Genomic DNA, 57671 nt, shown 5'->3' on the forward strand with positions numbered 1-57671 from the left:
TTTCTGCATCAAAGACTTGATGTACTTATGGAACGACGCAATGCCAAGCAGTTCGCCTACCTCCGTAAAGGTCATGGACTTTCCTTCCTCGCCAGTGCTCAGGGCATCTACTACCTTCTGTTCCTGCTCAGATAGGGGGTAGGGATTGGTTTCAGGCTCGAAGGCGGGGTGGAGCTGTACGCGGCTTTCGGAGCTAAGTTTGAGCGCTGAGGGTAGGGCCGCATTGATAACTTCGCCTAGGGTGCAGAGGTAGTAATCGGCCATCCAGCGAAACAGCTTCAGCTGGGGCTGCGTCACGACGGGGGCGTCGTCGATAAACTCGAGGATGTATTTGGCCTGATACAGCGCCGGGGGCGTTTCGTGCACGGCCGCCACAATGCAGCTCAGCGTTTTCTTGGCCCCGAACTGCACAATCACGCGGCCGCCTACCACCACCTGGTCGTTCAGCTCGAACGGAACGCGGTAGGTGTATAGCTTAGGCAGCGGAAGCGGCAGAATCACATCGGCAAACAGCGTAACGCGGTCGGCAGCGGGTTCTGGCTGGGGCTGAACAAAATCAAACGTGAGGCTCAAAGGAAATCAGACTGGAAGCGGACAGTAAAGATAGCACCGCGGCGCCCGGAACCCGCACTATAACTGGCGCAACGCCTCGGCCACGGAGTGTACCGGCTGCTGGCAGGCACGGTTAAAGCAGACATAGAGGGTAGTCTGTTTGTTCCGGGCTTCGCGGCCTTGCAGTAATGGTAATGTGCTGGTTTCCGTAGTTCCGGCTAGCACAACACTAGGCAAGTAGTGGCGGCTCAGCTGTTTGCGAAATTCTTCGGCTTCCGGACCCACAATGGCAATTTCAGCGGTGGGCCGCAACTGAGTGGCGTACAGCCGAGCCCAGTTGCTGAGGCTTTGCGGCTCGTTTGCCACTAGGTCCTGAACTTGCTGAAGCATAGCGGCGGCTAGGTCCGTGTACTGCTGGTTTCCGAGGTGCAGGCCTAGGCGGTGCAGGTTGTGCGCCATCACGGAGTTGGAGGCGGGAATAACGTTGTCGAACAGCTCCTTCTTGCGGGCTATAAGTGGCGCGCTTTGTTTATCAGTGAAGAAAAACAGCTGCTCACTAGGGTCGAAGAAGTGCCCAACCGCATACGCCGTCAGCCGGTCGGCTTCTTGTAGCCACTCTTCGGCGAAGGTGGCCTCATAGAGGCTGATGTATGCCTGAATCACTAGGGCATAATCTTCGAGAAAGCCGGCAATGGTAGCCCGACCGTTTTTGTAGTTGCGACATAGTCCTTCCGCAGAAGTTAGCTTATCGCGCAGAAAATGGGCGTTCTGTAGCGCCAGCGCCAGGAATTCGGGTTCGACGAAGGCACGGTACGCATCGAGAAGCCCTTGTAAGGTTAAGCCATTCCAACCGGTCAGGATCTTATCGTCGAGACCAGGGTGAGGGCGGGCTTCGCGGGCCGCCAAGAGTTGCTGTTGCCAGTTGCCCACCAGTTCCTCTACCAAAGCCGGCGCTAGGTTGTGTTCCTGCGCAAACTCCTCATCAAACATCCGGCGGTGCAAGATATTCACGCCGTGCTCCCAGTTGCCAATTGCTGTGCAGTTGTAGTACGCCGACGCTAGGGCTTCCTCCTGCCCCAAGACCTGGCGTAGCTCCGCCATCGTCCAGACGTAGAACTTGCCCTCCACGCCCTCGCTATCGGCGTCCAACGACGAATAGAAGCCGCCTTCCGGACTCAGCAGCTCGCGCTGTAGAAACCCAACGGTGTCGTATACTACCTGCCGATACAGCTCCACCCCCGTTACCTGGTAGGCTTCGGCGTAGAGGCTCAGGAGCTGGCCATTATCATACAGCATTTTCTCGAAGTGCGGTACCAACCAGTTTTCGTCCACGGAGTACCTAGCAAAGCCGCCCCCTATCTGATCATAGAGGCCGCCCCAGGCCATTTCGCGCAGGGTCAGGTGTAGTTGCTCCAGCATGTTGGGGCTGCCTGTAAGGGCGTGCGTGTGCAGCAAAAACCGCCAGACACTAGGCATCGGAAACTTGGGAGCCGTACCCAGGCCGCCCTGCTGCCGGTCAAACTTCGCGGCCAGGTTATACACGAGCAGCTTGAACTGCTGATCGGAGAGGGTCTCGGCAGTGCTCGATGGGCGGTACCTTTCCAGTTCACTAGCCTGCAACACCTGCCTAAACTGCTCCGCAGAGGCATCCAGCTCCGCCCGGTGCTCACCCGCATATCCTTGCCCAATGCTGGTCAGCAGCTGCAGCCAGTTGCGCGGTGGGAAATACGTGCCGCCATAGAACGGCTTGGCCTCCGAAGTGAGAAACACATTCAGGGGCCAGCCACCCTGCAACCCCATGGCATGCAACGCCTCCATGTACACCTGGTCCACATCGGGCCGCTCCTCTCGGTCTACCTTGATGCAGATAAAGTGCTGGTTCATGACGGCAGCTACCTGCGGATTCTCGAACGATTCGCGCTCCATTACATGGCACCAATGGCACGCTGCATAGCCAATACTCACCAGAATAGGCTTTTGCTCGTCGCGTGCCCGTAGCAGTGCCTCCTCGCCCCATGGGTACCACTCCACGGGGTTGTGGGCGTGCTGAAGCAGATACGGACTTGACTCCTGTGCTAAACGGTTGGTATGCGTAGGCATGGCAGATAGATTTCGGATAGCAGATCAGGTAAATTCTGAGGTTCAGAGTACAGGGCAGAGGCAAGGCTAGGCCACTGTAGAACAGAAAACCCGGCCGAAGAGCCGGGTTTTCTTAATTACGTTGTTTCCGGGGCGGGTGTGTCAGCCCCTGGTTTACGCCGTGGCGGGCGGGGCTTGCGCTTGGGCGCTGCACCTGTTGGGGCGGCTTCTGCTGGCACAGGGGCTTCCGTTATAGCCGGAGCGGGTGCCAAAGCTTCAGTGGCCGCTTTCGGGCGGCGTGGTGGCCGTTTGCGAGCTGGTTTAGCCGCAACCGGAGGTGCTTCAGCGGCTGGTGAGGGTGCTGCTTCAGGCGTAACCGGTGGCTTGGCGGCCGGGCGCTTGCGGCTGCGAGCCGGTGCTTTTGCCGGTTTTGGTGCTGCTTCGGGGGTAGCAGTTACAGCTTCGGGAGTAGCGAGTACGGGGGCCGCGGGTGAGGGCGTTGTCACAGATACAGCTTCAGGCGGCGTTATTGCATCTGGTGCTTCAACTGGAGTAGCACGCGGCGCCCGTGGCTTTGCTGGCGGACGCTTTCGGCTGCGTGTACTAGGGCTAATAGGCTCCGGAGCAGCGGCAACCGGTGCTGTTTCCAGTACCGGGGCTTCTGCCTCGAAAGGAGTAGATGCCTCGACCACGTCCGGAGTTACGCTGGCAGCAGGAGCAAGAGGTAGCTCAACTGCTTGGTCCTCGGTAGGAGCAGAGGCATACAAGGCAGGTCGTTCGGTACGCCCGCCAGAACGGGCAGGGCGTGGAGCCCGCCGGTTATTCCGCTCCCGCCGCGGCTGGTTATTAGCAGGCATTTCGGGGGCAGGCGCCTCTTCCTCCGCTGCAGGCTCTTGCTCGTCAGTAGTTGGCTGGATAGAAGGTGCAACCTCAGCAGGAGCTCGTCGACCGCGCCGCAACTCATCTTCCGTGATGTAGATGACCTCGTCAGCCGGAGTAGTTTCTTCAACCTCATCCTGGATTTGGTCCGGCTGAGTACCTGAATCAGAAACAGCGGCTGGCATGCTAGCCGTAACGGGCTGGTTTTGCGCAGCTTCGGCACCTAGTTCAGCCGCCAAACGAGCATGCTTGCGCTTGGTACGCTTAGCTCCACCGCGGGAACGGCGCTTTTTCTTCCGAACAGGTTCTTCTCCTTCAACAGAAACTTCATCAAAGTCAGTCGCTGCGTCTGTTTCTACTTCCTCTTCGTCGGCTGAAGCAGCTGTGTAGGCGTGCTCGTACGCTACTTCCGATGAAACTTCAATTGCATCTTCGTCCTCATCCTCATTATCCGTTTCCAGCAGTATACCGGCGCCGGCGCCATCCAGAGAGGCTTCCTGCCGGCTGCTTACGCTTACTTCTACCGCGCTGGATACCCCCACATCAATACGCTCCTCGTCATCGTCATACTCTTCCTCTTCCGGCACCATCGGAGCAGGAGGTAGGGGCAAGCCGGCTAATTCGCGCTCCAGATGCAGTGTTTCCATCCTAACATCTGCTAGGCCGCTAACTTTATGCAACCGCTCCAGCGTGCTTTCCAGGAATTGCCGGTGCTCAGGAGATGCCGCGTAGAGCGGCCGATGCCCCAGCGCCTGCCGGATGCCTTCCCATTCTTTCTTAAAACGCCCAAAAGCGGTATCGAAGAAAGTGCGAGTAAACCGCTCCCAAATATAGTTTTCTGCCACTTCCGACGGATGCAGCATATCCGAAGCATAGAACCGGTAGTCGCGCAGATCATCTACCAGCAGTTCGTAGGCTGGGAAATACGACACATCAGGCAGTAATTCGCTCAGGTAATGACAAGCAACCCGCAGCATTGCTTTGCTGGCCGAGTTCAGCACCAGCGTTTCCTTTACATGGCGCACAGGGCTAACCGTCAGAACAAAGCGTAAGCGCGGATTGATGCGGCGCAGATACGCGTGTGTTTCTGCTACAGCCGCAATAATCTCGTCAGCCGTGAGCAGTTCCTTCTCAAACTTCTCAGCAGGTACTTTGTGGCAGTTATTAACGATTTCGTCGGTTTCTCGCAGTCGGTACGCGTAGGCCGTGCCCAGCGTCAGAACTACTAGGTCAGCAGTAGCCAGAAACACGCCGGTTTCGCGCGTTAGGGCCTGAATATGCTGGAGCAATTCTACCGGCGAGCTAGCGCCCACCTGGGCATGCAAGTCATAGCTTTGCCAGCGGCCCCGGGCCTCTACTAGGTGCTGTTGCCAGTCCATGTCTTCACCCGCCGCGGCACGAAGCAGCTTGCAGGCTGAGATAGGGTTAAATACGGTGCCAAACGGATTAGCCATCGTCGCGACTTTAAAGTCAGCGAGACGAGAGCCGATAGAGTCCGAAAAGCAGGAGCCTATCGTCAGCACCCGCGCCGAAAGCGGCAGCTGTTGCGGATGGGGCGTGAGCGGGAGTTCGGTTCGAAACATTTCTTATAATACGGCCTTTTTGGGGCCAACGGATAGGCAACCTACTCAACATCCCTCGTTCGGCCAAAATCCTGACCTAGGCGCTGCCTAAGCAAGGCGAGGGAGAGCCAGCGCAGAAAGGGTAGTACTAACGGAAACTGAGGGACTTCGGGCGCCCGTAAAAGCCCGCTAGCAGGTAGTAAGAAGTAAAAAAGCGCCCGGTTGCATGGGCAACCGGGCGCTCTATACTAGGCATGCAGCCCAACCAGTAGCTTATTCAGCCACTACGTTGAAGCGTACTTTGTGCTTCACCTCGCGGTGCAGATCAACCGTAGCGGTGTACTCACCAACTGCGCTCGGATCAGTATCAAACGACAGACGCTTGCGGTCTACGTCAACACCTTTCGCTTTCAGCGCGTCAGCCAATTGCAGCGTGGTTACACGACCGAAAATGCGGCCGCTTTCACCCACTTTAGCAGCAATGTCAAGTACTACGTTCCCGATTTTGTCAGCGATGCTCTGGGCATCAGCTTTCACCTTCTCGGCTTTATGAGCAGCCTGACGGATGTTTTCGGTTACGATCTTCTTGTTGCTTTTGTCGGCCAATACTGCCAGACCCTGCGGGAGCAGGTAGTTACGGCCGTAGCCTGGCTTTACCACGACGATGTCGTTCTTGTAGCCAAGGCCTTTAACGTCGTCTTTCAGAATTAATTCCATGTCTTTCTTTAGTATTGAGTAGTGAGTAGTAAGTATTGAGTAAGAACCGAGTGAAATGAATTCACAGCTGTCTCACTACTCAATACCAACTATTCAATACTAATTTTCTATTTCAAAGAGTCAGTTACGTAGGGCATCAGAGCCAAGTGACGTGCTTTCGCAACGGCCTGGGCTACTTTGCGCTGAAACTTCAGGCTAGTACCGGTGATGCGACGGGGCAGGATGCGGCCCTGCTCGTTCACAAACTTCAACAGGAAGTTCGGGTCTTTGTAGTCTACGTACTTAATGCCGTTCTTCTGGAAGCGGCAGTATTTCTTGCGCGTATCCTGCTTGTGGATTTTTTCGTTGGCGAGGCTCATCTTCTTGACTACTGGGCTACAGCTTCCGATTGTTTAACTTTCTGCTGGTTCATTTCGCCTTTACGACGACGCGTGCCATAAGCTACAGCATGCTTGTCCAATACAGTGGTGAGGAAACGGATAACCCGCTCGTCACGACGGAACGCAAGTTCCAGCGTGTCTACGACGTTACCTTCGCCGGTGAACTCCACGAGGAAGTAATACCCGGTGTTTTTTTTCTGAATCGGATACGCCAATTTCTTGAGGCCCCAGGATTCAGTGTTGATGATGTCGGCGCTATTTTCCTTAAGCACCTGAGAGAACTTCTCGACCGTCTCTTGCACTTGGCCCTCGTTTAGAACGGGGGTCAGAATGAAGACCGTCTCGTAATTTCTTACTGCCATTACGACGGGGTGAATGATGTGTGAAAAACTAAATGAGGGGCAAAGATAGCAGTATTTATGGCAAGAGCTACCCCTTGTATGTACTTTAATTAGTATAAAGTGGCAGGCTAATAATTTGAGTGTCAATTCCCAAACCTTCTCTACTAATAGGAGTTAGCAAACTAAGGGGGATAAGACGGTGAGCATTGCACTCAGCACGCTAAAGCACTGGCAAGTGCATTAGCAGGAATAAGTGTAGTTGAGTTGTGGTTCTTAGAATGATTCTAAGCTAGCTAGCAAGGGCGAAAATTAGCCAAGGCTGGTTTGTTCTCTGGGTTTCCCGACCTACATTTGTGGCCTTGAAGCACCCCCGAGTTTCTTTTTTCCAGTCAAACTGTGCTATGAATAGCATCCGACTTCGTCCCCTTTCCCGTCTCTTTCTCGCTCTGTTTCTGACCGTTGCTTCCCTGGGTGATACCCTTGGGCAAGCAGTTGGTTCAGCTCCAGCTGTGAGCAAAGAAGGCGTGGCTCCCGGCGCTACTGATGGCGCAACTCCTGCTACGGCAACCGCTCCGGCGGCTGGTGGCGGCGATGCAGCGGCTATTGCCGCCGGCGATGCCCTGTTTAAAGGCAATTGCGCTCAGTGCCATGCTGTCAACGATGTGATAGTAGGTCCGGCTTTGGCTGGTATCACCAAGCGCCGCCCCATGTCCTGGATTATTCCATGGATCAAGAATTCCAGCAAAATGGTTGCCGCTGGCGACGAGTATGCTGTGAAGATCTACAATCAGTATCAGAAACAGCAGATGCCAAGCTTCCAGCTGTCTGATCAGGAAATCACATCTATTGTAGCATGGGTAACTTCGCAAGAAGGTAATGCTAGCCCAGCTAACGGCAATGCGGCCGGAACTGGCATTAAGCCAGCCGATGGCAGCGAAACACCTGGCGTTGCTGGTGCTGAAGCTGGCGATGGTAAGTACATGAACGTGCTGCTTATCGTGCTGGTAGTAGTACTGATTGTGCTAGTAGTGACGCTGGTTATCATTGCCAACATCATGAAGGATGTCCTTCGCGGCCGCAAAGACCTTGATGGTCGCGACCGGGAAGTATTAGAGCAGCGCTTCGATTTCTCTAAAATCTACAAGTCAACGGCTGTTCGCGCAATCGTGGGGGTAGTATTTGTGCTAGCTGTATTGTATGAGACAATCCAAGGTGCAATGGGTGTTGGTCTGACCCAAGGGTATCAGCCTACCCAGCCCATCGCTTTCTCACACAAGCTGCACGCTGGCGAGCATCAGATCAACTGCGCCTACTGCCATACCTCGGTGTACAAGAGCAAGTCGGCTAACATCCCCTCGGCTAACATCTGTATGAACTGCCACTCGCAGATCAAAACGGAGTCCCCTGAAATCAAGAAAATCTATCGTGCTATCGAGCGCAAGCAGCCAATTCAGTGGGTGCGTATCCACAATCTGCCTGACTTGTCGTACTTCAACCACTCGCAGCACACCCAAGTAGGTGGCCTCGAGTGCCAGACGTGCCACGGCCCGATCCAGAATATGGAGGTAGTATATCAGTACTCGCCGCTCACTATGGGCTGGTGCATCAACTGTCACCGCGAAACTCCTCTCAATACGAAGGGTAACGCGTACTACGACAACCTGGTGAAGCTCCACGACAAAGACAATAACGCTGCACCATTCACGGTGTCGTCGAATGGTGGTACGGAGTGCTCGAAGTGCCACTACTAAACTGATAGACGCTCAGAAATCTCAGGCCGTGGTCATCTTGTCACGGCCTGAGGTCTCTAGGTTCAGATCAACCTTTAAAACAGCCTACTTGGAGACTTTAAGGACATATACCCCCAAGTCCCTAAGCCAACAAGACCCTAAGTCCCAAAAACACGATGCAAGAGTCGCCTAAGTACTGGAAGGGAATTGAGGAATTAGAGAACTCACCGGAGTTTGTGAAGAATGCACTCACTGAGTTTGCAGACTTCATGCCAGTGAAGGACTCGCATGGCAGTTCCGATAGCACGGTTGCGCCGCGTCGCGACTTCCTCAAGCTAATGGGCTTCGGCCTTGCTGCTGCAACCCTCGCCAGCTGCGAAACCCCTATTAGAAAAGCAATTCCCTACCTCAATAAGCCTGAAGAGGTTGATCCGGGTATTGCCAATTTTTACGCTTCTAGCTTTTTCAATGGCCAGGACTACAATAGTATCCTGGTAAAGACTCGCGAGGGTCGTCCAATTAAGCTGGAGGGTAACCCTGAGTCGCCCGTTACACGTGGTGGTTTGTCGGCCCGGGCGCAAGCTTCGGTGTTGAGCCTCTACGATGGCGGCCGTCTGCAGCACTTTGCTAAGAAGGGCGCTAAGATTGATAAGGATCAGCTGGACCAGGAGGTTCGCAATGCCCTTGCTGGTGCTGGTCGTATTGCCATCGTATCACCTACGATCATCAGCCCTTCTACTAAGAAGGTAATTGCTGAGTTTGCTGGGCGCTTTGCTGGTACTGAACACGTAATGTATGATGTGAACTCAGTATCTGGCTTGCTCCGTGCAAACGGTGGCGTTCTACCTTCTTACGACTTCAGCAAAGCGAACATTATCGTGAGCTTTGCCGCTGACTTCCTCGGTACGTGGATTTCACCGGTAGAGCATGCTGCTCAGTACGTAGCCAACCGCAAGGTTTCGAGCGAAAAGCGCGCTATGTCGCGTCACTATCAGTTTGAGTCTAACTTCTCACTGACTGGTGCTAACGCTGACATTCGGGTGCCATTAAAGCCCTCCGAAATGGGAGAGGCAGTTCTGGCCCTGTATAATGAAGTAGTTGGTGGTGGTAGCGCGTCAAGCTACAAGAATGCTCGCTTGTCTAAGGCAGCCGCTGATTTGAAAAGCGCAGGAGCTGCTGGCTTGGTAGTTTCCGGTTCAAATGATCCGGCTGTTCAGGCATTGGTAGCTGCTATCAACCAACGGTTAGGTTCTACAGCAGTTGATGTTGTCAATCCATCTTTGGTGCGGCAAGGCGATGATGCTCGCATGAACCGCTTGGTGAATGACATTATCAGTGGTCAGGTAGGTGCTGTAATATTCTACCATGCTAACCCTATTTTTGATCATCCTAAAGGTGCTGAGCTAGCTGCAGCCTTGAAAGGCGGCAAGGTGAAGACCACTATTTCGCTGAATGATCGTCTCGACGAGACCGGCGAATTGTGTACTTACGCCGTTCCTGACCATAACTTCCTTGAGTCTTGGAATGATTATGAGCCTAAGCGCGGCTTCCTGAGCCTTGCTCAACCTGTAATCACTCCATTGTTCGCCACTCGTCAGGCTCAGGATTCTCTGCTGGCTTGGGCTGGAAACCCTACCACTTATTACAACTATCTGCGCACGCAGTGGAAAGCAGTACTAGGTGGTGATTTTACCAAAGCTTGGGACAAGGCAGTACACGATGGTGTTGCTGCGGGTACTGCTTCGCCGGCTACGGTGGCTCAGACAGGTGCTGCGCTTGACGTTAACGGTGCCATTGCGGCCATTAAGTCAGCCCCAAAGCCATCAGGCGTAGAGTTGGTCATCTACGAAAAAGTAGGTATCGGCAATGGAGCCAACATTTTCGCTAACAACCCTTGGCTACACGAACTGCCAGACCCAGTGTCTAAAGCAACTTGGGGTAACTACGTAGCCGTGCCACGCAGCATGGCAGTAGAGCAAAAATGGGAGCAGGGAGATGTTGTTAAGGTAACTGCTAACGGTAAATCCGTTGAGCTTCCAGTCCTGATTCAGCCAGGTCAGGCTGCTGGTACGGTTGCTATCGCTCTTGGCTATGGTCGTACCAAGGCTGGCCGTGTTGGAAACGAAGTAGGTGCCAATGTGTTGCCACTAGCTCAAATGCGTAACGACGCGCTGGTGTTTAGCAACGCAGTACAGATCACGAGCACTGACGCTAAGTCTCCAATTGCTCAGACCCAGACGCACCACACCATCATGGACCGTAAGTCGGTGGTGCAGGAGTCTACGCTGGCCCAGTATATCAAGAATCCGAAGGAGGTAACGGAATACGAGAAGATTTCTACCCCGGAAGGATTGGAGAAGCCCAACAAGGTTTCTCTGTGGCAGGATTACGAGTACAAAAACCACCATTGGGGTATGGCCATTGACCTCAACTCGTGCATCGGCTGCGGCTCATGCGTGATTGGGTGTCAGGTAGAAAACAATATTGCAGTAGTAGGGAAGCAGGAGGTACTAAACCGTCGGGAGATGCACTGGATGCGTATCGACCGGTACTATGGTTCAGATCACCACAAAGACGAGTTCGAAGAAGCTGGTAAGCTTAGCACCTACGCAGCTATGGAAGACCCTTCGGAGAACCCGCAGGTGATCTTCCAGCCAATGATGTGCCAGCACTGCAATCACGCTCCTTGCGAAACGGTATGCCCCGTACTGGCTACTACCCACAGCTCGGAAGGTCTCAACCAAATGACCTATAACCGTTGCGTTGGTACTCGCTATTGCGCAAACAACTGCCCATACAAAGTGCGCCGCTTCAACTGGTTCTCTTACTACTCTAATGAGAAATTTGAGAATGTAAACGGTCACATGTTCACGGACCTCGGCCGCATGGTGCTTAACCCTGACGTTACTGTACGGGCCCGCGGTGTGATGGAGAAGTGCTCACTCTGTGTGCAGCGTATTCAGCTTGGTAAGCTGGAAGCTAAAAAGCAGAAGCGTCGTCCGAAAGATGGCGAAGTTGTTTCAGCCTGCGCCCAGTCCTGTCCAACCCAAGCCATCGTGTTTGGCGACATGCGTGACCCTAGCTCTCGCATTTCGCAGATCCTGCGTCGCGAGGACGGAGAGCGTGCCTTCCACGTGCTAGATTCGATCAACGTACAGCCGAACATTACTTATCTGACGAAAATCCGCAACTCGGAAGCGTCGGAGTTCAACGCCTAGCAACAGAGCTAAGGGGAAGGGCAGGAGTGCCCACCGCATTATTGCCCTTCCCCGATTCACTCCTTTAAGTTCATAAACTATGCAGCACGTATCGCCTGTACGGGAGCCGCTCGTTACCGGGGGGAAAACGTACCACGACGTCACCCAGGACGTGTGTCGCCAGGTAGAAGCCGCGCCGAACATTCGGTGGATGGCCGCCCTGAGCGTCGCCCTTGTTCTCCTCGGCGTTTTCTTTTACTCAGTATACCGTACCTTATGGTATGGTATTGGGGAGTGGGGTCTGAATAAAACAGTGGGCTGGGCCTGGGACATTACCAACTTCGTATGGTGGGTAGGTATCGGTCACGCTGGTACTCTTATTTCAGCAGTGCTTCTACTGTTTCGTCAGAAGTGGCGGACCTCTATCAACCGCGCTGCAGAGGCAATGACCATCTTTGCTGTAATCTGCGCCGCTATGTTCCCGGTGTTGCACATGGGTCGTCCATGGCTGGCATATTGGGTATTCCCTCTACAGAACACCTTTGGTTCTCTATGGGTAAACTTCAACTCTCCTCTGTTGTGGGACGTGTTTGCCATCTCGACTTACTTCTCGGTGTCGCTGGTATTCTGGTATACTGGTCTTGTTCCTGATTTTGCTACCATCCGTGACCGCGCCAAAGGTCCAATTGCTAAAGTGGCTTACTCGCTACTTAGCTTCGGATGGAAAGGTTCGGCCAAGCATTGGTCGCGCTATGAGACGGTTTCTCTGATTCTGGCTGGTGTATCTACGCCCCTAGTACTTTCGGTACATACCATTGTATCGATGGACTTTGCTACTTCGGTGGTTCCAGGTTGGCACACTACCATCTTCCCTCCTTATTTCGTTGCTGGTGCAATCTTCTCCGGCTTCGCAATGGTACTTACCCTGATGCTTATCACACGGGTGGTATTCAAGTTGGAAGACTACATCACCATTGAGCACATTGCCCTCATGAACAAAATCATGATGGTTACCGGCTCTATCGTAGGTGTTGCTTATATCACAGAGTTCTTTATTGCATGGTACTCTCAGGTTGAGTTCGAGCAGTACGCTTTCATCAACCGTGCTACTGGTCCTTACTGGTGGGCATACTGGTCGATGATGACCTGCAACGTAATCACGCCGCAGCTGGTATGGATTCGTCGGGTGCGTTACAGCATTCCGCTTACGTTCATCCTCTCTATTATTGTAAACATCGGTATGTGGTTTGAGCGTTTCGTAATTATCGTAACCTCATTGCACCGCGACTACCTGCCTTCTAGCTGGGTAATGTTTTCGCCTACCATTATCGATATCGGTATTTATGTAGGTACCATTGGTCTGTTCTTCACTCTATTCCTGTTGTTCGCTAAGTTCTTCCCAGTGATCAACATGGCAGAAGTGAAGTCAGTACTGAAATACACGGTAGATAATGGCCCTACTTATACCGGCCATGATCCTCACCACGCTCCTCAGCCTGCTACCACCCACGGAGTTCCAGCCTCGGCCTCTGTAAACTACGATAAGCATGACTAAGCGCTTCGCCCTCGGCATCTTCGACGACGAAGACGTGCTGCTGCACGCCGTTGAAAACGTCCGCGAAGCGGGCGTTAAGATCTACGAAGTATTCACGCCGTTCCCAATCCACGGTATCGACGATGCTCTAGGTATCGAACGGTCGCGCCTCCCGATTGCAGCGTTTTTCTTTGGCCTTACTGGCCTAAGCTTCGCGCTCTGGATGCAGATCTACATGCTGGGTTTTGACTGGCCGATGATTATTGGTGGTAAGCCACACATTGCTTTGCCTGCATTTATCCCGGTTGCGTTCGAGCTAACAGTGCTCTTCTGCTGCCATGGTATGGTCATCACGTTCTATACCATCAGTAAGCTCTATCCGCGCTGGAAAACACCAGTTCTTGATGTACGCTCCACAGACGACAAGTTCGTGATGGCCATTGAGGTAAACGAAAGCACCGACATGACCAAGCTTACTCAGTTGCTGCGTAACAATGGCGCTTCGGAGGTGAACCAAAAAGAAATGTCTAAGTTCTAATGACGCATTCGCTGAAAATAACTCTGCAAGCGTCGGCGGTTCTGCTGGCATCGGTGTTCACCACCGCCTGCAACCGAGCCGATGACCCTGGTTTGGAGTATGCTCCTGAGATGTACCACTCCATCCCATATGAGCCGCTAAAGCAGGAAAGCTCTAATAAGGTGAACCCAATGGGGTTGAACATGCGTGTTCCTGCCATTGGAACCGTACCTAGAGGTAAGGTTAACTACTTTACGCACATTGGTAAGGATGATATTGCCACAGCTGAAACCAGTCTGCGTAATCCTTACACGTACACTAAAGCAACCCTTGAAGAAGGAAAAACGCTTTATGCACGTAACTGCCAGCATTGCCACGGTGAAGCTGGTGCCGGTGATGGTCCTGTAGCTGCTAAGTTCAAAGGTGTTCCTAATTATTCAGTTGGGGCATATAAAACCATGAACGATGGCCACATATACCATGTGATTCAATGGGGCAAAGGCCGTATGATGCCACATGGTTCGCAGGTTAATCCCGAAGAGCGGTGGAAGATTGCTATGTATGTGCGCATGCTTCAGCAAGGTAAGGGCCCTGATGGAATGACTGATTTTCTGAAGGCTAGCGGCGCATCAAATGCCGTAGTTGCAGACTCATCTCAGACTACAGACACCCAGAACCAGAAACCAGTACGCGAGGCGCAAGCTGACAAAGCATCTGAAACTCCTGGTCAAGGTGACAAGGCTCGTAACGGCACGGCAATTTAATCTGCTCCTATGGCAACTCTGACGCATCAAGAAAGCGTTACGGCTGAATACCTGGAGGTTTCGCCGAACGCTAGAAAAAAATTCATTACCATCATCGTTGCTGGTGTTGTAGTGCTAGCCATTGGTCTGCTTATGGCAGCATTTGGTGTCGGTGCTGAGCACCACGAAGGTGCAGCCGCAGCTCATGGCGCTGGCCATGGTGCCGGAGCTGCTGAAGGGCATCACGGAAGTCCTACCTGGCTGAAGCGACTGATTGTAAGCCTATGGCATAATAACGTCTTCTTTACCGGAGTGTCTGCTATTGGTACTGTTTTCATGGCTATCCAATATGTAGCATATGCTGGCTGGTCAGTTCTGATCAAGCGTATTAATGAGGCACTAAGTGCTTGGTTAATTCCCGGTTTGGTAATCATGGTAGCAGTTTTCCTGGTAAGCTTGATCAATAATGATCTTTTTCACTGGACTCTGCCAGGTATCATGGAAAAAGGCAATGCCAATTATGATGCTATCATAGCTGGTAAATCAGGCTTCCTGAACATTCCCTTCTACCTGATTCGGATGGTTCTGTTCTTGGGTTTGTGGGCGTTCTTCACCAAGCGACTTCGTGATCTATCATTGGCCGAAGACCTGAACGGTGGCACGGAGTACTTCCATAAAAGCATCAACGTTTCGGCAATGTTCTTGGTAGTTTATGCCGTTACATCATCGATTGCTGCATGGGACTGGGTAATGTCAGTCGATACGCACTGGTTCTCTACCATGTTTGGATGGTATGTATTTGCCTCGTGGTGGGTATCAGGTATTGCTGCTGTGACCTTGTGTACTATCCTTTTGAAACAGGCTGGCTACCTTCCCTTTGTAAAAGAAGGTCACTTGCATGACTTGGGTAAGTTCATGTTCGGTTTCAGTATCTTCTGGACTTATGTATGGTTCTCGCAGTTCATGCTGATCTGGTACGCCAACCTACCAGAAGAGTCGGTTTACTTTAACCAGCGTCTAGGAGGCTTCGGTGGACGCTATACTTGGCTGTTCTTTGGCAACCTGTTAATCAACTTCGTATTCCCCTTCTTGGTGTTGATGACACGTGATGCTAAGCGTCAAATGATCATGATGAAAATCGTGAGCATTGCCATTTTGGTTGGCCACTGGTCAGACTTCTATCTAATGCTGATGCCCGGAACAATGAAGGCCGACAACGGGTTTATAATTGAAATCGGGACTGCGCTTATTTTCTTGGGAGCGTTCCTGATTTTAATGACCAAGCGTTTGTCGCAAGCCTCTTTGGTTCCGGTTCACCATCCGTTCTTAGACGAGAGCGTTCACCACACTACCTAAATTTTAGTAGCTAGAAGTCAGAAGCCACTACGTAAGAACTCTTACTACGCTTCTGGCTTCTGGCTTCTAGCATCTAACTTCCTCTACAGTATGACTGCTCTTGGTATTCTTCTGGTGCTGGCGTTGCTACTGGTCGTATTCGGCCTGTTGTTCCGCCTCCAGATTCTGACCTCTATCTTCTCGGGTAGCTCTTCCCGAGAAGTAGGCATCAGCAACCGTGTCAACGCCATCTTGTTCGTAATATTTCTAGTTGTTGGCGGCGCTGCTTTTGCATGGTCGTTCATGGACAACTATGATAAGATGAACCCACCCATTGCTTCGGTTCATGGCCATGCCACTGAGCGGATGTTCTGGACCACCATGATTATCCTGGGTATCGTGTTTACTCTGACTCAGGTGCTGCTATTTGTGTATTCTTACAAGTATCAGCATAAAGAGGGCCGTCGGGCATTCTTTTTTCCTCACAACAACAAAATTGAAGTTATATGGACTTTGATTCCTGCCATTGTAATGGCTGGACTTGTGTTTGCTGGTTGGAAAGAGTGGTCTCGAATTACGGGCCCTGCCCCTAAAGACGCTATTGTGGTGGAAGTAATGGGCAAGCAGTTCAACTGGCTTGTGCGCTACCCCGGTCGTGACCAAAAACTAGGATTGGTTAACTACCGCCTCATTGATGCTACGAATGAATTTGGCTTCGACCTGAGTGACCAGAATGGCATTGATGATTTTGTGGCTCCGGAGATACACGTACCCAAAGGGCACCCCGTGTTACTGAAGATCCGTTCGCGTGATGTATTGCACGCAGTATATATGCCTCATTTCCGTGTGCAGATGTACGCAGTGCCGGGCATGCCAACCAAGTTTTGGTTTACTCCTACCAAGACTACCGACGAAATGCGTGCTCAGACAGGTAATCCTAAATTCACCTATGAGCTAGCCTGTAACCAAATCTGCGGTCGTGGTCACTTCGCAATGAAGCTGAACATTGTGGTGGACGAACCAGATGACTATGTAGCTTGGTTTGGTCAGCAAAAGTCTTTCTCTGAGCAAAACCCAGAAGTATTAGCTTCTTTCAAACAGAAGTCGGAGAAACTGGTTGAGAATGGAGCTGCTGCCGTAGTTCCTACTGCCGCAAAGGCTTCGCTCTAATCTAATTTAATTGCACGCTTCTACTATGGCTGCTAATTTTTCCAATCAAGCGCAAGTGCAAGGTGGTATCGGGGCAACCGAGCCCGGTATTTCGCACGATGAGCACGCGCATCACGACGAGCACCACGAGCAGAGCTTTCTGCAGAAGTACGTCTTCAGCACTGACCACAAAGTAATTGCCAAGCAATTCCTGATTACAGGCATTATCTGGGCAATCATTGGTGGTACGCTGTCGAGCCTATTTCGTTTGCAGCTGGGCTGGCCCGAATCTACTTTCGAGTGGTTGTCGCCTTTCCTAGGTAAGTGGATTGAAGCTGGTAAGCTTAATCCCGAGTTCTACCTAGCATTGGTTACGATGCACGGCACCATCATGGTGTTCTTCGTACTGACGGCTGGTTTGTCCGGAACGTTTTCCAACTTCCTAATTCCTCTGCAGATTGGTGCCCGTGATATGGCATCAGGCTTCATGAACATGCTCTCTTACTGGTTCTTCTTTGCCTCCAGTGTTGTCATGTTTATCTCTCTGTTCATTGAAACAGGCCCTGCTTCTGCTGGCTGGACAATTTATCCTCCGCTGAGCGCCTTGCCTCAGGCTATTCCCGGTTCGGGAGCTGGTCAGACGTTGTGGCTAGTATCAATGGCACTGTTCATTGTTTCGCAGCTGCTGGGTGGTGTTAACTACATCACGACGGTTATTAACCTTCGTACCCAGGGTATGAGCATGAGCAAACTGCCGCTTACCATCTGGTCGTTTTTCCTGACTGCTATCCTGGGCTTGTTGTCGTTCCCGGTGCTTTTCTCAGCTGCACTGCTGCTGATCTTTGACCGCTCATTCGGCACCTCGTTCTTCCTATCCGATATCTACATTGCAGGTCAGGCCTTGCCAAACACAGGTGGTTCGCCGATCTTGTTCCAGCACTTGTTCTGGTTCCTAGGTCACCCTGAAGTGTACATCGTTATCATGCCTGCAATGGGTATGGTATCTGAGATTCTAGCCACTAATGCTCGTAAGCCTATTTTCGGCTACCGTGCTATGATTGGCTCACTCCTCGGTATTTCGCTGCTTTCCTTCATTGTATGGGCTCACCACATGTTCGTAACGGGTATGAATCCGTTCTTGGGCTCGGTGTTTATGTTCCTAACATTGATTATTGCAGTGCCTTCGGCTGTGAAGACCTTCAACTGGCTTGCTACACTGTGGCGTGGTAACATCCGCTTCACGTCGGCTATGTTGTTCTCGATCGGTTTTGTGTCTTTGTTCATTGCTGGTGGTCTTACTGGTATTGTACTAGGTAACGCAGCACTGGATATCCAAATGCACAACACTTACTTCGTGGTAGCTCACTTCCACTTGGTAATGGGCTCTTCGGCTTTCTTCGGTCTATTTGCTGGTGTTTACCACTGGTTCCCGAAGATGTTCGGCCGTATGCTGGACGAGAAGCTGGGTTACATTCACTTCTGGCTGACTTTCCTAGGTGTATATCTGGTGTTCCTGCCAATGCACTATGTAGGTATTGCCGGTTTCCCCCGTCGCTACTACGCTTGGACTGGCTTTGATACATTCAGCCAATTTGCTGATCTGAACAAATTCATTTCAGCTGCGGCAATCATTGCTTTCTTCGCTCAGTTCGTCTTCATTTTCAACTTCTTCTACAGCATTTTCCGCGGCCGTCGTGCTACCGAGAACCCTTGGAACTCGACGACGCTGGAGTGGACTACGCCGGTAGTACCTGGTCACGGCAACTGGCCTGGTGCTATTCCAGCTGTTCACCGCTGGCCTTACGACTACAGCAAGCCCGGTGCAGCTGAGGACTTTATTCCCCAGCACGTACCATACTCGCAGACGCAGGCTTCCAACCTGCCCTATGAGAAAGAGATGGAGTAGTAGCCGCTAGGCTCTTATAATATGAAAAGGGCTGCTGTACTAACGGCGGCCCTTTTTCATTTCCTATACAGAGAAATCCAGCTTCGGCGCAGCCGGCCCGGATTTCTCTTTTCTTTTTAAGCAAACTGCCTCTCAAGTGGTTTGTAGTATGATCACCCTTGCATAGTCACATTGAGCATGGTAGTTCCTGCGTTTGTACGTCGCTTTCGGTTTGTTGGAATTTTAACGGTGGTAGCCGTCTATGTATTGATTTTGGTGGGCGGTATTGTACGGAGCTCGGGCTCTGGTATGGGCTGCCCTGACTGGCCCAAATGTTTCGGTACTTGGGTGCCGCCAACTCATATCAGTCAGTTACCAACCAATTACAAGGAAATCTATACTGCTCAACGGGTAGAGAAAAACAAAAAACTAGCTACTAAACTAGAGCAGTTAGGGTTCCATCAAGTGGCAGGAGACATATTTTCGCATCCTACGCAGTATATCGAGACCGATTTCAACCCTGTCAAAACCTGGATTGAGTACATAAACCGGCTAGTAGGAGCACTGATAGGGGTGTTTGTATTTCTCACCCTAGTGTTTTCCTTGCCTTACTGGAAGCTTGACCGGGCAGTCTTCTGGTTGGCATTTGGTTCGTTTATCCTGACGGGAGTACAAGGCTGGCTAGGCTCGTTAGTAGTATCAACCAATCTGTTGCCCATCATGGTCACAATCCATATGGGACTGGCTCTGCTTATTGTGGCCATGCTCTTGTATGCAGTTGATCGATCACAATATGCTAGTAATGAGGTTCAGGAGCGAGTGCACAGTGTGCCTGGACTGACTGCTTGGTTATGGGTGGCTATAGTGCTGACGTTTGGTCAAATCGTACTAGGCACTCAGGTGCGGGAGCAGATTGATTTGGTGGCTTCTGCGGCCAATTACCTTGACCGAGCTGAATGGGTGGAGCAGTTGGGAAGTTCTTTCCGGTTTCATCGTACGTTTTCAGCTTTATTGCTGCTCATTAACGTGTACTTAGCCTATCGGCTATACCAGCTCGCTTCACGGCAGTTACACTACCTAGCAACGGCCATATTAGGCTTAATAGGGGGGGAGATACTGGCTGGCATTGTCCTGGCATACTTTTCATTTCCGGCTGCAGCACAGCCAATTCATCTCACATTGGCTACTATGCTCTTTGGAGCACAGTTTTTAGCATTGGTAGCCTATCAGCGTGCCACGAAGTTGCAGCAGCAGGTGGCTACTACGGCCGTTGTTGCGTAACTTTGCGGCCCCATTTGGCGGACTTTTTCGCCGCGCAACCTGTTTCAGCAGTTGATGACTAAGGCTAGGGCATATTTTCAGTTAATCAAATTCCGGCTGGCGCTTACGGTGGCATTCTCTAGTGCCATCGGCTACCTGCTGGGAGCCCATGAACTGGATTTGTGGCGTGCGGTACTCGTGATGTTAGGCGGATTAGCCGTGACGGGCTCAGCCAATACCATCAATCAGGTCTTCGAAATAGATCTGGATAAGTTGATGAAGCGCACCGCAAAGCGCCCTTTGCCACTGGGAATATTGAGCGTGCAAGAGGCATGGGTATTCACGATTATCCTGGGGGGATTAGGCCTTGGCTTGCTGGCATATTATTTTAATCCTCTGGCAGCGGCGCTGTCGCTGGTTTCCTTGATTCTATACGGGTTCGTGTATACCCCGCTCAAAACTATTTCTCCTATATGCGTAGCTGTAGGCGCTATACCGGGGGGGATGCCACCACTCATTGGCTGGGTTGCAGCCACTGGCTTTCTGGGAGCGGAAGGCTGGATCCTGTTCGGAATACAGTTTATGTGGCAGTTTCCACACTTCTGGGCCATTGCTTGGGTATTGGACGACGATTACAAGAAAGCCGGCTTCAAGATGCTGCCTACGCCTGGAAAAAAGGATCTGCGCACTGCTTTCCAGATCATGACCTACACGCTGGTCTTAATTCCGCTGAGCTTGTTGCCGTTCTACTTCGGCATGACGAATACCACATATCCGATGGTGGCGGCTATTTGCGGAGTCCTATTTCTGATGCAGACATTTTACCTCATGCGCACCGTCAGTAAAAAGGCCGCCATGAGCATCATGTTTGGTTCTTTTCTGTACCTGCCTATCGTGCAAATAGCTCTGGTGCTGGACAAAATATAAAGTAGACAAGAAGTAAAAAGTAAGCGCAGTTGACCGGGACAAACACCCTAGCAACGATGTTATAAGAGCAGCTTACTTCTTTTTTTCGTATTCCTGATTTTTCAACGATATGCATCCTTCTGAAGCATTGACCTCTAAGCAGCCCGCTACCGGCATTCATCCGTTGCGCTTTGTACTGTGGCTAATGATGGTGAGCATCACCATGATTTTTGCCGCCTACACCAGCGCATACATTGTGCGCCGTGAGGAGGGCAACTGGCTGGAGTTCGATTTGCCCTCTGGCTTTTTGATTACCACCCTACTGATTATCGCCAGCTCGGCCACTGTGCAGTGGACGTGGTTTGCAGCGCGCAAAGATGAACTTACGCAAGTGCGGTTGGGCCTTATCCTGACCCTAGTGCTGGGAGTAGCCTTTTTGGTTGGCCAGTACCTAATGTGGGGGCAATTGGTAGACAATCGTATCTTTTTTGGTGGAACAGATGCCAACCCTTCTGGCTCATTTCTGTATGTATTAACTGGTGTTCACGGATTTCACCTGATTACGGGATTAATCTTTCTGCTGGTAGTTTTGCGTAAAAGCTTTAACTATCAGGTGCATTCCCGTCAGATGCTCTCTGTTGGCAACGTTACTATCTACTGGCACTTCCTAGGCGCGCTTTGGTTGTACCTGTATTTGTTCCTACTTTTGAACCATTGATTTTTGTCAACCCCCGCACGCTATGTCCACCATTTCCACGACGCAGGTAATTTCTGATTCCGCCCTGGATAAGCCGCGCACCGGCACCTGGGACGGCGGGAACGAGCCATTTAAAGCGAGCTACGGCAAGCTGATGATGTGGTTCTTCCTGTTGTCGGACGCCTTCACGTTCGCCGCCTTCCTGACTACTTACGGTCTGATCCGTCACCGCCACGAAGTTTACGGCGGCACAGCAGAGAATTTCAAGTTCTCAACCGAGTACTGGCCCATTCCGGAAAAGGTATTTGATGCCTTTCCTGGCCTGCACGGTACCCACTTGCCGCTAGGTTTTGTGGCGCTGATGACGATGATCCTCATCTTCAGCTCCGTGACGATGGTATTGGCCGTAGAAGCAGGTCATCGCTTCGACAAGAAGGACGTGCAGAAATGGTTGCTCTGGACTATCTTATTTGGTGCTACTTTCCTCAGCTGCCAGGCTTGGGAGTGGGGCCACTTCATTACGGGTACTGAAGAAGGTACTCTGATGAACGATGGTACCGTATTTCACGGTGCTAATCTGGCCATGAACCAATATGGGCCAGTGCTTTTCGCTGACCTGTTTTTCTTCATCACTGGTTTCCACGGTACCCACGTATTCTCGGGTGTTTGCCTGCTGGTTTGGGCTTTTATAGCCACTACCAATGGTACGTTTGAGAAGCGCGGACACTATGAAATGGTGGAAAAGATTGGCCTATACTGGCACTTTGTAGACTTGGTGTGGGTATTCGTCTTCACCTTCTTCTACCTCGTTTAATTGAAATCTTGAGTGATTAAAAGTTGAAATCTGGTTGGCATAGGTTGTTAGCCAGATTTCAGCTCTTATCCATTCGCCACTCAGCATTTATACTAATGGCCCAGCACGCAACTCCCCATAACGGTCCAGCCGACGAGATTCCAAAGCCCAATACTGCTTGGATCTGGAAAACCTTCTGGATTATATCGGCCATCACGGCCCTGGAATTCGTTATTGCCTACGTTATGCCGGCAAGCACCATGCGTAATTCCATCTTCATCATCCTGACTATCTTCAAGGCCTTTTTCATTGTGGCTGAGTTCATGCACTTGAAGCATGAAACCAAAGGCCTGATCTGGACCATCTTGATTCCGATGGCACTGCTGATTTGGTTGCTGGTAGCCTTGATTACTGAAGGCTCTTACATCGGCGAAGCAGTTCAGAACCTGCTCCGCTAATCGTATGCGGCCCCAACAAATTTTGGTGTTGGGCCTCATCCTGCTGGTTCCGGTTCTGGCTTTTCTCTTCTTGAAAAGCTTCGGCACAAACCGTTACGCGCTGCCAACTTTCCTGCCCGACCGAGTGGACTCCACCCAGGTTGACGGAAAGTGGCAGCGCGATACTGTTTTCCACCAAATTGGAGACTTTCGGTTTTCGTCGCAGCTAGGAAGGGAAGTGTCAGGAACCGAACTGCGAGATAAAGGCCTGTATGTAGCCAGCTTTTTCTACACGGCGTGCCCTGGCGGCTGCCAGCGAATGAATGGCCAGCTAGTGCGAGTACAAGAGAAATTCAGGCAAGATGCGCGGGTGCGGCTGGCCTCCTTCACTATTGACCCTGCCCAAGACTCGGTGGCTGTACTGGCGCGCTATGCAGAGCAGTACGGCGCTATTGCCGGCAAATGGTTTTTCCTGACCGGAGACAAATCGGCACTTTCCCGGTTAGCTAGTGAGGAGTTTAGAGTTTCCCTGCCTGCTGGTGCCAATTCAGCCCTAGGGCACAACCAGGAAGTTTTCCTGGTTGACCGCAACGGACACGTACGGGGCCGTTACGATGGCACTAAAGAACGGGACATGAACCGCCTCATCACCGAAATTGAAGTGTTGCTTTACACCTATGAACACCCCTGATTCAGCTGCTAATCCGGCCGGCTTCACCAAATACAAAATCATAATGGCAGCGTTGGCTGCTATTATCCCCATTGCTGTTGCCATCCTGTATTTTTTTCCGGGCGTGTTCGTCATTCCGGGTGTTGATGTCAGGATGTTACCCGCTGTGAATGCGGTGTTGAACTCTTTAACGGCCGTATTCTTGGTAATCGGATATTATTTTATCCGGCGTAAAAATGTGGCGCGGCATCGGGCCATGATGGGGCTTGCGTTCTTGCTGGGTTCCTTGTTTCTGGTTTCGTACGTGGCGTATCACTCTCAGGTACCTAGTACCAAATTTGGCGGAGAAGGCCTAATTAAGGGCGTTTACTACTTCATATTGATTACCCATATTCTGCTGGCTGCTATTACCGTGGGCCTAGTGTTGTTTACCCTATACTACGCCCTTACGGAGCAGTTTCAGAAGCACCGGCGCATTGCTCGCTGGACGTACCCCGTGTGGTTGTACGTCTCGGTGACGGGCGTTATTGTGTATTTCATGATTGCCCCGTACTACACGTAAACCCAAAGGCGCTAAGCGAACTTCCGTGATACATACGGTCGTTATCCTTTCAACGAAATCAGACGAAATCATGAAGAAGATACTGTGTAGTGGAATGTTGGCGCTGTTGCTAGGTGTGCTGCTAAGTGCATTGCCCCTAAATGTGCAGGCGCAATGCACTATGTGTAAAACCCAGGTGGAAGCCTCGCGTCAGGAAAAGGATGGGTACGATACGACTGGTCTTAACAAAGGCATTTTGTATCTGATGACGATTCCTTACGTACTCATCGGAACGGTAGGTTATTTTTGGTACCGTCATAGTCAGCAAAAGAAAAAAGCGTCACATGGCTAATAACAGCTCCGCCCTGTTGGGTATTTTGCAACAGCGCTGCCCGCGCTGCCATCAGGGTCCGCTGTTCACGCACTCGGCTGCTAACCTTGCACACTTCACCGAAATGCCTGCGGCTTGTCCGGTTTGTGGGCAGGTGTACGAGCCGGAGCCCGGATTCTACTGGGGAGCTATGTACATCAGCTTTGCCTTTTCTACCGGTATCATGCTGGTTGTGGGTTTTGCGGTGTACTACCTGCTCGGCGACCCGGATACTTGGGTCTATATATCGGCCGTGGCAGTGGTGTCCTTGCTGCTCACGCCGCTAAGCTTACGGTACTCCCGCACCCTGATGCTGTACTTGTTTGGTGGGGTTCGGTATGATGAACGCTACAGTGCGCCGCGCCCGTAAGTATCACTCGCTTTACCATAGCTAGGAAATGCCGCCTTCGGGCGGCATTTTTGTTTGGTATCAAGCTTGTACTATCCTTTTCTCACCTTCCGCTCGCCCCATTGAAATTATTGCGTCGTCCTCCGGTTCTGTTGCTGCTCCTGGCTTTGCTTTGCTTTGCCGGGGCGTATATCAGCAACCGGTACAGCCAGAATCCGGAGCTAGTGCTGAAGGCCTCGGCCACGCGTCTGCAGGAACTGCTAATGGAGGCCGAACTGACGGGGGAGCGGGAATCGACGGAGGTACTGCAGCGCCTGGCTACCGGGCAAGTGAGTTTTCAGAGCCTGAGCAGCCATACGTCGTACCCGACCTTTGTTTTTAAAGGTGAGCAGATCATCTATTGGTCAGACCATAGCGTGCGGCCCGACTCGGAGCAAGCACTGCAGCGCTACCACGAGCGGCTGGTGGAAACGCGCTTCGGCAAGTTTCTGGTGCTGCGCCATACGGAAGGCGCATACATCGTGCTGACTTATATCCCGCTGGAAATAAGCTACGGCATTAGCAACCGCTACCTCCGCGACGGGAACGGGCAAGGGATTTTCCAAGGGCAGAATGTGCGTCTGATTATCGAGAAAAAGAATTCTAACCGGCCACGACTGGTATCCAACGAAGGCAACTACCTTTTTTCTATTGAAAGCCTGCAGGCTGACCCTATTACGGGTAAATACCTGCCGCTCGTACTGCTGTTGCTAGGCTTCGGGTTCTACTTGGCGGGCTGGGGGGTGGTGGCACGCCAGCGGTTTAGCCAAGGCGAGGTGCTAGTAGGCGCGCTGGCGGTGGTGCTGCCGCTAACGGCTTTTCGTGCCGTGCTGCTATACTTTGGATTGCCGTTTTCCTTTATCGAACTGCGGCTTTTTGATCCTAGGGTGTATGCCGCCTCCTGGTTGTCGCCTTCCCTCGGCGACTTGCTGCTGAATGCCATTCTGCTGGTGATAATGGCGTACTATCTCCGGCTGCTGTTTCGGCGCTACGGCCTGCTGCGCATCACGCAGCAGTTGCGGCGGCTGCCGCAGCGCTTTGTAGCAGGGTCGGTCATTGTGCTGTGCTTTTATGGCTTGCTGGAGCTCCTATTCGATTTCTATACAAGTACGTTCAGCAACTCACAGCTTATTCTGGACATCACGCAGGATATCCAGGTCAGCACGTTTAAGGTGCTGCTCTTGCTGGCTATTGTATTGCACACGGGCGCGTACCTGGTTGCGTTCTACCTCTTATCAAGGGTGTTCATCAGCATTGTGCGGCCATCCAGCCGTAATGCGGCCCTGTTGCTGCTACTTGGCACGGCCGTAGGCTTTTTGTCGGCGGGCTTGGTATGGGGGCTAGTGCACTGCACGCTGCTAGGTATTGCGCTGCTGTTTTTCCTGGTACTGCGCTTTACGGGGCTGCGGTCGGCCGGCGTGGTGCTTTCGTACCAGATCTACCTATTTATCTTTTTGATGCTGGGAGTTAGCTCAGCAGTAGGAGCACTAGCCCTGTATGAGCACTTTAACCGGCAACTGCAGCTGAACAAGCAGGATTTGGCCAGCAATCTGCTGGAGGATAATGACTTGAAGGGAGAATACTTACTAGTGGAACGCGGACAGGAAATGGCCACTGACCCCGTGCTCCGGACGATGCTGGCCAGCCCATTCGTTAACCAAGACCTGATTCGGCAAAAGGTCGTTAAGTATTACCTGCGCGACTATTTTGATAAGTATGAAGTGCGGGTCATCCTGTTTAACCCGGCGGGCCGTGGGGTAGGAGTGGGCGGCAGCCTGGAGCAAACCCGCGAGTTTCTGCTGCAAAACGCTACCCCCACTGACCACCCCAACATCTACCTCATTCGGGGCGGAAATTCCTTTAGCTCGCGGCGCTACGTGGCTTTTGTAGCCGTGCCTACTCCTGAGCTGGACCCTGAAACCGGCTCCGAAGCAAGCACCATTGTACTGGAGCTGAAGCTCAAGAAGCTCACCAATAACAGCGTGGTGCCAGAGCTATTAGTTGATCAGAAGTACTTCCGGCCCAAGCTAGGGACGGAGCTCAGCTACGCGGGCTATGAAAATGGGCAGCTAGTGTACAGTGAAGGCGACTTTGACTACGTGAATCGGTTGCCAGCTAGCTTGTTCCGCGATTCGCGGTTTTATACCACTGGCGTGGCCCTAAACGGCTTTCACCAGCTAGCCATTCGGGGCGCAGGGCAGCCGGAGCGAGTAGTGGTAGTAACTACATCTACCTACTCCTTCTCCGACTGGCTCTCCAACTTTTCGTTTCTCTTTCTGCTGCACAGCTTCTGCTGCCTGCTGCTAATGGGCGTGTTTCTGCTGGTGCGCGGCCAATATCGGGAGCTGCTGCACACAAACTTCAGTACTAAAATTCAGCTCTTTATCAACTTTGGTATTCTGGTGCCACTTATCGTGGTGAGCATTGCCATTGCCAGCCAGGTTACCAACTCCTACAAGCGCGACCTGTTGCGCACGTACCAACGCCGGGGGCAGGCAGTGCAGGAAAGCTTGCTGAAGAACAGCAACCTGCTGACGGATTCCTCTAACCGGGCCGATCTGGTTGATTTGGCCGAAAACGTATCAGCCCTAACCGAAACCGACCTGAACCTGTACGATGCCCGCGGAGAGCTGTTGGTGAGCAGCCAGCCGCTGATTTTTGAGGCCAGCCTGCTGAGCACGCTCATGAACCCGCAGGCCGTGTCGGCGCTGACGGAGGAAGGGCAGCCGCGAATACTCCTCACGGAACAAGCCGGTACACTCTCGTTTAATGCCCTGTACTTGCCGCTACGCGCTACCCTAGTGCAACAGGGGCGGCCGGGTCCGGTACTGGGCTACGTTGGCATTCCCTTCTTCGACTCCGAAAAAGACCTCGATAACAAGCTTACAGAGTTGATTTCAACGATTCTGAACATCTTCACCGTGATGTTTATCCTGTTTCTGGTGCTAGCCTTCCTGGCCTCCCGCATCCTGACGGAACCACTGAAACTCATCACGGAGAAGCTAAAGCAGACGACCCTGACCGGCCAAAACGAGATGCTGGCCTATGAATCGGAGGATGAGATTGGCTTGCTGGTGCGCGAGTACAACCAAATGCTGCTGAAGCTGGAGGAAAGCAAAGAGGAACTGGCCATTCAAGAAAAGGAAGCCGCGTGGCGCGAAATGGCCCGGCAGGTAGCCCATGAAATCAAGAATCCGCTCACGCCCATGAAGCTGAGCCTACAGTTTCTGCAGCGCGCCATCCAGGACCAACGCCCTAACCTAGACGAGCTGATCAACAAAGTGTCACAGACGCTTATCACCCAGATTGATGTTCTGACGGATATTGCTACCTCCTTCAGCAATTTCACCAACCTGCCAGCCATGCGCCCCGAGCGGCTGGATGTGGCCCCCATTCTGAAGCGTTGCGTGGGGCTGCACCAAGGGAACGTTGGGGAAGGCAGCATCCGGCTGGTGGTACCCAACGATGCGGAACTGGGCCGCTACATGGTGTATGCCGATGAAAGTTTGCTAGTGCGCACCTTTAACAACTTACTCATCAATGCACTGCAAGCCATTCCGATCGGTCGTGAGCCAGAGGTGGAAGTACGCTTAGAGCCACAGGATTCAGGTAAGGTACGGATTTGTATTCAAGACAACGGGACAGGAATTCCGGCAGATACGCGCGATAAAGTGTTCGTGCCCAACTTCACGACCAAGGAGAAAGGTTCGGGAATTGGCTTGGCCGTGGCTCGACGCGGCATAGAAAGTGCAGGCGGTAGCATCTGGTTTGAGTCCGAAGAAGGGGTAGGGACTCTGTTCTGCATCGAGCTTCCTTTGGCCGGATAGGCTTGTGCGCCGCTTCCCATCATGAGGTGCTAGATAGCAGCTAGGCATGATGTGAAAGCAAACCGGCAAGCAAAATCACGGCACGAATCAGGCGGCTTGTAGCGTTATGGTAGCCACGAATTTCGGGCTTCGTATTTTTACTGAATGACCAGCAGCTTTACGCCTTACTTTCTGCGCTTTGGAGGGCTGCTGGTGCTACTGTTATGGGCTGCGGTAGGGCAGGGGCAGGTTCGCTCGGATGCACCCCCTAGTACCCGGCGCTGCACATGGGTGCGCCTCACACCTGGTCACGACACCACGGATTTCGCCCTTAAGGATACGCTAACAATTGTACCAGCCTCGGTAAGCGTGGAGGGCAGGTCAGTGGGTTACGATCGGCAACGTGACCTTTACCGCTTCATATGCCCTAGTACACGCTTTCCGAGCCCAGATCCGGGGCAGCCGGATTTGGTGCTGCCGGGTGGGGCTGACTCTATTTTAGTCTGCTACCGCGTACTGCCGTTGCAACTCTCGGCGGAGCGCTACCTGCGGCCCCGTCGCCTGATGGACAGTGTAGAATTCTGGCGGCGACCGACATTTGGCACCGAGGATTTCGCCGTGAAAGAGCAGATTCTGAGCACGCCGGGCATCAACAAAACGGGCAACCTTTCGCGGGGCGTTTCCTTTGGCAACGCACAAAACGTGTTCGTAAACTCCTCGCTGAACCTGCAGCTTGAAGGCCAGTTAACCGATCAGATCAACCTCACGGCCGCCATTTCGGACCAGAATGTGCCTTTTCAGCCCGAAGGCAACACGCAACAGCTGCAGGAATTCGACCGAATTTATATTACCCTCACGCATCCGCGCTGGAACCTCACGGCCGGCGATGTGGTGCTGCGCAACAAGCCCGACTACTTCCTACGATTCTATAAAAACATCCAGGGGGCAGCAGTAGAAACGAATTTCGGGCAGCTGCCGGTTGGTGGGTTTGGCGGGGGTAGTGGCCCCGGCGTCAGCAATCCGCAGCTGTTTCAGTACCCCAATGCGGCGGGCACCAGCACCGGCACGTTCATTACGGTTCCGCCCACGGTACCCCCACCCGCCGGCACAGGCGCGGGGCAAAATACTACCCCTGCTGGCAGCACCAACCCCAACGGTATCAGTCCGAACGGCGTGGGACCCAAAGGCGTCAGCCAAACAGTAATTACTAGCCCTGCCAGCGCGGCAAAGTCCACTGGGCCGCAGCGGTTCTCTACTACCTCAGTGGCGGCAGGTGTAGCCAAGGGAAAATTTGCCAGCATCGATATTCAACCGCTGGAAAACGTGCAGGGGCCGTACCGCCTACGCGGGCCCAACGGCGAGCAGTTCATCATTGTGCTGGCCAACTCCGAGCGGGTGTACCTGGATGGGCGGCTGATGGTGCGCGGCTTTGATTTCGATTACGTCATCGACTACAACCAGGCCGAGCTGACCTTTTCGCCTAGGCACCTGATTACCTCTAACTCGCGCATCAAAGTCGATTTTGAGTATTCTGACTTCAACTATGCCCGCTCCCTGCTTCAAGCCAGCCACTACCAGCAGGTGGGCCGCCTGCAGGTGCACGCTAACTTCTACCGCGAGTCCGATAACCCCGATAACTCACCCAACCTGACCCTCGATGACTCCGCCCGGGCTGTGCTCCGCCGCATCGGTGATAACGTGAGTCGGGCCGTTACCTCGGGAGTCGATTCGGTGGCCTATGACCGCCAGCAGGTGCAGTACCGCCGCGAAGTTCAGCTCGACCCCGTTACGCAACTGCCTGTACCCGTATTTGTGTATCCGCCCACCGATACTACCCGGGGCGTGTATAATGTGCGCTTTACCAGCGTGGGCGCGGGCCAGGGCAGCTATCAACTCAGCACCGATGACCCGGGCGCCAATGGGCGCGTGTACAAATTTGTGGGGCAGAACCGTGGCGACTATTCTCCCATCCGGATTTTGCCCACGCCCTTGCAAAAGCAGCTCATGACGGTGGGCACTAGCTACCGGCTTGATTCCACGGCCACCCTATTCGTCGACTTGGCCGCTTCTAACCTGGATCTGAACCGCTTTTCGCCTGAATCGGCTGAGGGGCGGGCTATGCGGATCGGGTATGTGGTGCAAGATCGTCCGGTGAATCTGCCGGGCCTGAAGGGCTATAAGCTACGCAGTGCCCTCGATTACGAATACACCAGCCGCCGTTTCGCACCCATTGACCGCTACCGCGACATTGAGTTTGACCGCAACTGGAGCACTTCGAACACGCTCATCACCAACAACCAGCAGCCGCGCGAAGAGAATATTCTGAACGCGGCAGTGGGCGTGGTGAAAGATGCCGACAATGCCATCGGCTACCGCCTAAGCCGACGCTACCGGGCCGGGGAGGTTAGCGGGGTGCAGCACTGGGTAGATGTGGCCCAGCAGGTAGGCGCGGTGCAGATGCGCGGCAACCTGTTTGTGCTGACTTCTGAAGCCGGACGCCGCCAGTCGCGGTGGGCGCGAGGCGAGGCGACAGCGCGCTACGTGGGCGCCCGCGTAATTCCGGGCTACGCCTACCGCTTCGATAAAAACCGGGTGGCGCTACCCTCCGGCGACTCGCTAACCTCGGCGAATTACTACGATGAACACGCCGTGTTTGTGCAAAGCCAGGACTCCGCCCGTACCCGCTTCCGTCTCGACTATAGCTACCGCCGCGACCAAACCGTAGCGCCCGACCAAACAAATCTGCGGGAACGGGGTCGCGCTCAAACCTGGCAGGGCACCCTAGCCTCTCGCATCAGCCAAACCCAAGACCTAGCCATTCTGGCCACCTACCGCGACCTAGCAGCTCTCGATTCGGCGCGGCAACGCACGGTGCTGGGCAAGCTTGACTGGAACGCCGGTTTCCTGCAGAACACGCTTCGCTCGGAGCTGAGCTATGCCATAGCTACCGGGCGGGAGCTGAAGCGCGACTACACCTTTCTGGCGGTGCCCAATGGCCAAGGCACCCACTACTTCCAGGACCTGAACAACGACGGACGGCAGGAGAAGAACGAGTTTTTTGAGGCCCAAACGTCCGATGCGCAGTATCGGACCCACATCAAGGTGTTCCTGCCTACTGATGACTATATCTCGGCTTTCACTAACCGCTTCAGCTACCGCCTAACCACCACCGCCCCGCGTGGGTGGCGCGAGTTGCCGGGCGTGCGCGGTTTCATAGGGCGATTTTCTACCCTAAGCACCGTTACGCTGGACCGCAAAACCACCGACAATACGCTTTCATCACGCCTGAACCCATTCGCTTTTCAAACCGCTGATTCACTGCTCCTGAGCCTGAACAAGCTGCTGCGCAATACCCTGTACTTCAATCGGTCAAACCCGATTTTTGGAGCCGAGTTTACCGTGCAGCAAACCCAGCAAAAAGTGCTGCTCACGCAGGGCTCCGATACGCGCAACCTGGCCAGCCAGAGCCTGCTGCTACGCCGGACGCTGGCGCAGTCGTTTACGGGCCGGTTTATCACTACCCGCAGCATCCGCGAAAACCTCTCGAACTACTTAGAGAACCGCAATTTTCGGGTGCTACAATACGAGCTGGCTCCGGAAATCAGCTATCAGCCTACCAGTGTGCTGCGCCTTACGGGCATGTACCTGCACACCTCTAAGCAAAACACCGCCGGCCCCGACGAGAATACCAGTGGCACCTTTAATGAGCTAGGGCTGGAGACTCGGGTAAGCCAGGTGGGCAAGCGCACCCTTTCGGCCACTACGCGCTATGTGCGCGTTGGCTTCGAGGGCGACCAGGGTTCCTTGGTGGGGCTGGAAATCCTGAATGCGCTGCGCCCAGGCAGCAACTTCACCTGGAACCTAAACCTAGAGCAGCGCCTCAGCAACGGCCTTAACATCACGCTAGCCTACGATGGGCGCAAACCCAACGGGCTGAGCTCCGTGCATACCGGCCGCATGCAGGTATCGGTGCTGTTTTAGCCTGTAGTAGAGAGTAGATCTGTACTACCTTCGTCGTTCCTGAAAACCGATAGAATAACGAGGTATGCATATGCTTAGCGGTAAATCGTCGGTGCCAACGTATCCGTTCGAGCCGGAATCCGCCACCGGGAGCAAGTTGTTTTCAATAGTACCTCTGGCGGGTGGGCTATCGTACGAAGCTGATGTGCTGCTACCCCATCGGAAGGCGTACTACCTGCTGGTGTTTGTGCGGCACGCCCCCGGCCGGCACTGGGTAGATGCAGTACCCTACGTGCGCAAAAGCAATGCGCTGTACTTCACTGACCCCAGCCAGGTATTGGTAAAGGAGGAGCCCGTGCCCGCTTGGGTTACGCGCCTGACGTTTACGCCCGAGTTCCTGGCTCTGCCGCACAACGCGGTTCTGCGGGAGTTGCCGCTGGTCCAGAACCCGTACAATGGGCACGAACTGGTGCTAACCGAGGCCGATCAGGAGTTCGTGGACGACTTGCTGACAAAGCTTGAGGCCGAATACCAGCGCCCCAGTGAGTGGCAGCTTCGCATGCTCAGCGCCTACTTAACCGTACTACTCACCCACCTGAGCCGGCGGTACACCGAGCAATTTGCGGGCGAAGAGCGAGCTGCCGACCGCCACGTGCTGAAAACCTATCTGGCCAGCATTGAGGAACACTTTCGGGAAGTGCACGAGGTAGGCGCCTACGCCGCGCTACTGCACTTATCGGCGGGGCACCTGAGCGAGGTAGTGAAAGCACAAAGCGGTAAGCCTGCCATCAAGCATGTGCACGAGCGACTGGTGCTGGAAGCCAAGCGCCTGCTGTTTTACACGCCGCAGTCGCTCAAGGAAATTGCCTTCGACCTGGGTTTTTCGGAGGCTTCTTACTTCAACCGCTTCTTCAAGCGGGAAACTGGCCTAACGCCGGCCGAGTTTCGCGCCACCATCCGCGAAATGTACCAGTAATACCGCGGAATGGGTCCTGTGGGCGCCACGTGGGCCCGGTAGTTTTGTGCCGTTCATCATTTGTAACTCCTTCATCATGAAGACAGCACTCATTACGGGCGCCAACAAAAGCATTGGGTACGAAGCCGCCCGGCAACTCCTCCAGCAAGGCTACTATGTATATGTAGGTAGTCGTAACCTAGCCAACGGGCAGCAGGCTGTTGCCCAGCTTAATGCCGAAGGGCTTACCCACGCGGAGCCCATCCAACTGGATGTTACGGACCGCACCTCCATTGCTGCCGCCCGCCAGGCAATAGGCCAACAAACAGCGGTATTAGATGTGCTTATCAACAACGCAGGCATATTAGGGGGGATGTCGCAACCAGCCCTGACCACAAGCATCGGTACTATCCGGGAGGTGTTCGATACCAACGTGTTCGGAGTAATTGAGGTGACGCAGGCATTCATCGACTTGCTGCAGCAGTCTTCCGCGCCTCGCATTGTGAACGTTACCTCGGGCCTGGGGTCGCTCACCTTGCACAACGACCCTTCCTGGAAATACTACGCCGTGAAAGGAGCCGCCTACCAGCCTTCTAAGGCAGCCTTGAATGCGTATACCATTATGCTGGCCTACGAGCTACGCGACACGCCCTTCAAAGTGAATGCCGTAGACCCGGGCTACACCGCTACTGACTTCAATCACCACCATGGGCCCGGTAGCATAGCCGATGCGGCTGCTCGCCTGGTAAAGGCCGCCACCCTCGGCCCAGATGGTCCTACCAGTCAGTTTTTCAGCGACGACAACGCCCCGGAAACCGGTATTAGCCCTTGGTAAGTAGGAAGCTCAGCCACAAGAGGCCGGCCGGGAGTTCCTGCTTATTGGCGGAACAACCAGCCGGCCTCTTGTGGCTACATTTCAACCGGGTCCTTCTACTTGGCTTCTACCAACCGCCGCACCGCCGGCACTACTGCCAGCTCGGTTTGCCCGGCCGGTGCTTTTGCGGTATCAAGCTGTTTGAGGGCGTTGGCTTGCCAAGTAGGGCTAGGGGCCTGGTTTTTTTCCAGCATGGCAAGCCGCTCAATCCCGAGGGCTGCAATGGTTTTCAGGTTAGTAGAGTGTGGTGCGTATTCTTTCAGGCTGGCACTTTGCTGCAAGAGCGGCTGAAGGAGGGCGTCGTTGTTTTGCCACCGGCGCAACTCTGTGTTAAGATAGCTAAGCAATGCCCGGCTCGGAGTGCCTTTAAACCGGTCGGTGGCGGGGGCAGTGCGCAAGTATTCTAGCAGTCCATCCACAGCCACGCTAAACTCACGCGCTTCTTCCGACTCAGCGGGTGCCGCATCTACTAGGCGGGTAAGTGGGGTAGCTGTGGTGTATTTGAAGCCCTGGAAATGGCGCTTATATTCCTTCACCGGCTCTAGCACGCGCGCCAGCGTACGCAGCGGTAACACCGCCGCAGGTTGGCCGGCAAGAGCGGTCAGAAGTTTCTCGGGGGCTTGGCGGTGTTGCAGACCTAGTGTTTCCAGCTGTTTGCTCACGAGGGCTAGGCGCCGATACATATCGGGTACGTCGCGCACGGTTTGGGCGCTCCAGAGGCGCTCGGCCACAGCGGCGGCCCGTGGCCAAATACGGGAATCAACCATGACAGAATCCGCAAACTCGCTCCACATGGTGGCCTCTCCGCCCAAAATTAGCTTCTGCTGCTCTGGGGTTAGGGGCGCATCCTGGGGTAATGGATCGGGGGCGTAATGGGAAGCTGCAGTCAAATTCAGGTCAATATAGTAGCCGTTGGAAAGCAGGGCTCGGTGGCCCAGTTTGGCCGCTTCGTACAGGCCCTTCTTGCCCCGCCAGCTCTGGATAACGGCATCTTTCGGCAAATCCGGACCTAGTATTTCGTCCCAGCCAATCATCGTTTTCTGGTAACGAACCAACATGTCCAGCACCCGGCGGTTAAAATAGGTTTGCAGCGCGTGCTTATCAGGTTGGCCTTTGTCAGTTACAAAGCCTTTCTCTTTCATGAAAGCCACAATGCGCGGGTTTCGCTTCCACTGCCGACCATCGTTTTCGTCGCCCCCAATGTGAAAGTACGGGTCCGGAAACAGGCGCGTCATCTCGCCCAGCAAGGAATCAATTAAGGTGTAGGTAGTTTCCTTGGTGGGGTCCATGGCAATGTTGAGCACGCCCCATTTGTGCGCTACGCCATACACCGAGTCATTGGAGGCCAGGCGCGGGTAAGCAGCCAGCCAGGCCGTAGCGTGGCCCGGCATATCGAACTCCGGAACTACGCGAATCCCTCGCCGGCTTGCGTACCGAATCACATCACGCACTTGGGCCTGGGTGTAGAACTGACCTTCGCCGCCTACCGTGTGCAGGCGCGGAAATAGTTTGGTTTCAACCCGAAAGCCTTGGTCGTCGGAGAGGTGCCAGTGCAGCACGTTGAACTTAGTGGCCCACATGCCATCCAGATTGCGCTTGATAACTGACACGGGCATGAAGTGGCGGGCCGGGTCCAGGAGCAGCCCGCGCCACGGAAACCGCGGCGAGTCCAGCACATCCACTTCGGGCAGCCACACAGCCTTTTTCTCCGCCGTTGCTAGCTGCCGCAACGTGGCCAACCCGCGCAAAATCCCGAGGTGGGTATTAGCGTTCAAGGCCACGCCCATGGGCGTTACGCGGAGCGTGTACGATTCGTCTTCGCCTAGCTTAAGCACATTACCCGGCCGGCCGTATTGGAGTACCAAGCTGGCGGTAGGCAGCGGCGAAATCCGGCGCCGTGAAGCCGTAGGGGCCGGACGGCCAGGGAGCAACGTCGGCAAAACAAGTCGTTCGACGGCCTCCGCCACGGCCGAGTCAGCTGAGAGAGAGGCAGCGCTTTGCGTGGGCGTAAACACCTGCCACGACACGTCCGGCTTCACGGTAAACCGCCCTTGGCCCCAGTTGGCTTGGGTAGGTACGGGTAGTAAGGTGCGGGTATCGAGAGTAGGAGCCGCAAACGGGCTGAACAGGTTAAACAGAAATAGTAGCAGCAAGGAATGCATCGGCGGATGGGGCTAGGGAGCGGAACTAGGAACGAAGCAAGCCCCGCGCCAGATGCAGTTTATAGCTAAAATCTGAAAGAAAAAGCCTTTTCTAGGGAGGATAAAACGCTAAACTGCCAAGCAATGCCGCGGCTAGATCAGTCCCCGGGCCTTGAACTCAAGGTACTTGTTAATGGTGCTGACTGTTAGGTTTTGAGGAGCCGTTAGCAGCGAATGAATGCCGTAGCGGTTCAGATCGCGTACAATCTGCCGCTTTTCCTGTGCGAATTTCTCGGCCACGGTTTGGTTGTACACATCCTGCACGGAGGCGGTTGGGCCTTCGAGGTAGGCTAGTAGCTCAGTATTTTCAAAGAATACGACCAGCAGCAAATGGTCTTTGGCCATGCGGCGCAGGTAGGGAAGCTGCCGCTGCATGCCATACAGCGTCTCGAAATTGGTGAACAGAATCAGCAAGCTGCGCTGGCGGATATGCTTCCGGACGGAGATGTAGAGCCGTTCGTAGTCGGTTTCGAGGTACTTGGTTTTCTGGCGGTAAAGCACCTCCAGCAGCTTGCGCAGGTGGCCGCTGCGGCGCTCGGCCGGCACCATGGCGCCGGGCTGATGCGAAAACGTGAGAAGCCCAGCCTTATCATGCTTGAGCAGCGCAATATTACTGACTACTAGGGTCGCGTTAATGGCATAGTCGAGCAGGCTCATGCCTTCGAAGGGCATCCGCATCACCCGGCCTTTATCAATCAGGCAGTACACCTGTTGGGCGCGCTCATCCTGGTAGTGGTTGACCACTAAGGAGTCAGCTGCCTCAGGCGAGGTAGCGCGGCGGGCAGTGGCTTTCCAGTTGATGGCGCGCGGGTCGTCGCCCGCCACGTAAGGGCGTATTTGCTCAAACTCCATGCTCTGGCCCACGCGTCGGATGCGCTTCACGCCCACTTCCGTCAGGCGGTTATGAATGGCCAGCAATTCGTACTGGCGCATTTGCAGAAACGACGGATACACTGGCACCACGCGCTGCTCATCAAACCGGAACCGGCGCCTAACCAGTCCGAGTGGCGAGGCAGCGTACACATTCACGGCGCCAAACTCATACTCGCCGCGCTTGGTGGGCCGCAACTGATAGCGAATTACACTGGTTTCAGCAGGTTTGATACGCGTTCGGAACAGGACGTCGCGACGCTGAAACTGATGCGGAATTTCATCAATGGTTTCGGTGCTGATAGGGAAAGGGTAGCGGTTTTCGAGGTACAGCGCAATGTCATTATCGGAGCCGTTTGCCAGCTTATCACCCAATACGCGCCGTCCAAATACGCCACCCGTGCCGCGGGCAGCCCCGTATAGCAGGGCGGTATCCAGAAGTACCAGTACCACGAGCACCGCAAGCGCCAATTGCACCGGAACCAGCCAGCCTGGCAGGAAAAAAGCCACCACCAACCCCACCACTAGGGCGGCAACAGCCAAGAAGAAGCGGGAAGTCAGAAAATAGCTCATGGGCGTAGTTGGTCGCGCACTTCCATCAAAGCAAACCCTAATAGGTTGGTCCCTTTCCAGCGTTCGGGGTGTTCTGCGTCAGGTGCATCGGCTGCTAAACCAATTCCCCAAATAGCGTCTACCGGGCTGGCCTCCACCAATACTCGGTCGTTGGTTGCAAGTAGAAAGGTCGCTAAATCAGGGTGCTGACTAAACTTGTGTAGGTTACCCTGCAGCACAATTTTGTATTTGTGCTCCTCCCATATCTCTGGTACAAACCCCCGAATTTCTCGTCCTAGCTTTTTGGCTTCGGCTGGGCTAGGCGCAGCCAGAATACGGGCAAGTAGTACATGATCCGAGAAAAGCCGCGCCTTTTCAGCCATCATCCAATGCTCAGCTGATGGATACGTCACATCAGAAACCGCAAAATTGGTTACCCACCACTGGCTAAGGCAAGACTTGGTGACTTCTCCGGATTTGCTAGGTTGGTTTCCCCAGAAAAACAGATACTTAACACGCTGGCCTTGGTCTAGTTGGTCCAGAAGCCACTCGGTGGAGTATTTCATTTAGCGCGGTACCTCTATCTGCTGCAAAATCTGCTTTACTACGTCATCGGGGGTAGCGCCTTCCATTTCGCGTTCAGGCGTGAGCTGAATCCGGTGGCGCAGCACCATAGGCATCAGGTATTGAATATCCTCGGGAGTCACAAAGTCGCGGCCGCGGAGGGCTGCCAGGGCTTTGGAACCGTTGAGCAAGGCCAGAGACGCCCGGGGCGAGGCACCGAGGTACAGGCCTTTATGAGCACGCGTCTGGCCTACCAAGCGGGCAATGTATTCCAGCAGTTTGGGCTCTACGTGTTGGCGGCGCACCTGCTCCCGTAGCAACTGCAAATCTTCTGCCGATACCACAGCGCGCACAGCTTCCAAAGGCGTGCCACCAAGGCTTGTATGATGGCCCTGCAAAATGGCTATTTCTTCCTCTACGCTGGGGTAGCCCACGCTTAGCTTGAACAGAAACCGGTCGAGCTGGGCCTCAGGCAGGCGGTAGGTGCCTTCCTGCTCAATTGGGTTTTGGGTAGCCAGCACCACAAAGGGCGTGGGCATGGGGTAGCGCGTGCCATCCTGCGTTACTTGCCGCTCTTCCATCACCTCAAACAGGGCCGACTGCGTTTTAGCTGGGGCACGGTTAATCTCGTCAATCAGGACGACGCTAGCGAAAATGGGGCCGGGCCGAAACTCAAACTCCGATTTAGTAGGCCGGAAAACGGACGTGCCCAGCACATCAGATGGCATCAGGTCGGGCGTGAACTGCAAGCGGCTGAAGGGCACATCGAGGGTGCGGGCCAGCAGTTTGGCCGTTAGGGTTTTGGCTACTCCGGGCACGCCTTCCAGCAGTACGTGGCCATCAGCAAGCAGGGCAGTCAGCAGTAGCTCGGCTAGGGCCTGCTGGCCTACTATTACTTTGCTAAGCTCCTGCCGGATGGCCTCCGCATGGCGGCTCAGGTGGCTCAGGTCAGTACGCGACCCAAAGGAGGTTTCAACCATATCAGCACCTAGTGCCGGAGCCGATGAGGACAATGCTGGATCAGGTGATGAAGTGAAATTATTTTCCATATTTGAAGCAGTGCAAAACGAAGGGGCGAGAGGTGTAATAATTACATTTGTTTAAATGAATATTTAAGAGAAATACTCATTTAAAAAGCTTCTGGGTTGTTATTAAAATAGTTATAAAATGGTTTATTGCAATTGTATAGATAAGTGCAATTCTCTATGCTGACTTTTCTCGGAAGGAATTAATGGCGCTAGTTAAGGCAAGTAAGTCAGTATCCGATACCTGAGGCGCGGTTCGTACTAGGTTCATGCGACGCACCAACTGGTCGAGTTCAGTGCGGGGAACACCGGTTTTCTGGGCGAGTCTTTCCCGGAGTGCTTCATCGTTGAAATCAAGGCTTGGCTCGTGATAGCGGGTGCGCACGTATTCTTCAAACAGCCCGATCTTCTTTTCCGCAATAAGGGCGTGGTTGGTGCCCTGCCGATATAGGCCCGCTACGGTGCGCGTAAACAGCAGCGTAGTGTTGGGCAAAGGGTTCTGAATGGGAATAATGCGCTGGCGGCGCCGGGCTTCAACCAGCACAAACAGCAACCCGCCTAGCAGGCCTACTACCAACGCCCACCGCAGCGCCTGGTGCTGTTTAAGCACGCGCAGTAACGATTGCTCGCCTAAGGGGCCTTGCTTCTGATATTCATCCCAAAATATAGTCCGGTTGGCGGGTAGCAACGATAAAGCCGCGAAAGCAAAGCCAGCCGTGGCAGGTTGCAGCAAAAGCAGGTTACTAAAGGCGGCGGGGGTAGTGCTGAGTAGCATCCCGCCGCGGCCTACAGGCACCCACACCAGCACTGGGCGCTTGCGGGCATCATGGGCCAGCACAGTAGCTTTAGAGCCCGCCCGAGCCTTAAAATAAGCCGGTACTTCGCGCTCCGGGAAACGGTAACGGAGGGCGGCGCCTTGGGGTGGGTTTACCAGCGTCAGGGAGGTAGTGCGGCTTCTGTTGGGGCCGCCTTCCAGGCGACGCATCAGCAAACTATCCAGGTCCAGTATTGCTTCGATTTCCAGGTGCAGCGTATCAAGCAGCAGCTGCGAGATACTCTCGGCGGCGATAAACGCTTGGTTGCCCTGGGCTAGGTAGCGCAGCAGCGCATCCTGGTCGAGGCGGGAGCACCGAAACGCGTCGTCAACAAACAGATACGTGGCCGCATCACGACGAAGGGCTGGGCCCGAGGCTGTAAGTGTAGTGTCGCGGTTGGCATCAGTACCGAGGGTAGGCAGCAGCTGATTGGCGATGGGCCGCCGCGTGGCTTCAATCTGTTGCCCCGGAAACAACGTTGGCAACTGGTCATACAGCACGTAGGTGCCATACGGAATCTTGTCGCGGTTGATAAAGGTGCGGCTCCAGTTAGTAGGCTGGGGGCGGAAATACTCCACGGCCACAAACGCTACGAACAGCACGCTCAGGCCTACCAAAAAAGCACGGAAACGGGTCATGACAGAAAGCAGGCTTAGGCCGCCGCGCGGGAAAGTTGACGAATGAATTGCTGTCGGGCATCGCGCAGGGCGGGGTACTCGGCCTCAGAGATGCCTAGCTCGCCATACCACACAAACTCAAACTGATGCGTCAGGGTCCGGAAAGAGGCTGTCCAGGGTGTGCCGCTCAGCTCGCGTAGGTACTCGTGGTTGGTTTTGTTGGGCTGCCACTGAATCAGGTTGCGCTCAGTGAGTTCACGCAGTGAGAGCAGGTAGCCCAACCGAACCGCCAAGCGGTAGTTGCCGGCAGCTTCCGCCTGGGCCAAAGCCGCGTCGAAATCAACCCCATGAATATTCTCGGCGGCCGCATCGTAGGGCAGCGGCACCGTACGGCTGCCTCGCCGGAACAGGCCCGTCAGGTCGAGGCGCAATAGCCGTAGCAGCACATATAGGAAAGCGCCACCAAACAAGGCGTATACCACGTAGCGCCCGCCGTTCTCGTAGCGCGGCCCCGAAAATAAGCCCAGAATCCAGCGGCCCACTTGCTTCCAGAAGCGTGTCCAGAGGCTGTTGTCAGCTTCCTGGGCTTCGGGCTCGGCGTACTGAAATTCTGGCTGGCGACTCAGCTCCCGCAGCCGTGCGGTTTGGGGTGCGCGTAGCTTTCCGGCCGGCCGAGTATCAGCGGGCAGGGGGATAAACCGGGTTTGAGGTGAGGCAGGGGCTAGCGAATCAGAGGGAGCCAGCAGAGGCGGGCGGGATGGGGCCGGCGTTTGAGCCAGGCTGCTAAGGCCGGCGAGCATACCAACCACCAGCAAAACCCGCCAGCTGCTACCCCGCCGCTGCCGATTCACCTGATTAATATTCGCCCTCATCGTCGGGGCGCAGGGCTTGGGCAGTTGCCAGTGGCACCTGCTGGCCAATGGAGTCGAGGAGCAGGCGGCTGCCTTCGCCCTCGCGGCGCTCTACCAGATTAAAATACTGAAAGCTAATGGCAATCATCACCAAGGGGTAAAATGCCAGCGAAACCAGCACCTGAATGCCTGAATATACAATCAGCAGGATACGGCTTAGCGAGGAAATTTCAGTGGCGCCTCCACCGGTCATCAGCTCCGTAAAGGGCAAGCCAATGGCTGAAAGAGCAACAACTACTAGCAGCATAATCAGCCACAACATCATCGTCATGACCATAATAAGGCCAAATGTAGACCACCATTTGCCCCAAATAAGCTGGAAGCAGCGCTTTACACTACCAATAAAGCCACGGCCTTCGCGCAGCCAAATCACAAAGTACAGGCTGAGTGCTACCATGGCATAAATCATGGCGATATAAATCACGAAAACGGTCAGGAAGATTACCCAGGAGCCCAGCAGAGCGGAGAGAGCCGCGGAAACCAGACCAATTGCCATGGAAATGGCCAGCGCACCTACCGTGAAAAGCAGCCCTAGACCCAGAAAGGATCCAATCATGCCCAAGAACCTGGACTTCACCACCTGCCACACATCCGCGGGGGTAACGGGCGTTTCTGGGTCGGTTTTGCTGGCGTTCAGCACCACGTAGCCATACACCACCAAATGAAACACCACAAACAGCAGCAAGCTGCCCAGCATCGTGAGTAGGAAGCCCGCTGAGGTAAATATCGGAGGCAACACACTCTGCACGTCGCCCATCCGGCTGCGGCGGGCCATGTCGCCGAAGGTGCCTAGCAACTGGTTTTGCATCAGGCCCAGGCCGATGCCGGTGAGCAGGGCTAGCGGAAGTACCAACGTGGCCATCACGCGGGCCAGGGGCGTAGCGTGGTAGCGGATAAAGTCAAACGTAGCCTCAATTTTCTGGCTGAAGTCCCGCTCGCGCAGAAAATCAGTGGGCTTGGTAAACGCGAGATGACGCATAAAAAGAGTAGAGTGAAATCGATAAGCAGAAAAAACAGGACAGTATGTTATGCTCCTGCCGACTGTCGGTGGAGCCACCAGGGATAGGCTACAAAGTACCCCAGAATAAAGGCGCCGGAAGTGCCAATAATGGCCAGGCTGGCTAGTAGCGGCATTTCGGTGTGGCGCGTGACGAAGCCCTCCAGAAAGCCGGCCACAATAAAAATCGGGACGAGGCCCAGCACCAGCTTCATGCCGTCGCGGGCGCCGCGGCGCAAGGAGTCGCGGCGGGAATACGTACCCGGAAACAGGATGCTCTGCGCCATTACGGCCCCTGCTCCGCCGGCCAGCACAATAGCGGAGATTTCGAGGGTGCCATGAATCCAGATGGTGAGTACCGAGGGCAGTAGCACGCCTTTCTGGTAGAAGAAATACTGGAAAGAGCCCAGCATTACCCCGTTCTTGAACAGCATAATAAGCGTGAGTAAGCCCCCTGTGATGCCGCCGGCAAACGCGTAGAGTGATACTTTTACATTGTTAAGCGTGATAGCCAGAAACATCAGAGTTTCATCGGCACCCTTGTACACGGCCATGGGGTCGCCTTTTTCTATATTAGCCAGGGTTTGGTTTACGTAATCGTCGCTGAGCACTACGCGCACAAAGGAATCGTCGCGGGAGGCGGAAAGCGCCCCAATGAACGTGGAAAGCAGGAAGAAGACCAGGGCGCCCAGCAATACGCGGTGGTGGCGCACCACCAGCAGGGGCAACTCTTGGCGCCAGAACGCGACAAAGCGGCCGGTTTCCTGCTTTTTGTTTTTGTAGAGGGCCTGGTGTAGCTTGCTCGTCAGAGTATTGAGGTAGGCGGTAGTGGCGGAGTCTGGATAAAACGTCCGGGCATACGACAAATCATCGGTCAGCTCAATGTAGCGCCGGGCTAGCTCATCGGGGCCATGGGCCGGGGCCGTTTCATATTGCTGCCACCGGGCCTGGTTTAAGCGCAGGAATACCGTTTCGCGCATATCACTACCTACCTATTCTTTAACGGGCATTTCCTTACATTTCTTGGCTGGTGCCGAAGCGCGCCGGGCTAAATATACAGGTTTCGGGCGGCCTCTAAGCGCCCAATTTTCAGCAGCATGAGTACGATTCGAATTCACACAACCCAGAACGTGGTTCTGGAATATGAAGCGGCCAGCGTTGGCGACCGGGTGTTGGCCCAACTGATTGACCTAGTGGTAATGGGCTTATGGGCGCTGGTGCTAAACTTTCTGATTGAGCAGCTGACTAACTCCTCCGATGAGCGCCGAATTTTGCAGTACGCGCTTATCTCTGCTCCCTTGCTGATTTATCATCCGGTGTGCGAAACGTTTTTTAATGGGCAGAGCCTGGGCAAGCACGTGCGCCACCTCAAGGTAGCCCGCCTCGATGGTAGCCGCCCCGGCCTCGGCGACTACCTGTTGCGCTGGCTGATTGGGCTAGTAGAAATCGGCATGACCATAGGCTCGTTGGCACTGCTAGCTACCCTTCTCAACGGCCGCGGTCAGCGCCTCGGCGATATGGCGGCCGGCACCACCGTGTTTAGCCTGCGTCCGCGCACGCCCGGCGTAGGGGCAATAGCCGCCGAAACCGCCATTCCGACCGGCTATATGCCCGTTTTCAGTCAGGCCGCCGTGCTCACCGATCAGGATGTGGCCATGGTGCGCCGCCTCTTCCATCAGGCGGCCCGCCGCCACGACTACATGCTGCTGAATGAAGTGGCTAACAAAGTGAAGGCCGTAACCGGCATCCGGACGGAGCTCGAAGATGAGCCCTTTCTGCGCACCGTCTTGCGCGATCAAGCCTACTTCGCGGCCCAGGAAAGCGCCCACGGCTAGGCCTCGGGTGCCTGCAAACCCTGCTTTACGCTATAAAAAAGCCGTGCTGCCAACGAGGCAGCACGGCTTTTTGCCTAAAATGCTAGGTCCGTAATCTTACTGAACCACCAGGCGTTGGGTGCCGGCCGTTTGGCCATCCACGGTCAGGCGCAGGAAGTATACGCCGGCCCGCTGGTGCGTAGGCTGCCAATCGAGGGTGTGCGCTCCCGCCGACAACGCGCCGGTAGCTTTGCGCTCTACCGTGCGGCCTAGGGCATCGGTGAGCACCAACTCGGTTTGGCCGGCGCGCGGCAGCCGGAAGCTGATTTGCGTGGCTTCGCTGAGCGGGTTGGGGTAGAGGCTGAAGCCCGTAGCTACCTCGGGGCGGCGCGTGCCGGTAGTAACACCGCCCGCCGCTGCAATGGCTATATCCCGCACAGCAATGCCATTCCCGATTACAGTAGGGGTAGTAGCGGCGCCGGTGGTCAGGTTCAGGGCATACAAGCTGGAGTTGGTGGAGGCGCCCGATGCGGCTACCAGGTACGCTGTGTTGGTGCCGGCCGCCGAGCTAAAAATGTCGATATCCACGTTAGGGCCGGCCGTGGCCGTAATGCCTGATGCCCCGATGGTCGTGAGCGTGCCTACATTAGGCGGATCCTGGCGCACCAGCACGTTCAGGGCCTCATCGTAGCCAAACAGCGTAGTAGTGCGGGGCGTTTCGGTGGTGCCGGCCGGGCCGGGGTAGCTGTTGGTATAGGCCACAGAGCCAATAGCCGGTGTGGCGCTGGCATTCGCATCGGTAGTGGCGTACGTCAGCTGCCCATCGTTGGTAGGGGCGGCGGTGCCGTCGTTGGGGTTCAGGCGGAAGTTGCCGCGGTTGGCTCCTACTACCCGAATGCGGTCTACGGCCGGGTTGAAATCGAAGCCAATGCTGCCAGTGCCCAGCGCCAGCGGTACTAGGTTGCCGGTAGCAGTTGCCACGCCCGTAGTGGGGTTGATGGTATACAGCTGGCCCATTTGCATGGCGGCATCATATCCTAGTCCATACAGGCGGTTATCCAGCGGGCGCACGTCCATGCCCACCAACGTTTGGGAAGCCGCTACCCCCGTAATGCCCACCGAAGTCCGGATGGTACCAGGCAGGGCAGTGTCAAACGAGAGAATGTTGCTGCCGGCCAACGCATAGGCCAATTGGCCGGTAATGGCGGGCAGCGTAGCCGGGCGGTTTATCTGGAAGGCAATATCCGTGATGGCCACCAGCGGGCCCGTGCCTACCGGCCCCACCGCTGTAGCGGCACCCGTAGTGAGGTTTACGGTATAAAGCGTGGTAGTAGCGGCCGTGAGGCCGGTAGCCGTAGCCACCGTCATGTAAGCCGCGTTGGTACTGGTAGTGGGGTTGAAATAGATATCCAGATCAGAGACTTGGGCCATGCCGTTCAAGGTAACGCCCAGCGGGGCGGTGCCTACCGTGTTCAGAACGCCGTCATTGGGTGGGAGCTGGGTAACGAGGCGACTGTTGGCTTCGTCGAGGTTATAGAGCGTGGTACCAGTAGCCCCGATGTAGCTGTTGGTGTAAGCCGAAGAGCCTACGGCTGGGGTTTGAGCCGTATTAGCATCTGCAGGAGCGTACGTAAGCTGGCCATCAGTAGCCGCTAAAGCGCCATTGTTAGGGTTTAGCCGGAAGTTGGTGCGGGCTCCTGAGGTTACCCGGATGCGGTCTACTGTAGGATTAAAGTCGAAACCAATACGGTTCAGCTCCGTGCCCAGATTCAGGGTGAGGGCCGGGCCTATAGTGGTGGCAGCACCTGTGGTGCGGTTGAGGGTGTAGAGCTGGGCCTGAGTGCCGGTAGGGTTATAGCCCAGGGCAAACAGCTCGCCGGTGTTCGGCCTGAAGTCAATGCCTACTAGGTTCTGGCCCGCGGTAAGGCCCGTTATCGGAAGCGCGGCCGTGAGCGTGCCCGGCGTTGCCACATCAAAGGTTACCAGACTGGCGGTTATCGGAATTCCGCCTTGGGATATGCCGTACACGGTTTGAGCCGCAACTGGCGCAGCAGTTGCCAAGAAGGCGGCCACTCCTAGCAGGAAGCCGCCCCGCCGGGCCGTCATGCGGCGAGTAGAAGTTGTAAACATGAATACGTAGAGGTTAGTGAATGAGAATGGAGTTAAAATGGGTAGCCTATATAGGCTTTCGTAGATACGGAGTTGAGCGCGAGAAGGCTTTTAGCTCCGCAGTAATTAATCTGGTTTTAATGCTAGTGGGCTAAAAAGGCTGATTGTCAGTAGGGAAGCCTAAAAATTACACCTTGCCGCACACAAAAACGACCTGTCAAGCGCTTGACAGGTCGTTGGAAGTACAGAAAGCGGAAGTCTAGTTCAGAAGAAGCTAAGGCCTAGCCCGCCGACACTGCTTTGCGGCGGCTGGCAGTTTTGGGGGCTCGCTCTTCGCCTTGGGCTAGTAGCTCGTCGTCGCGTTCGGTTTTCTTGGCCCAGCTCAGCGAGTACAGGTCCTTGCGCCGGTCACGGAGGTTACGCACGGCCCCGCTGGTGTTCAGGTCCTTAAGCAGGTCTAGGTCGAGGTCGGCAATGAGGGTCATCTCCGTGTTCGGGGTTGCTTCGGCCACAATAGCATCGTGGGGGAAGGCAAAGTCAGAAGGGCTGAACACGGCACTCTGCGAGTACTGGATGTCCATGTTCTCGACGCGGGGCAGGTTGCCTACCGAGCCGGTAATGGCCACGTAGCACTCGTTTTCAATGGCCCGGGCTTGGGCGCAAAGGCGCACGCGCTGGTAGGCGTTTTTGGTATCCGTCCAGAAGGGCACAAACAGGATTTTCATGCCTTCATCCGAGAGCATACGCGAAAGCTCAGGGAACTCCACGTCGTAGCAGATGAGGATGCCGATTTTGCCGAAATCCGTGTCGAAGCAGCGCAGCTTGTCACCGCCGCGCATGCCCCAATAGCTGGCCTCATCGGGGGTTACGTGCAGTTTATACTGCTCGTCTACGGTGCCATCGCGGCGGCAGAGGTAGCTCACATTATAGAGCTTGCCATCATCGTAGAGCGGCATGGAGCCGGCAATAATATTGATGTTATAGCTCACGGCCAGTTCCATCATTTTCGTTTTGATGGGCTCTGTGAAGGCCGACATCGAACGAATTGCCACCGACGGCGACTCCTCGTTGGTAAGCGCCATCATCGGCGCGTTGAAGAACTCCGGAAAGAGCACGCAGTCGGCCTTGTAGCCCGAAACCGTATCGACGAAGAATTCCATCTGCTGGAAGAAGTCTTCGAGGTTTTTGGTGGCGCGCATTTGCCACTGCACAATGCCAATGCGCACGTTCGACTTCTGGTTACCGATTAGCTTGTCGCTTTCCTCGTCGTAGTACACGTTGATCCACTCCAGCAGAGTGGCGTAGGCTTTCGATTCGGAGTCGTAGGGCAGGTAGCCCCGGATGAGCTTGCGGACGTAGAAGTCGTTGGAGAGCTGGAAGGTGAGGATAGGGTCGGTGAGCTCCTTGTTGCGCACCATTTCCACGTACTTGGCAGGCGTCATTTCGTTGGCGTACGCGGCGTAGCCCGGAATGCGGCCCCCTGCTACCATAGCTCGCAGGTTTAGGTTTTCGCAGAGCTCCTTGCGAGCGTCGTACAAGCGCCGGCCCAGGCGCAGGCTGCGATACTCAGGGTCCACAAACACGTCTACACCGTACAGCGTGTCGCCATCGGGGTTGTGCGTGTTGAATTTGCCGTTGCCCGTAATTTTGGCGTAGGTGTGTCGGTCGCCGAAGTCGGAATACTGCACAATGATGGCCAACGCAGCCGCCACAATCTGGCCGTTGTCTTCAATACAGATCTGGCCCTCCGGAAACTTCTTCAGCAAGGCGTTATACTCTTCCTGCGACCAGGAGCCTTCCATATTGGAGTACACCTTGTCCATGATTTCCTTCACGGCCTTAAAATCGGAGCGGCGCAGTGTGCGCAACACGAGTTTGTGGGCCGGAATAGCAGTAGGCGTCAGCAGCTCAGGAGTGGTGGGCATGCCAGGAAGCGTATTTTTTTTGGCGGAGCCCCCGCCGGCTTTCCCATGTGAAGTGGTGGACATATGTGTCAGAAAGAAAGTAGCAAAACAAGGTCAAAGATACCCACCCGGTAGCCGGGCGCGGCACCTCTCTTACGGGTGCACAACAACTTTAGTAAAGAAATAGATCAGCCGCGCGATTCTAGCTGGCCTCGGGCGGTGTGAAGAACGAGAGGAAATAGGCACGCGTGCTACTCCCGAACCACACGCCGCACGGCAACTCCGGCTGCCGTTTGCACCCGCAGAAGTACTACCCCCCGGAAGGAGCCAAAGGCACTGGAAGGCAGCAGCAAGGTGCGGCCGGGTCGGGTAAGTTCTTGCCGGAAAAGCAGGCGCCCGGTCACGTCCGTAGCGGTAATGGTTACTAGCCCTGCCGATGCGGGCAACGTCAGGCGCAGCGGCTCGCCGGAGCGCACGGGGTTAGGAAACACCGAAACTGCCGATTCAGACAGGGGAGTGCTGTTGGCCAGGGGCCCGCTGAGGCGGCGGTACACGTCGCGGTATTCTAGTAGCGCTACCGTTTCGCGACCGGCTACCACTTGCGTGGTTATTTGCAGCAGCGGGAGCCCCTGCTTCAGGCCCAGCCATTTGTACTCGCGTGTTACCCGGTCGAGGGCGGTGCCGGGCTGACTTTGCACCGAGAGGCTGTCGTGGGCAGTGAGCGTGCTCACGACCCGTAGCGCAGCAAAGGTGCCAAAAGGCGTGATGAGTGTGCCCCAGCCATCGGCGTGGTTTACGCGTTTCTGCTTTTCCCGCAGGTAAGCTAGGGTAGGTACACTGGCCGTAAAATCGGAGTTGCTGGAGTCTTTTTGGCCATACGTGAGCGGAAACCGGTACACCACATCCTGCAGCTGCTGGCTTTGATACGTGGCGGGCAACCCTGTGCCTTGCAGCACCGCCCCAAAGCCTACCTGCCGGTAATCAGCGGCGGAAGCATTAAAAAACTGATACACCTCGCTTACAGGTAAGCCGGCTTCGGCCAGTGGGCCCAGGTCTTGACGAACGGCCTGGGTTGCACGATTTACGCCGGATAGTGGCCCAAATGTTACAGGCAGGAAGCCGGGAGTACTAGCCACGTTTTCAATCCGACCCACCCGCTGGCTGACCGGCGTTAGGCCAGAAAAATCCCAGGTTTGATTGGGGCCAGTTTGGCTGAGCGATACGCTCGTGGCTGCGCCGGCCTGGCTTAGCCGGAGCGTATCGCCTACGCTAGGCATGTCAGCCAGCGAAAGGCTGATTGCCTGCTGACTACGGGCCGGAGCCACTAACCCAACAAGCAGCAACGAGACCAGAACCGAGGCGTAGCGGTAGCACATAAGCAGGCAGAGAGAAAGTGGCCGGATTTCCGAAGATACACCACAGAAGGAGTGAGGCAACATCTCCAAGCGCCCGTATCCTCGTACCTTGCAGTATGCTGCCGCCCGAAGAACGACGTATGCAAACGCTAGCCCGCATCTTATCAGCTCCGGAAGTTTTCCCGGGCACGGCGTGGCTTTGCGCCCCGCCGGAGGTAGAGCGCTGGGTGCCCGAAACGCCGGCGGCCGTATTGCTGACGGCTGTGGCGGGGCAACCTGTGCCGGCCCCACATGGCTTGGTGCGCACGCTTTTTATGGACGAAGTGCAGCTGCTCATGGAGCGCCTGGTGCGGCAAGTGCCCGGCGCATCGCCCTGGCTTCGGGTGCAGATACTGAGCCGCTACCATTTGCACGACGAGTTTCCGGCCCTCACTGGCCAACCCGATACGTTGGCTTACTACCTCGTTGATGCGGTCAGGGCCGGTTCGCTCACGCCACCGGAAGCGCTGGCTCAACTACGCCGCTATTTTTCCCACTTCACCCTAGAAGCCGCCCAGCGCATACTAGCCAAAGCGTTTTTGAGCTCGAAGTGAGGTAGGGTAGGTAGACGCTAAGGATGTATAACCAAAAGTTGCCGGTCACGCTGAGCGCAGCCGAAGCATCTCTAAATCTGGCTAATCAACTTGCCTAGCGAAGTGGTAGAGATGCTTCGGCTGCGCTCAGCATGACCGGGGAGTAGTTACTGACGCCACGCTCATAGCAATCAACCGGACCGATATACAAAGCCCCGCGCGACACTTTACGTTCTGAGGTAATTTGCTACCTAGTATCAGAACGTAAAGTGTTGCCCGGGACTCATGTACTTTAGCTGGCTGCTGACTTACAGCGCCATTTCTGGCACGTCGTCGGGGATGACGAGCTTGCCGGCGGTGGCGGCTTTAATCTGCTCTACGGTAACGCCGGGCGCCCGCTCGCGGAGCACAAAACCGTCGGGCGTAACGTCCAACACAGCCAGCTCCGTCACTATTTTCTTGACGCAGCGCAACCCTGTGATGGGCAGCGTGCAGGCGGGCAGCAGTTTTGAGGAGCCATCTTTGGCTACGTGCTGCATAGCCACAATGATGTTTTTGGCCGAAGCCACTAGGTCCATGGCGCCGCCCATGCCCTTTACCATCTTGCCCGGAATCTTCCAGTTGGCGATGTCGCCGTTCTCGGATACCTCCATGGCGCCCAGAATGGTCAGGTCCACGTGCTCGCCCCGGATCATGCCAAACGAATCGGCGGAGCTGAAGATGCTGGAGCCAGGTAGGGTGGTCACGGTTTGCTTGCCGGCGTTGATGAGGTCGGGGTCCACCTCGGCTTCGGTTGGGAACGGCCCCATGCCTAGCAGCCCGTTCTCCGACTGCAGCTCCACATTGATGCCTTCCGGAATGTAGTTGGCTACCAGGGTTGGGATACCGATGCCCAGGTTGACGTAGGAGTTGTTTTCTACTTCCTGCGCAATGCGCTTGGCAATACCGTGTTTATCTAACATGATGGGGTGGGAAAGTAAGGTGGGAGAGAGCAGCACTTATTTCACAGGTGTTGCTTTCGATTGGATTACCGTCTGGCGAACCAGACGCTTAAATTTGTCGCCCAAGTCGCCGTAGCTGTTGGGGTGTTTCTGGGTGTAGAGCAGGGCCACAATCTTCTCCTTAGGGTCAACCCAATAGGTAGTCCCGAAGATGCCGCCCCATTCAAACGTGCCTTCCGAAAGGCTAGAGGGTGCTGCGCCTTTTGGTGTAATAATGCTGAAGCCTAAGCCGAATTTATTCAGGCCCTGCTCAACTGAGCCAATCTGGTTGCTGGTCATCAGGCGCACCGTGGCGGGCTTGAGCAGGCGCTGGCCGCGGTATTCGCCCTCGTTCAGCAGCATTTGCAGAAACACGGCGTAATCATCAATAGTCGACGATAAGCCCGCGCCGCCCGCGAAGTAGGTACCGGCCGTGTTGGGGTAATTGGGGTTGATGTTGCCTAGGGAGGCTAGCTTGGCCGGGCTTGGAATGGTGTTTTTGCTGGCATCCTCGGTGTAGAGCTTAGCCAAGCGGGTCTGCTTTTCTGCGGGGAGGTAGAAGTAGGTGTCGCGCATGCCGAGCGGCTCAAACAGGCGCGTGCGCAGAAACTGATCCAACGGCTGCCCCGATACCACCTCAATCAGATACCCAAGCACATCGGTGTTCAGGCCGTACGTGAACTGCGCGCCGGGCTGGTGCATGAGGGGCAGCGGGCCCAGCGCCTTCATGGCGGGCGCCAGCAACCCCGCCGGCGTTCCAATGCCGCTCGGAACGTGAGCCTTAGCGTAAATAGCATTAGCCTCCGGCGAGCCAATAACGGCGTAGCCGATGCCCGAGGTATGCGTCAGGAGCTGGCGAATGGTTACCTCGCTGCGCGCAGGCACAGTGGTGTAGCTGGAGTCTCGGGCGTTGAAAGTGGCCAGCACCTTGGGGTTTCGAAATTCCGGCAGGTACTTCGATACGGGGTCGTCGAGCTGAAACTTGCCTTCCTCGAAGAGCATCATCACGCCCACGCTGGTAATGGCCTTGGTTTGGGAGGCAATGCGCACAATGGCATCCTCGCGCAGCGGCTTTTTACTAGCCACATCATCGAGCCCAACCGCCTTCCGATAAATGATTTTACCGTCGCGGGCAATCAGGGCAATGGCGCCGGGCACCTTGTTGGCGGCCGTGTATTCTTGCAGCAGCGCATCAATGGCCGGCAACGAAACCGGCGCCGAGGTTAAGGCCTGGGCGTGGGCTTTAGCTACGGCGGGTTTGGCGGGAGCGGCAATTTGCGCCACCGCGCCCCAGCCGCTGAGCAGCAACAAAGCAAGCGTCGGGTATTTCATATCAACCTCAGGAAAGCCAGGAATGCACTAGGTAGAAAACGGCGGCAAACCGGTGCTTAGCCCTGCCGAACCGTGCGCTGCTCAATGCGCTTCTCGTAGTTTTTGCCCTCGAAAATGCGCTGCACAAAAATGCCGGGCGTATGAATCTGGTTAGGGTCCAGCTTGCCGGCGGGCACCAGTTCTTCTACCTCGGCCACCGTGATTTTGCCAGCCGTGGCCATCATGGGGTTGAAGTTTCGGGCCGTGCCTTTGTATATCAGGTTGCCGGCCGTGTCACCCTTCCAAGCCTTCACGAAGGCGAAATCAGCGTGTAGCGCGGTTTCCAGCAAATACATTTTGCCGTTGAACTCCCGGCTTTCTTTGCCTTCGCCTACCTCGGTGCCGTAGCCGGCTGGCGTAAAGAACGCCGGAATGCCGGCGCCGCCGGCGCGTACTCGCTCGGCTAGGGTACCCTGCGGAATCAACTCTACTTCCAGCTCACCGCTCAGCAGCTGCCGCTCAAACTCAGCATTTTCGCCTACGTAGCTGGAAATCATTTTGCGCACCTGCTTGGTCTGCAGCAGGCGGCCAATACCGAAGTCATCGACACCGGCGTTGTTGCTGATGCAGGTGAGGTTTTTTACACCTAGGTTCAGAATTTCCTGAATCGAGTTCTCGGGAATGCCGCACAGGCCGAAGCCGCCGAGCATCAGCGTCATGCCGTCGGTGAGGCCGCGCAGGGCTTCGGCCGGACCGGCTACCACTTTGTTAATCATAGGTTGGGTGGGAAAAGTTTGGGGCGGAAAGTTAGGCTTTCTCGCAGGCTTTCCCACTCAACAGGTAATTGAAGGCCGAATTGCTAGGGTGCTAGGTGCCTTAAACTGCTTAGGCCCCCAGCAAATGTCGGCGGGCGTCGGCGGCATCCAGGCTTAATTGCTCTTTCAGAGCATCTAGGCCATCAAACTTCTGCTCCTCACGCAAGCGGGCCACAAACTGCACCGTTAGGGGCTGGTCATATAGGTCGCCATCGAAGTCGAGCAAGTGGGCCTCTACCGTTTGGGCCAGGTTGCCGCCTACTGTGGGGCGCACGCCAATATTGAGCATGGCCGCGTGGTGCGTGCCAGCCGCAGTGGTAGCCATTACGGCGTACACGCCCCGGGCCGGAATCAGCTTCAGAGGTTCCTCACACTGAATATTAGCGGTTGGCCAGCCGATGGTGCGGCCCAGTTGCCGCCCTTTCACTACAGTGCCGGTGAGGGGGTAGGAGTAGCCCAGGTAGCGGCTGGCAGTAGCCACATCGCCGGCTTCCAGGGCCCGCCGGATGCGCGTGCTGCTCACGCCCACGGCATCTATATCTTCGCGCGGAATTTCTTCTACCGTCATGCCATAGCGGTCGGCGTGTTGGCTCAAGTATTCGAAGCCGCCTTCGCGGTTTTTGCCAAATCGGTGGTCGTAACCAATAACTAACTGGCGCGTGCCCACTGTGCGCAGCAGAATATTCTGAATGTATTCTTCGGAAGTCCAGGCCGCAAACTCCTTGGTGAACGGCACAATCAGCAGGTAATCAACGCCTAGCTCCGATAGCTTCGCAATGCGCTCCGGCAGGGTATTCAGCAAATGCAGGTCAAGCGGCTCCGGGTGCGAGGGTGGCGGGGCCAACACTAGACGCGGGTGCGGCCAGTAGGTGATAACCACCGAAGGACCACCGCTCTGCCGCGCTACCTCAAGCAGGCGCCGCAGAATCTGCTGGTGCCCCACATGGACCCCGTCGAAGGTGCCGCTGGTTACTACGGCATTGCCTAAGTGCGGAAACTGCGCGGGGTCCTGAATAACGTGCATAGGAAAAATAAGCAGATCAGTGAACTAAAAAGAGCTGCGCGAAGGTAGGGTTGGGCTCAGCAGCACACCTAGGCAGCAGAGGCCGCAAGTATACTACGTGAGCAAGTGGCTTTACGCTGCCGGTTCCGGTGTTTCGTCGGCGGCAGGCGGTGGCGTGTGGTTGGCCTGGAAGTATTCGAGTCCCGCGCGGCGCTCCGGTTTGCGTTGGCGCTGCCGGCCGCCCGAGCGTTCGGGTCGCTCTGCCTCGCCGGCGGGGCGGGGCGGGCGCAGGGCTTCAATGGCCTCCATAGTGAGGGCGTCGGTCAGCTGATACTCGCCAATGCGGGTGCGCACCAGCTTGGTTAAGTGTGCGCCGGAGCCTAGGGCGGCGCCATAGTCGCGGGCCAAGCTGCGGATATAGGTGCCTTTGGTGCATACCACCCGGAAATCGACGTCGGGCAGGGCAATGCGGTTAAGCTCAAACTCCCGAATGGTAATCTGCTTGCTTTTGATTTCGGCCTCGCCACCGCGTCGGGCTACCTCGTAGGCGCGTTCTCCGTTTACTTTCACCGCCGAAAACAAAGGCGGCGTTTGCTCGATTTGGCCGATGAAAGGGGCTAGGGCCGCCCGCAGGTCCTCCTCGGTGAGGTGCTGGTAGGGCGCTTCGTGGTCAACGGGGGTTTCCAGGTCGAAGCTGGGGGTAGTCTGGCCCAGGCGGAACGTGCCGGTGTACTCTTTTTCCTGAGCCTGAATCAGGTCAATCTGCTTGGTCATTTTGCCGGTGCACAAAATCAGCAGGCCGGTAGCCAGCGGATCGAGGGTGCCCGCATGCCCGATTTTCTTGATGCGCAGTGTGTTTTTCACCTTGCGCACCACATCAAACGACGACCAGGTGAGCGGCTTATCCACGAGCAGCACCTCGCCGGTTTCAAAGTCGAAGCGAGCAGCGGCGTCGGTTGAAGGTGTCGGGGTAGGTAGGGAGTCTTCCATAAGGCAAGGCTAGCTGCCGTTGAGGAAGCCAGCTGGTTGGCAGAACGCAGTACGCCGACCGGGGTTGAAAAGAGCCGCCTGAGCAGCGTGGGTTACAGAATGTGCAGCGGAATGCCCAGCGCAATCATTACCAGAATAATTACGCCTACGCCAATGCGGTAAAGGCCAAAAGCCCGAAACCCGAAGCGCGACACAAAATCGACAAATGACTTCACGGCCAACAGTGCCACAATAAACGCGACTACGTTGCCAAACAGCAGCAGCTTGATTTCGTTGGCGCCGGGCGTGGCAATTTTGAAGGTTTTGTACAGCTGATAGGCCGTAATGACAGCCATAGTGGGCACTGCCAGCAGAAATGAGAAGTCGGCCGCGGAGCGTCGGTCGAAGCCCTGCGACAAGCCACCGATAATGGTAGCTGCGGAGCGCGATACGCCCGGAATCAAGGCAATGCACTGAAACAAGCCAATGCGCAGCGCCTGCCCAAAGTTGGGCGTAGTTACTTCTTTGCCGGGGTTCTTGAACAGCTTATCAATAAATACCAGCACAACGCCGCCAAGTACCAGCGCCCAGGCCACCACCGACACATCCTTTAGCAAGGCCTCAATTACGTCCTTGAGCAGAAACCCCAGGATGCCAAATGGCACAAAGGCCACTGCTAGCTTTAGGTAAAAGTCAAAGCTCTGTAGAAAACGCCGCCAGTACAGGGCTACTACTGAGAGAATGGCCCCAAACTGAATGGACGTGATAAACGTGTCAGTAAAGGAAAGCTGGCCGATACCGAGCAGGTTGGCCACGATAATCATGTGCCCCGTGCTAGAAACCGGCAGAAATTCAGTTAGGCCTTCAACAATAGCTAGCAGCAGTGCTTGCCAATACGTCATGGAGGGGAGAGGTAACGACACGAGGCCAGGAATACGCTCGGTGCTTCCGGCATATTCCTGGCCCACTAAGCCAGATTAGCGTTTATAGGTAGGAGCCTGCTGGGGCGCGGCTACTGGGGCAGCCGGAGCAGGCTGTTGGGCCACAGTGGCCGTAGTGGTAGCATCCTGCGCTACAGGGGCGGTGGTGCCTGAGCGGGCCATAATAGCCCAGAACTCAATACCAAACCCAATGGCCAGCAGAATAGGCCCTAACGTAATTCCCAGAAAACCTTCACCGTAATCGGCCGTGTCCAGGGTCATTGTGATAAAGCCGGCGGCCAGCACGGCCAGCCCAATAAACATCAGCCGATAGTTGCGCGGCCCGAAGGCAAAGCGGGGAGTGTTCGGTTCCATAGGGCAAAGGTACAAGGTTAGCGGAAGGGAAGCGGGAAAAAGCAGCAAGCAGGCCGCAAGCAAGTTGGGTGTGGCCCTAGGCCTAGCGCTGAGTAGTGTACGGGTTTGAGCTCTAATAGGAGCTAGTGCGGCGGACTGCCAGGTGCGGATGTTAGTACAGCTCATCCAGCGACATACCCGTGTACTTGCGCACGGCCCGCCAAGAGCTCAGAAAGCCAATGCCCATGCCCAGCACCATCAGCAAAATGCCCAGCGCTCCAAACAGGCGCACATCCTGAAACAGGCGCAGGTCGGCGAGCTGCAGGTAGGCGTATTGGAGCACTACCAGCAGCAGCAGGCCCGCCAGAATGCCGCTTACCAAGCCCTGCCACACCGCACGGCGCAGAAATGGCCACTGAATAAAGGAGGGGGTAGCGCCCACCAGCTGCATGCTCCGGATGAGGAAACGTTGTGAAAACAGCGCCAGCTTAATGGTATTGTTGATCAGGACGACCACCACAAACGTGAGGATGGTAGCAAAGCCCAGCAGCACCAGGCTTACGTTGCGCAGGTTCTTGTTCACGGAAGTAATCAGGCTTTCCACGTATTCTACCTCAAACACGCCTTCTTCCTGCCCTAGCTCCTTTTTGATGCGGGCTAGGTTATCGGCGGTGGTAAAGTCGGCGTTGATTTTCAGCAGGTACGCATCACGCAAGGGGTTGTCGCCGAGGAATTGCTGGAAGTCTTCGCCGGTCT

At 55.1% G+C, this 57671-nt stretch carries 48 protein-coding genes (2 of these 48 running past the window's edge); 23 read left to right on the top strand and 25 right to left on the bottom strand.

The window, feature by feature from the left end; genetic code table 11:
* The 6 genes from priA to rpsF form a co-directional block, all read right to left on the bottom strand.
* On the bottom strand, positions 1–573 hold the beginning of the coding sequence (priA, locus tag ACYVGU_RS18705) for a primosomal protein N' (RefSeq protein ID WP_460623296.1). Its footprint begins 1974 nt before the window's first position; the window shows 573 of its 2547 coding nt (coding positions 1–573); the start codon lies at positions 571–573; the stop codon falls past the left edge of the window.
* Between the two features lie 57 nt (positions 574–630).
* The gene (locus tag ACYVGU_RS18710) at positions 631–2652 is read right to left on the bottom strand and encodes a thioredoxin domain-containing protein (RefSeq protein ID WP_460623297.1); all 2022 of its coding nucleotides are present in this window, start codon (positions 2650–2652) and stop codon (positions 631–633) included.
* 116 nt (positions 2653–2768) lie between these two features.
* On the bottom strand, positions 2769–5093 hold the full coding sequence (locus tag ACYVGU_RS18715; RefSeq protein WP_460623298.1) for a GSCFA domain-containing protein: 2325 nt from the start codon (positions 5091–5093) through the stop codon (positions 2769–2771).
* Positions 5094–5345: 252 nt separating this feature from the next.
* Entirely contained in the window at positions 5346–5789 is a 444-nt protein-coding gene (rplI, locus tag ACYVGU_RS18720) for a bL9 family ribosomal protein (protein WP_460614169.1), read from the bottom strand.
* A gap of 107 nt (positions 5790–5896) precedes the next feature.
* Positions 5897–6148, bottom strand: coding sequence for a 30S ribosomal protein S18 (gene rpsR, locus ACYVGU_RS18725; protein ID WP_044002832.1), 252 nt, complete (start codon positions 6146–6148; stop codon positions 5897–5899).
* Positions 6149–6156: 8 nt separating this feature from the next.
* The gene (rpsF, locus tag ACYVGU_RS18730) at positions 6157–6531 is read right to left on the bottom strand and encodes a 30S ribosomal protein S6 (protein WP_460614171.1); all 375 of its coding nucleotides are present in this window, start codon (positions 6529–6531) and stop codon (positions 6157–6159) included.
* A gap of 380 nt (positions 6532–6911) precedes the next feature.
* On the opposite strand from rpsF, the gene ACYVGU_RS18735 reads away from it, so the two are divergent.
* From ACYVGU_RS18735 to ACYVGU_RS18835, 21 genes are all read left to right on the top strand, one after another.
* Complete coding sequence (locus ACYVGU_RS18735) at positions 6912–8261, top strand: cytochrome c3 family protein (protein ID WP_460614172.1); 1350 nt, start codon at positions 6912–6914, stop codon at positions 8259–8261.
* Between the two features lie 155 nt (positions 8262–8416).
* Entirely contained in the window at positions 8417–11458 is a 3042-nt protein-coding gene (locus ACYVGU_RS18740) for a Fe-S-cluster-containing hydrogenase (RefSeq protein ID WP_460623299.1), read from the top strand.
* Between the two features lie 79 nt (positions 11459–11537).
* The gene (nrfD, locus tag ACYVGU_RS18745; protein WP_460614174.1) at positions 11538–12992 is read left to right on the top strand and encodes an NrfD/PsrC family molybdoenzyme membrane anchor subunit; all 1455 of its coding nucleotides are present in this window, start codon (positions 11538–11540) and stop codon (positions 12990–12992) included.
* Entirely contained in the window at positions 12985–13509 is a 525-nt protein-coding gene (locus tag ACYVGU_RS18750) for a DUF3341 domain-containing protein (RefSeq protein ID WP_460614175.1), read from the top strand. The genes nrfD and ACYVGU_RS18750 overlap by 8 nt, the downstream gene beginning before the upstream one ends.
* Entirely contained in the window at positions 13509–14252 is a 744-nt protein-coding gene (locus tag ACYVGU_RS18755) for a c-type cytochrome (protein ID WP_460623300.1), read from the top strand. The genes ACYVGU_RS18750 and ACYVGU_RS18755 overlap by 1 nt, the downstream gene beginning before the upstream one ends.
* Positions 14253–14261: 9 nt before the next feature.
* Positions 14262–15587 carry a quinol:cytochrome C oxidoreductase gene (locus ACYVGU_RS18760; protein ID WP_460623301.1) on the top strand — a complete coding sequence of 442 codons (1326 nt, stop codon included), beginning with the start codon at positions 14262–14264 and terminating at the stop codon, positions 15585–15587.
* A 90-nt stretch (positions 15588–15677) separates the two neighbouring features.
* Positions 15678–16736, top strand: a complete 1059-nt coding sequence (locus ACYVGU_RS18765; protein ID WP_460614178.1) for a cytochrome c oxidase subunit II — start codon at positions 15678–15680, stop codon at positions 16734–16736.
* Positions 16737–16761: 25 nt separating this feature from the next.
* The gene (locus ACYVGU_RS18770) at positions 16762–18621 is read left to right on the top strand and encodes a cytochrome c oxidase subunit I (protein ID WP_460614179.1); all 1860 of its coding nucleotides are present in this window, start codon (positions 16762–16764) and stop codon (positions 18619–18621) included.
* Positions 18622–18798: 177 nt separating this feature from the next.
* Positions 18799–19881, top strand: a complete 1083-nt coding sequence (locus ACYVGU_RS18775) for a COX15/CtaA family protein (protein ID WP_460623302.1) — start codon at positions 18799–18801, stop codon at positions 19879–19881.
* A gap of 54 nt (positions 19882–19935) precedes the next feature.
* Positions 19936–20787 (top strand): protoheme IX farnesyltransferase, encoded by an 852-nt coding sequence (gene cyoE / locus ACYVGU_RS18780; protein WP_460623406.1) that lies wholly within the window; start codon positions 19936–19938, stop codon positions 20785–20787.
* A 109-nt stretch (positions 20788–20896) separates the two neighbouring features.
* Positions 20897–21484, top strand: a complete 588-nt coding sequence (locus ACYVGU_RS18785) for a cytochrome c oxidase subunit 3 (RefSeq protein WP_460623303.1) — start codon at positions 20897–20899, stop codon at positions 21482–21484.
* A 22-nt stretch (positions 21485–21506) separates the two neighbouring features.
* Complete coding sequence (locus tag ACYVGU_RS18790) at positions 21507–22277, top strand: cytochrome c oxidase subunit 3 family protein (protein ID WP_460623304.1); 771 nt, start codon at positions 21507–21509, stop codon at positions 22275–22277.
* Positions 22278–22372: 95 nt separating this feature from the next.
* On the top strand, positions 22373–22714 hold the full coding sequence (locus tag ACYVGU_RS18795) for a cytochrome C oxidase subunit IV family protein (protein WP_460623305.1): 342 nt from the start codon (positions 22373–22375) through the stop codon (positions 22712–22714).
* Between the two features lie 4 nt (positions 22715–22718).
* Positions 22719–23384 carry an SCO family protein gene (locus tag ACYVGU_RS18800; RefSeq protein WP_460614185.1) on the top strand — a complete coding sequence of 222 codons (666 nt, stop codon included), beginning with the start codon at positions 22719–22721 and terminating at the stop codon, positions 23382–23384.
* On the top strand, positions 23371–23925 hold the full coding sequence (locus ACYVGU_RS18805; RefSeq protein WP_460614186.1) for a DUF420 domain-containing protein: 555 nt from the start codon (positions 23371–23373) through the stop codon (positions 23923–23925). Before ACYVGU_RS18800 ends, ACYVGU_RS18805 begins: the two co-directional genes overlap by 14 nt.
* A gap of 70 nt (positions 23926–23995) precedes the next feature.
* Entirely contained in the window at positions 23996–24256 is a 261-nt protein-coding gene (locus ACYVGU_RS18810) for a hypothetical protein (protein WP_460623306.1), read from the top strand.
* On the top strand, positions 24249–24644 hold the full coding sequence (locus ACYVGU_RS18815) for a DUF983 domain-containing protein (protein WP_460614188.1): 396 nt from the start codon (positions 24249–24251) through the stop codon (positions 24642–24644). Before ACYVGU_RS18810 ends, ACYVGU_RS18815 begins: the two co-directional genes overlap by 8 nt.
* 101 nt (positions 24645–24745) lie before the next feature.
* Positions 24746–28489, top strand: a complete 3744-nt coding sequence (locus ACYVGU_RS18820; protein ID WP_460623307.1) for a sensor histidine kinase — start codon at positions 24746–24748, stop codon at positions 28487–28489.
* 144 nt (positions 28490–28633) lie between these two features.
* Positions 28634–32449 carry a hypothetical protein gene (locus tag ACYVGU_RS18825; RefSeq protein WP_460623308.1) on the top strand — a complete coding sequence of 1272 codons (3816 nt, stop codon included), beginning with the start codon at positions 28634–28636 and terminating at the stop codon, positions 32447–32449.
* A gap of 64 nt (positions 32450–32513) precedes the next feature.
* Positions 32514–33404: an AraC family transcriptional regulator gene (locus ACYVGU_RS18830; RefSeq protein WP_460623309.1), complete on the top strand. Its 891-nt coding sequence runs from the start codon at positions 32514–32516 to the stop codon at positions 33402–33404.
* Positions 33405–33480: 76 nt separating this feature from the next.
* Positions 33481–34218, top strand: a complete 738-nt coding sequence (locus tag ACYVGU_RS18835) for an SDR family oxidoreductase (protein WP_460623310.1) — start codon at positions 33481–33483, stop codon at positions 34216–34218.
* 95 nt (positions 34219–34313) lie between these two features.
* On the opposite strand, the gene ACYVGU_RS18840 is transcribed toward ACYVGU_RS18835, so the two are convergent.
* The 8 genes from ACYVGU_RS18840 to ACYVGU_RS18875 form a co-directional block, all read right to left on the bottom strand.
* Entirely contained in the window at positions 34314–36419 is a 2106-nt protein-coding gene (locus ACYVGU_RS18840; protein WP_460623311.1) for a beta-N-acetylhexosaminidase, read from the bottom strand.
* A gap of 132 nt (positions 36420–36551) precedes the next feature.
* On the bottom strand, positions 36552–37901 hold the full coding sequence (locus tag ACYVGU_RS18845; RefSeq protein ID WP_460623312.1) for a DUF58 domain-containing protein: 1350 nt from the start codon (positions 37899–37901) through the stop codon (positions 36552–36554).
* Positions 37898–38446 carry an NADAR family protein gene (locus ACYVGU_RS18850; RefSeq protein WP_460623313.1) on the bottom strand — a complete coding sequence of 183 codons (549 nt, stop codon included), beginning with the start codon at positions 38444–38446 and terminating at the stop codon, positions 37898–37900. The genes ACYVGU_RS18845 and ACYVGU_RS18850 overlap by 4 nt, the downstream gene beginning before the upstream one ends.
* Positions 38447–39424, bottom strand: a complete 978-nt coding sequence (locus tag ACYVGU_RS18855; protein WP_460623407.1) for an AAA family ATPase — start codon at positions 39422–39424, stop codon at positions 38447–38449. It lies immediately after the preceding gene.
* A 223-nt stretch (positions 39425–39647) separates the two neighbouring features.
* A complete protein-coding gene (locus ACYVGU_RS18860) occupies positions 39648–40922 on the bottom strand; it encodes a DUF4350 domain-containing protein (RefSeq protein ID WP_460623314.1) in 1275 nt (424 codons plus the stop codon).
* A gap of 14 nt (positions 40923–40936) precedes the next feature.
* Entirely contained in the window at positions 40937–41701 is a 765-nt protein-coding gene (locus tag ACYVGU_RS18865; protein ID WP_460623315.1) for a DUF4129 domain-containing protein, read from the bottom strand.
* A gap of 55 nt (positions 41702–41756) precedes the next feature.
* On the bottom strand, positions 41757–42791 hold the full coding sequence (locus tag ACYVGU_RS18870; protein WP_460623316.1) for a hypothetical protein: 1035 nt from the start codon (positions 42789–42791) through the stop codon (positions 41757–41759).
* Positions 42792–42838: 47 nt separating this feature from the next.
* Positions 42839–43789 (bottom strand): stage II sporulation protein M, encoded by a 951-nt coding sequence (locus ACYVGU_RS18875; protein WP_460623317.1) that lies wholly within the window; start codon positions 43787–43789, stop codon positions 42839–42841.
* Between the two features lie 117 nt (positions 43790–43906).
* Here ACYVGU_RS18875 and ACYVGU_RS18880 point away from each other — a divergent pair, with 117 nt between their 5' ends.
* Positions 43907–44644: an RDD family protein gene (locus ACYVGU_RS18880; protein WP_460623318.1), complete on the top strand. Its 738-nt coding sequence runs from the start codon at positions 43907–43909 to the stop codon at positions 44642–44644.
* A gap of 96 nt (positions 44645–44740) precedes the next feature.
* Here ACYVGU_RS18880 and ACYVGU_RS18885 read toward each other — a convergent pair whose 3' ends face one another.
* From ACYVGU_RS18885 to ACYVGU_RS18895, 3 genes are all read right to left on the bottom strand, one after another.
* Entirely contained in the window at positions 44741–46753 is a 2013-nt protein-coding gene (locus ACYVGU_RS18885) for a DUF4394 domain-containing protein (protein WP_460623319.1), read from the bottom strand.
* A 260-nt stretch (positions 46754–47013) separates the two neighbouring features.
* Positions 47014–48657 (bottom strand): GNAT family N-acetyltransferase, encoded by a 1644-nt coding sequence (locus tag ACYVGU_RS18890; protein ID WP_460623408.1) that lies wholly within the window; start codon positions 48655–48657, stop codon positions 47014–47016.
* Positions 48658–48887: 230 nt separating this feature from the next.
* Positions 48888–50012, bottom strand: coding sequence for a T9SS type A sorting domain-containing protein (locus tag ACYVGU_RS18895; RefSeq protein ID WP_460623320.1), 1125 nt, complete (start codon positions 50010–50012; stop codon positions 48888–48890).
* A 95-nt stretch (positions 50013–50107) separates the two neighbouring features.
* On the opposite strand from ACYVGU_RS18895, the gene ACYVGU_RS18900 reads away from it, so the two are divergent.
* Positions 50108–50584: a hypothetical protein gene (locus ACYVGU_RS18900; protein ID WP_460623322.1), complete on the top strand. Its 477-nt coding sequence runs from the start codon at positions 50108–50110 to the stop codon at positions 50582–50584.
* 287 nt (positions 50585–50871) lie between these two features.
* On the opposite strand, the gene ACYVGU_RS18905 is transcribed toward ACYVGU_RS18900, so the two are convergent.
* The 8 genes from ACYVGU_RS18905 to ACYVGU_RS18940 form a co-directional block, all read right to left on the bottom strand.
* Positions 50872–51525 carry a CoA transferase subunit B gene (locus tag ACYVGU_RS18905; RefSeq protein ID WP_460614203.1) on the bottom strand — a complete coding sequence of 218 codons (654 nt, stop codon included), beginning with the start codon at positions 51523–51525 and terminating at the stop codon, positions 50872–50874.
* A 36-nt stretch (positions 51526–51561) separates the two neighbouring features.
* Complete coding sequence (locus tag ACYVGU_RS18910) at positions 51562–52875, bottom strand: serine hydrolase domain-containing protein (protein ID WP_460623323.1); 1314 nt, start codon at positions 52873–52875, stop codon at positions 51562–51564.
* Positions 52876–52931: 56 nt separating this feature from the next.
* The gene (locus ACYVGU_RS18915; RefSeq protein ID WP_460623325.1) at positions 52932–53630 is read right to left on the bottom strand and encodes a CoA transferase subunit A; all 699 of its coding nucleotides are present in this window, start codon (positions 53628–53630) and stop codon (positions 52932–52934) included.
* Between the two features lie 109 nt (positions 53631–53739).
* On the bottom strand, positions 53740–54693 hold the full coding sequence (locus tag ACYVGU_RS18920) for a bifunctional riboflavin kinase/FMN adenylyltransferase (protein WP_460623326.1): 954 nt from the start codon (positions 54691–54693) through the stop codon (positions 53740–53742).
* A 111-nt stretch (positions 54694–54804) separates the two neighbouring features.
* Positions 54805–55662: a tRNA pseudouridine synthase B gene (gene truB / locus ACYVGU_RS18925; protein WP_460623327.1), complete on the bottom strand. Its 858-nt coding sequence runs from the start codon at positions 55660–55662 to the stop codon at positions 54805–54807.
* Positions 55663–55754: 92 nt separating this feature from the next.
* Positions 55755–56564: an undecaprenyl-diphosphate phosphatase gene (locus tag ACYVGU_RS18930; RefSeq protein WP_460623328.1), complete on the bottom strand. Its 810-nt coding sequence runs from the start codon at positions 56562–56564 to the stop codon at positions 55755–55757.
* Between the two features lie 54 nt (positions 56565–56618).
* Complete coding sequence (locus ACYVGU_RS18935) at positions 56619–56936, bottom strand: DUF3098 domain-containing protein (protein WP_460623329.1); 318 nt, start codon at positions 56934–56936, stop codon at positions 56619–56621.
* A 151-nt stretch (positions 56937–57087) separates the two neighbouring features.
* On the bottom strand, positions 57088–57671 hold the 3' portion of the coding sequence (locus ACYVGU_RS18940) for a cell division protein FtsX (RefSeq protein ID WP_460623330.1). It continues 310 nt past the right edge of the window; the window shows 584 of its 894 coding nt (coding positions 311–894); its start codon lies off the right edge, out of view; its stop codon occupies positions 57088–57090.

Source organism: Hymenobacter tenuis, assembly GCF_054780495.1.

Excerpts from the sequence above, each read along its gene's own strand:
- ACYVGU_RS18870 (WP_460623316.1), bottom strand. The coding sequence starts at position 42,791 with ATGCGTCATCTCGCGTTTACCAAGCCCACTGATTTTCTGCGCGAGCGG.
- ACYVGU_RS18810 (WP_460623306.1), top strand. The coding sequence starts at position 23,996 with ATGAAGAAGATACTGTGTAGTGGAATGTTGGCGCTGTTGCTAGGTGTG.
- ACYVGU_RS18815 (WP_460614188.1), top strand. The coding sequence starts at position 24,249 with ATGGCTAATAACAGCTCCGCCCTGTTGGGTATTTTGCAACAGCGCTGC.
- ACYVGU_RS18710 (WP_460623297.1), bottom strand. The coding sequence starts at position 2,652 with ATGCCTACGCATACCAACCGTTTAGCACAGGAGTCAAGTCCGTATCTG.
- ACYVGU_RS18915 (WP_460623325.1), bottom strand. The coding sequence starts at position 53,630 with ATGATTAACAAAGTGGTAGCCGGTCCGGCCGAAGCCCTGCGCGGCCTC.
- ACYVGU_RS18735 (WP_460614172.1), top strand. The coding sequence starts at position 6,912 with ATGAATAGCATCCGACTTCGTCCCCTTTCCCGTCTCTTTCTCGCTCTG.
- ACYVGU_RS18740 (WP_460623299.1), top strand. The coding sequence starts at position 8,417 with ATGCAAGAGTCGCCTAAGTACTGGAAGGGAATTGAGGAATTAGAGAAC.
- ACYVGU_RS18750 (WP_460614175.1), top strand. The coding sequence starts at position 12,985 with ATGACTAAGCGCTTCGCCCTCGGCATCTTCGACGACGAAGACGTGCTG.
- ACYVGU_RS18855 (WP_460623407.1), bottom strand. The coding sequence starts at position 39,424 with ATGGTTGAAACCTCCTTTGGGTCGCGTACTGACCTGAGCCACCTGAGC.
- ACYVGU_RS18865 (WP_460623315.1), bottom strand. The coding sequence starts at position 41,701 with ATGCTCGCCGGCCTTAGCAGCCTGGCTCAAACGCCGGCCCCATCCCGC.
- ACYVGU_RS18795 (WP_460623305.1), top strand. The coding sequence starts at position 22,373 with ATGGCCCAGCACGCAACTCCCCATAACGGTCCAGCCGACGAGATTCCA.
- ACYVGU_RS18900 (WP_460623322.1), top strand. The coding sequence starts at position 50,108 with ATGCTGCCGCCCGAAGAACGACGTATGCAAACGCTAGCCCGCATCTTA.
- ACYVGU_RS18830 (WP_460623309.1), top strand. The coding sequence starts at position 32,514 with ATGCATATGCTTAGCGGTAAATCGTCGGTGCCAACGTATCCGTTCGAG.
- ACYVGU_RS18875 (WP_460623317.1), bottom strand. The coding sequence starts at position 43,789 with ATGCGCGAAACGGTATTCCTGCGCTTAAACCAGGCCCGGTGGCAGCAA.
- ACYVGU_RS18800 (WP_460614185.1), top strand. The coding sequence starts at position 22,719 with ATGCGGCCCCAACAAATTTTGGTGTTGGGCCTCATCCTGCTGGTTCCG.
- ACYVGU_RS18860 (WP_460623314.1), bottom strand. The coding sequence starts at position 40,922 with ATGACCCGTTTCCGTGCTTTTTTGGTAGGCCTGAGCGTGCTGTTCGTA.
- ACYVGU_RS18765 (WP_460614178.1), top strand. The coding sequence starts at position 15,678 with ATGACTGCTCTTGGTATTCTTCTGGTGCTGGCGTTGCTACTGGTCGTA.
- ACYVGU_RS18775 (WP_460623302.1), top strand. The coding sequence starts at position 18,799 with ATGGTAGTTCCTGCGTTTGTACGTCGCTTTCGGTTTGTTGGAATTTTA.
- ACYVGU_RS18825 (WP_460623308.1), top strand. The coding sequence starts at position 28,634 with ATGACCAGCAGCTTTACGCCTTACTTTCTGCGCTTTGGAGGGCTGCTG.
- ACYVGU_RS18760 (WP_460623301.1), top strand. The coding sequence starts at position 14,262 with ATGGCAACTCTGACGCATCAAGAAAGCGTTACGGCTGAATACCTGGAG.
- ACYVGU_RS18715 (WP_460623298.1), bottom strand. The coding sequence starts at position 5,093 with ATGTTTCGAACCGAACTCCCGCTCACGCCCCATCCGCAACAGCTGCCG.
- ACYVGU_RS18785 (WP_460623303.1), top strand. The coding sequence starts at position 20,897 with ATGCATCCTTCTGAAGCATTGACCTCTAAGCAGCCCGCTACCGGCATT.
- ACYVGU_RS18895 (WP_460623320.1), bottom strand. The coding sequence starts at position 50,012 with ATGTGCTACCGCTACGCCTCGGTTCTGGTCTCGTTGCTGCTTGTTGGG.
- rpsF (WP_460614171.1), bottom strand. The coding sequence starts at position 6,531 with ATGGCAGTAAGAAATTACGAGACGGTCTTCATTCTGACCCCCGTTCTA.
- ACYVGU_RS18850 (WP_460623313.1), bottom strand. The coding sequence starts at position 38,446 with ATGAAATACTCCACCGAGTGGCTTCTGGACCAACTAGACCAAGGCCAG.
- cyoE (WP_460623406.1), top strand. The coding sequence starts at position 19,936 with ATGACTAAGGCTAGGGCATATTTTCAGTTAATCAAATTCCGGCTGGCG.
- ACYVGU_RS18905 (WP_460614203.1), bottom strand. The coding sequence starts at position 51,525 with ATGTTAGATAAACACGGTATTGCCAAGCGCATTGCGCAGGAAGTAGAA.
- ACYVGU_RS18935 (WP_460623329.1), bottom strand. The coding sequence starts at position 56,936 with ATGGAACCGAACACTCCCCGCTTTGCCTTCGGGCCGCGCAACTATCGG.
- ACYVGU_RS18880 (WP_460623318.1), top strand. The coding sequence starts at position 43,907 with ATGAGTACGATTCGAATTCACACAACCCAGAACGTGGTTCTGGAATAT.
- ACYVGU_RS18920 (WP_460623326.1), bottom strand. The coding sequence starts at position 54,693 with ATGCACGTTATTCAGGACCCCGCGCAGTTTCCGCACTTAGGCAATGCC.
- ACYVGU_RS18885 (WP_460623319.1), bottom strand. The coding sequence starts at position 46,753 with ATGTTTACAACTTCTACTCGCCGCATGACGGCCCGGCGGGGCGGCTTC.
- rpsR (WP_044002832.1), bottom strand. The coding sequence starts at position 6,148 with ATGAGCCTCGCCAACGAAAAAATCCACAAGCAGGATACGCGCAAGAAA.
- truB (WP_460623327.1), bottom strand. The coding sequence starts at position 55,662 with ATGGAAGACTCCCTACCTACCCCGACACCTTCAACCGACGCCGCTGCT.
- ACYVGU_RS18840 (WP_460623311.1), bottom strand. The coding sequence starts at position 36,419 with ATGCATTCCTTGCTGCTACTATTTCTGTTTAACCTGTTCAGCCCGTTT.
- ACYVGU_RS18910 (WP_460623323.1), bottom strand. The coding sequence starts at position 52,875 with ATGAAATACCCGACGCTTGCTTTGTTGCTGCTCAGCGGCTGGGGCGCG.
- ACYVGU_RS18770 (WP_460614179.1), top strand. The coding sequence starts at position 16,762 with ATGGCTGCTAATTTTTCCAATCAAGCGCAAGTGCAAGGTGGTATCGGG.
- nrfD (WP_460614174.1), top strand. The coding sequence starts at position 11,538 with ATGCAGCACGTATCGCCTGTACGGGAGCCGCTCGTTACCGGGGGGAAA.
- ACYVGU_RS18835 (WP_460623310.1), top strand. The coding sequence starts at position 33,481 with ATGAAGACAGCACTCATTACGGGCGCCAACAAAAGCATTGGGTACGAA.
- rplI (WP_460614169.1), bottom strand. The coding sequence starts at position 5,789 with ATGGAATTAATTCTGAAAGACGACGTTAAAGGCCTTGGCTACAAGAAC.
- ACYVGU_RS18755 (WP_460623300.1), top strand. The coding sequence starts at position 13,509 with ATGACGCATTCGCTGAAAATAACTCTGCAAGCGTCGGCGGTTCTGCTG.
- ACYVGU_RS18805 (WP_460614186.1), top strand. The coding sequence starts at position 23,371 with ATGAACACCCCTGATTCAGCTGCTAATCCGGCCGGCTTCACCAAATAC.
- ACYVGU_RS18845 (WP_460623312.1), bottom strand. The coding sequence starts at position 37,901 with ATGAGCTATTTTCTGACTTCCCGCTTCTTCTTGGCTGTTGCCGCCCTA.
- ACYVGU_RS18890 (WP_460623408.1), bottom strand. The coding sequence starts at position 48,657 with ATGCCCACCACTCCTGAGCTGCTGACGCCTACTGCTATTCCGGCCCAC.
- ACYVGU_RS18790 (WP_460623304.1), top strand. The coding sequence starts at position 21,507 with ATGTCCACCATTTCCACGACGCAGGTAATTTCTGATTCCGCCCTGGAT.